This window comes from Vogesella sp. LIG4 (assembly GCF_900090205.1).
Classification (GTDB): Bacteria; Pseudomonadota; Gammaproteobacteria; order Burkholderiales; family Chromobacteriaceae; genus Vogesella.
On record NZ_LT607802.1, the window covers coordinates 1,912,554 to 1,966,490 of the forward strand.

Annotated in this window: 58 protein-coding genes and 1 rRNA gene (1 of these 59 cut by a window edge); 40 read left to right on the top strand and 19 right to left on the bottom strand. The window is 64.9% G+C overall.

Going from position 1 to position 53,937, the window contains the following annotated elements:
• The first annotated feature begins 143 nt into the window (after positions 1–143).
• Positions 144–256, top strand: a 5S ribosomal RNA gene (gene rrf / locus PSELUDRAFT_RS08950).
• A 202-nt stretch (positions 257–458) separates the two neighbouring features.
• Here rrf and PSELUDRAFT_RS08955 read toward each other — a convergent pair.
• Entirely contained in the window at positions 459–800 is a 342-nt protein-coding gene (locus PSELUDRAFT_RS08955) for an FKBP-type peptidyl-prolyl cis-trans isomerase (protein ID WP_088966516.1), read from the bottom strand.
• Positions 801–908: 108 nt separating this feature from the next.
• Positions 909–3,188, bottom strand: coding sequence for a 5-methyltetrahydropteroyltriglutamate--homocysteine S-methyltransferase (metE, locus tag PSELUDRAFT_RS08960; RefSeq protein WP_088966517.1), 2,280 nt, complete (start codon positions 3,186–3,188; stop codon positions 909–911).
• A gap of 98 nt (positions 3,189–3,286) precedes the next feature.
• Between metE and PSELUDRAFT_RS08965 the strand changes: the two genes are divergently transcribed.
• Positions 3,287–4,216 carry a LysR family transcriptional regulator gene (locus tag PSELUDRAFT_RS08965; protein ID WP_088966518.1) on the top strand — a complete coding sequence of 310 codons (930 nt, stop codon included), beginning with the start codon at positions 3,287–3,289 and terminating at the stop codon, positions 4,214–4,216.
• 109 nt (positions 4,217–4,325) lie between these two features.
• Here the strand turns inward: PSELUDRAFT_RS08965 and PSELUDRAFT_RS08970 are convergent, their stop codons facing one another.
• The 5 genes from PSELUDRAFT_RS08970 to glnA form a co-directional block, all read right to left on the bottom strand.
• On the bottom strand, positions 4,326–4,841 hold the full coding sequence (locus PSELUDRAFT_RS08970; protein WP_088966519.1) for a GNAT family N-acetyltransferase: 516 nt from the start codon (positions 4,839–4,841) through the stop codon (positions 4,326–4,328).
• Complete coding sequence (gene ntrC, locus PSELUDRAFT_RS08975; RefSeq protein ID WP_088966520.1) at positions 4,838–6,307, bottom strand: nitrogen regulation protein NR(I); 1,470 nt, start codon at positions 6,305–6,307, stop codon at positions 4,838–4,840. The genes PSELUDRAFT_RS08970 and ntrC overlap by 4 nt, the downstream gene beginning before the upstream one ends.
• A 15-nt stretch (positions 6,308–6,322) precedes the next feature.
• Positions 6,323–7,375, bottom strand: coding sequence for a nitrogen regulation protein NR(II) (gene glnL, locus PSELUDRAFT_RS08980; RefSeq protein WP_088966521.1), 1,053 nt, complete (start codon positions 7,373–7,375; stop codon positions 6,323–6,325).
• 222 nt (positions 7,376–7,597) lie between these two features.
• Positions 7,598–8,038 carry a DUF4124 domain-containing protein gene (locus PSELUDRAFT_RS08985; protein WP_088966522.1) on the bottom strand — a complete coding sequence of 147 codons (441 nt, stop codon included), beginning with the start codon at positions 8,036–8,038 and terminating at the stop codon, positions 7,598–7,600.
• A 278-nt stretch (positions 8,039–8,316) separates the two neighbouring features.
• On the bottom strand, positions 8,317–9,735 hold the full coding sequence (gene glnA / locus PSELUDRAFT_RS08990) for a type I glutamate--ammonia ligase (RefSeq protein ID WP_088966523.1): 1,419 nt from the start codon (positions 9,733–9,735) through the stop codon (positions 8,317–8,319).
• A 327-nt stretch (positions 9,736–10,062) separates the two neighbouring features.
• Here glnA and PSELUDRAFT_RS08995 point away from each other — a divergent pair, with 327 nt between their 5' ends.
• From PSELUDRAFT_RS08995 to PSELUDRAFT_RS09020, 6 genes are all read left to right on the top strand, one after another.
• Positions 10,063–10,512: a rhodanese-like domain-containing protein gene (locus tag PSELUDRAFT_RS08995; protein ID WP_088966524.1), complete on the top strand. Its 450-nt coding sequence runs from the start codon at positions 10,063–10,065 to the stop codon at positions 10,510–10,512.
• A 110-nt stretch (positions 10,513–10,622) separates the two neighbouring features.
• Positions 10,623–11,444: a shikimate dehydrogenase gene (gene aroE, locus PSELUDRAFT_RS09000; RefSeq protein ID WP_088966525.1), complete on the top strand. Its 822-nt coding sequence runs from the start codon at positions 10,623–10,625 to the stop codon at positions 11,442–11,444.
• 1 nt (position 11,445) lies between these two features.
• Positions 11,446–12,132: a monofunctional biosynthetic peptidoglycan transglycosylase gene (gene mtgA / locus PSELUDRAFT_RS09005; protein WP_179947581.1), complete on the top strand. Its 687-nt coding sequence runs from the start codon at positions 11,446–11,448 to the stop codon at positions 12,130–12,132.
• 266 nt (positions 12,133–12,398) lie between these two features.
• Positions 12,399–13,841 (top strand): magnesium transporter, encoded by a 1,443-nt coding sequence (gene mgtE, locus PSELUDRAFT_RS09010; RefSeq protein ID WP_088966526.1) that lies wholly within the window; start codon positions 12,399–12,401, stop codon positions 13,839–13,841.
• 3 nt (positions 13,842–13,844) lie between these two features.
• Positions 13,845–14,660: a peptide chain release factor N(5)-glutamine methyltransferase gene (prmC, locus tag PSELUDRAFT_RS09015; RefSeq protein WP_088966527.1), complete on the top strand. Its 816-nt coding sequence runs from the start codon at positions 13,845–13,847 to the stop codon at positions 14,658–14,660.
• Positions 14,657–15,376: a phosphatase PAP2 family protein gene (locus PSELUDRAFT_RS09020; protein ID WP_157725070.1), complete on the top strand. Its 720-nt coding sequence runs from the start codon at positions 14,657–14,659 to the stop codon at positions 15,374–15,376. Before prmC ends, PSELUDRAFT_RS09020 begins: the two co-directional genes overlap by 4 nt.
• A 28-nt stretch (positions 15,377–15,404) precedes the next feature.
• On the opposite strand, the gene PSELUDRAFT_RS09025 is transcribed toward PSELUDRAFT_RS09020, so the two are convergent.
• Positions 15,405–15,884 carry a peptidylprolyl isomerase gene (locus PSELUDRAFT_RS09025; protein ID WP_088966529.1) on the bottom strand — a complete coding sequence of 160 codons (480 nt, stop codon included), beginning with the start codon at positions 15,882–15,884 and terminating at the stop codon, positions 15,405–15,407.
• A gap of 137 nt (positions 15,885–16,021) precedes the next feature.
• Here PSELUDRAFT_RS09025 and PSELUDRAFT_RS09030 point away from each other — a divergent pair, with 137 nt between their 5' ends.
• Positions 16,022–17,161: a cupin domain-containing protein gene (locus PSELUDRAFT_RS09030; RefSeq protein ID WP_088966530.1), complete on the top strand. Its 1,140-nt coding sequence runs from the start codon at positions 16,022–16,024 to the stop codon at positions 17,159–17,161.
• 272 nt (positions 17,162–17,433) lie between these two features.
• On the opposite strand, the gene PSELUDRAFT_RS19340 is transcribed toward PSELUDRAFT_RS09030, so the two are convergent.
• Genes PSELUDRAFT_RS19340 through dapA form a run of 3 tightly spaced genes read right to left on the bottom strand, consistent with a single transcriptional unit; the run spans position 17,434 to position 19,914 of the window.
• A complete protein-coding gene (locus tag PSELUDRAFT_RS19340) occupies positions 17,434–17,868 on the bottom strand; it encodes a hypothetical protein (RefSeq protein WP_157725071.1) in 435 nt (144 codons plus the stop codon).
• A gap of 47 nt (positions 17,869–17,915) precedes the next feature.
• Entirely contained in the window at positions 17,916–19,022 is a 1,107-nt protein-coding gene (gene bamC, locus PSELUDRAFT_RS09040) for an outer membrane protein assembly factor BamC (RefSeq protein ID WP_088966532.1), read from the bottom strand.
• Between the two features lie 16 nt (positions 19,023–19,038).
• Positions 19,039–19,914 carry a 4-hydroxy-tetrahydrodipicolinate synthase gene (gene dapA, locus PSELUDRAFT_RS09045; protein WP_088966533.1) on the bottom strand — a complete coding sequence of 292 codons (876 nt, stop codon included), beginning with the start codon at positions 19,912–19,914 and terminating at the stop codon, positions 19,039–19,041.
• A gap of 171 nt (positions 19,915–20,085) precedes the next feature.
• Between dapA and PSELUDRAFT_RS09050 the strand changes: the two genes are divergently transcribed.
• From PSELUDRAFT_RS09050 to PSELUDRAFT_RS09075, 6 genes are all read left to right on the top strand, one after another.
• The gene (locus PSELUDRAFT_RS09050) at positions 20,086–21,717 is read left to right on the top strand and encodes an ABC-F family ATPase (protein ID WP_088966534.1); all 1,632 of its coding nucleotides are present in this window, start codon (positions 20,086–20,088) and stop codon (positions 21,715–21,717) included.
• A gap of 295 nt (positions 21,718–22,012) precedes the next feature.
• Complete coding sequence (fabG, locus tag PSELUDRAFT_RS09055; RefSeq protein WP_088966535.1) at positions 22,013–22,753, top strand: 3-oxoacyl-ACP reductase FabG; 741 nt, start codon at positions 22,013–22,015, stop codon at positions 22,751–22,753.
• A gap of 193 nt (positions 22,754–22,946) precedes the next feature.
• On the top strand, positions 22,947–23,843 hold the full coding sequence (locus PSELUDRAFT_RS09060; RefSeq protein ID WP_088966536.1) for a flagellin: 897 nt from the start codon (positions 22,947–22,949) through the stop codon (positions 23,841–23,843).
• Positions 23,844–24,021: 178 nt separating this feature from the next.
• Positions 24,022–24,933, top strand: a complete 912-nt coding sequence (locus PSELUDRAFT_RS09065) for a flagellin (protein WP_088966537.1) — start codon at positions 24,022–24,024, stop codon at positions 24,931–24,933.
• Positions 24,934–25,016: 83 nt separating this feature from the next.
• On the top strand, positions 25,017–25,979 hold the full coding sequence (locus PSELUDRAFT_RS09070; protein WP_088966538.1) for a hypothetical protein: 963 nt from the start codon (positions 25,017–25,019) through the stop codon (positions 25,977–25,979).
• Entirely contained in the window at positions 25,972–26,715 is a 744-nt protein-coding gene (locus PSELUDRAFT_RS09075; protein WP_088966539.1) for a PilZ domain-containing protein, read from the top strand. Before PSELUDRAFT_RS09070 ends, PSELUDRAFT_RS09075 begins: the two co-directional genes overlap by 8 nt.
• 430 nt (positions 26,716–27,145) lie before the next feature.
• On the opposite strand, the gene PSELUDRAFT_RS09080 is transcribed toward PSELUDRAFT_RS09075, so the two are convergent.
• The 7 genes from PSELUDRAFT_RS09080 to PSELUDRAFT_RS09110 are packed head-to-tail and all read right to left on the bottom strand — an operon-like array spanning position 27,146 to position 33,379.
• The gene (locus tag PSELUDRAFT_RS09080) at positions 27,146–29,233 is read right to left on the bottom strand and encodes a flagellar biosynthesis protein FlhA (RefSeq protein ID WP_088966540.1); all 2,088 of its coding nucleotides are present in this window, start codon (positions 29,231–29,233) and stop codon (positions 27,146–27,148) included.
• Positions 29,234–29,235: 2 nt separating this feature from the next.
• Positions 29,236–30,369, bottom strand: coding sequence for a flagellar biosynthesis protein FlhB (locus PSELUDRAFT_RS09085; protein ID WP_088966541.1), 1,134 nt, complete (start codon positions 30,367–30,369; stop codon positions 29,236–29,238).
• Positions 30,362–31,138 (bottom strand): flagellar biosynthetic protein FliR, encoded by a 777-nt coding sequence (fliR, locus tag PSELUDRAFT_RS09090; RefSeq protein ID WP_088966542.1) that lies wholly within the window; start codon positions 31,136–31,138, stop codon positions 30,362–30,364. The genes PSELUDRAFT_RS09085 and fliR overlap by 8 nt, the downstream gene beginning before the upstream one ends.
• Before the next feature lie 3 nt (positions 31,139–31,141).
• A complete protein-coding gene (locus tag PSELUDRAFT_RS09095) occupies positions 31,142–31,360 on the bottom strand; it encodes a flagellar biosynthetic protein FliQ (protein WP_369800110.1) in 219 nt (72 codons plus the stop codon).
• 55 nt (positions 31,361–31,415) lie between these two features.
• Positions 31,416–32,165: a flagellar type III secretion system pore protein FliP gene (gene fliP, locus PSELUDRAFT_RS09100; protein WP_369800097.1), complete on the bottom strand. Its 750-nt coding sequence runs from the start codon at positions 32,163–32,165 to the stop codon at positions 31,416–31,418.
• Positions 32,162–32,509 (bottom strand): flagellar motor switch protein FliN, encoded by a 348-nt coding sequence (gene fliN, locus PSELUDRAFT_RS09105; protein WP_088966544.1) that lies wholly within the window; start codon positions 32,507–32,509, stop codon positions 32,162–32,164. Before fliN ends, fliP begins: the two co-directional genes overlap by 4 nt.
• A 3-nt stretch (positions 32,510–32,512) precedes the next feature.
• Positions 32,513–33,379 (bottom strand): FliM/FliN family flagellar motor switch protein, encoded by an 867-nt coding sequence (locus tag PSELUDRAFT_RS09110; protein WP_088966545.1) that lies wholly within the window; start codon positions 33,377–33,379, stop codon positions 32,513–32,515.
• Positions 33,380–33,853: 474 nt separating this feature from the next.
• Here PSELUDRAFT_RS09110 and PSELUDRAFT_RS09115 point away from each other — a divergent pair, with 474 nt between their 5' ends.
• The 17 genes from PSELUDRAFT_RS09115 (at position 33,854) to PSELUDRAFT_RS09195 (ending at position 47,195) form a co-directional block, all read left to right on the top strand.
• Complete coding sequence (locus PSELUDRAFT_RS09115) at positions 33,854–34,186, top strand: flagellar hook-basal body complex protein FliE (RefSeq protein ID WP_088966546.1); 333 nt, start codon at positions 33,854–33,856, stop codon at positions 34,184–34,186.
• A gap of 16 nt (positions 34,187–34,202) precedes the next feature.
• Positions 34,203–35,876 carry a flagellar basal-body MS-ring/collar protein FliF gene (gene fliF, locus PSELUDRAFT_RS09120; protein WP_231895346.1) on the top strand — a complete coding sequence of 558 codons (1,674 nt, stop codon included), beginning with the start codon at positions 34,203–34,205 and terminating at the stop codon, positions 35,874–35,876.
• Positions 35,869–36,894: a flagellar motor switch protein FliG gene (locus PSELUDRAFT_RS09125; protein ID WP_088966548.1), complete on the top strand. Its 1,026-nt coding sequence runs from the start codon at positions 35,869–35,871 to the stop codon at positions 36,892–36,894. The genes fliF and PSELUDRAFT_RS09125 overlap by 8 nt, the downstream gene beginning before the upstream one ends.
• Entirely contained in the window at positions 36,894–37,580 is a 687-nt protein-coding gene (gene fliH / locus PSELUDRAFT_RS09130; RefSeq protein WP_088966549.1) for a flagellar assembly protein FliH, read from the top strand. Before PSELUDRAFT_RS09125 ends, fliH begins: the two co-directional genes overlap by 1 nt.
• The gene (gene fliI, locus PSELUDRAFT_RS09135) at positions 37,577–38,884 is read left to right on the top strand and encodes a flagellar protein export ATPase FliI (protein ID WP_088966550.1); all 1,308 of its coding nucleotides are present in this window, start codon (positions 37,577–37,579) and stop codon (positions 38,882–38,884) included. The genes fliH and fliI overlap by 4 nt, the downstream gene beginning before the upstream one ends.
• Positions 38,881–39,324, top strand: a complete 444-nt coding sequence (locus tag PSELUDRAFT_RS09140) for a flagellar FliJ family protein (RefSeq protein WP_088966551.1) — start codon at positions 38,881–38,883, stop codon at positions 39,322–39,324. Before fliI ends, PSELUDRAFT_RS09140 begins: the two co-directional genes overlap by 4 nt.
• 73 nt (positions 39,325–39,397) lie before the next feature.
• Positions 39,398–40,753: a flagellar filament capping protein FliD gene (fliD, locus tag PSELUDRAFT_RS09145; RefSeq protein ID WP_197693952.1), complete on the top strand. Its 1,356-nt coding sequence runs from the start codon at positions 39,398–39,400 to the stop codon at positions 40,751–40,753.
• 22 nt (positions 40,754–40,775) lie between these two features.
• On the top strand, positions 40,776–41,162 hold the full coding sequence (gene fliS / locus PSELUDRAFT_RS09150) for a flagellar export chaperone FliS (protein ID WP_088966552.1): 387 nt from the start codon (positions 40,776–40,778) through the stop codon (positions 41,160–41,162).
• Complete coding sequence (locus PSELUDRAFT_RS09155) at positions 41,155–41,451, top strand: hypothetical protein (protein ID WP_088966553.1); 297 nt, start codon at positions 41,155–41,157, stop codon at positions 41,449–41,451. Before fliS ends, PSELUDRAFT_RS09155 begins: the two co-directional genes overlap by 8 nt.
• A 6-nt stretch (positions 41,452–41,457) precedes the next feature.
• A complete protein-coding gene (locus PSELUDRAFT_RS09160) occupies positions 41,458–42,639 on the top strand; it encodes a flagellar hook-length control protein FliK (RefSeq protein WP_088966554.1) in 1,182 nt (393 codons plus the stop codon).
• Between the two features lie 31 nt (positions 42,640–42,670).
• Entirely contained in the window at positions 42,671–43,123 is a 453-nt protein-coding gene (gene fliL / locus PSELUDRAFT_RS09165; RefSeq protein ID WP_088966555.1) for a flagellar basal body-associated protein FliL, read from the top strand.
• 3 nt (positions 43,124–43,126) lie between these two features.
• A complete protein-coding gene (locus PSELUDRAFT_RS09170) occupies positions 43,127–43,834 on the top strand; it encodes a FliA/WhiG family RNA polymerase sigma factor (RefSeq protein WP_088966556.1) in 708 nt (235 codons plus the stop codon).
• Between the two features lie 31 nt (positions 43,835–43,865).
• Positions 43,866–44,729: a flagellar motor stator protein MotA gene (gene motA / locus PSELUDRAFT_RS09175; protein WP_088966557.1), complete on the top strand. Its 864-nt coding sequence runs from the start codon at positions 43,866–43,868 to the stop codon at positions 44,727–44,729.
• Between the two features lie 3 nt (positions 44,730–44,732).
• The gene (locus PSELUDRAFT_RS09180) at positions 44,733–45,707 is read left to right on the top strand and encodes a flagellar motor protein MotB (RefSeq protein ID WP_088966558.1); all 975 of its coding nucleotides are present in this window, start codon (positions 44,733–44,735) and stop codon (positions 45,705–45,707) included.
• A gap of 87 nt (positions 45,708–45,794) precedes the next feature.
• Positions 45,795–46,085, top strand: coding sequence for a flagellar biosynthesis anti-sigma factor FlgM (gene flgM, locus PSELUDRAFT_RS09185; RefSeq protein ID WP_088966559.1), 291 nt, complete (start codon positions 45,795–45,797; stop codon positions 46,083–46,085).
• The gene (locus PSELUDRAFT_RS09190) at positions 46,082–46,507 is read left to right on the top strand and encodes a flagellar protein FlgN (RefSeq protein WP_088966560.1); all 426 of its coding nucleotides are present in this window, start codon (positions 46,082–46,084) and stop codon (positions 46,505–46,507) included. The genes flgM and PSELUDRAFT_RS09190 overlap by 4 nt, the downstream gene beginning before the upstream one ends.
• The gene (locus PSELUDRAFT_RS09195) at positions 46,488–47,195 is read left to right on the top strand and encodes a glucosaminidase domain-containing protein (RefSeq protein ID WP_088966561.1); all 708 of its coding nucleotides are present in this window, start codon (positions 46,488–46,490) and stop codon (positions 47,193–47,195) included. Before PSELUDRAFT_RS09190 ends, PSELUDRAFT_RS09195 begins: the two co-directional genes overlap by 20 nt.
• Here PSELUDRAFT_RS09195 and flgA read toward each other — a convergent pair.
• Positions 47,192–47,902 carry a flagellar basal body P-ring formation chaperone FlgA gene (flgA, locus tag PSELUDRAFT_RS09200; RefSeq protein ID WP_088966562.1) on the bottom strand — a complete coding sequence of 237 codons (711 nt, stop codon included), beginning with the start codon at positions 47,900–47,902 and terminating at the stop codon, positions 47,192–47,194. The genes PSELUDRAFT_RS09195 and flgA overlap by 4 nt on opposite strands.
• Positions 47,903–47,999: 97 nt before the next feature.
• On the opposite strand from flgA, the gene flgB reads away from it, so the two are divergent.
• The 8 genes in view from flgB to PSELUDRAFT_RS09240 are tightly spaced (at most 39 nt apart) and all read left to right on the top strand, a layout consistent with a single transcriptional unit that may run on beyond the window.
• Positions 48,000–48,368, top strand: coding sequence for a flagellar basal body rod protein FlgB (flgB, locus tag PSELUDRAFT_RS09205; RefSeq protein ID WP_088966563.1), 369 nt, complete (start codon positions 48,000–48,002; stop codon positions 48,366–48,368).
• Positions 48,369–48,383: 15 nt separating this feature from the next.
• Positions 48,384–48,809, top strand: a complete 426-nt coding sequence (gene flgC, locus PSELUDRAFT_RS09210) for a flagellar basal body rod protein FlgC (protein ID WP_088966564.1) — start codon at positions 48,384–48,386, stop codon at positions 48,807–48,809.
• Between the two features lie 2 nt (positions 48,810–48,811).
• Positions 48,812–49,474: a flagellar hook capping FlgD N-terminal domain-containing protein gene (locus PSELUDRAFT_RS09215; RefSeq protein WP_088966565.1), complete on the top strand. Its 663-nt coding sequence runs from the start codon at positions 48,812–48,814 to the stop codon at positions 49,472–49,474.
• Positions 49,475–49,494: 20 nt separating this feature from the next.
• Positions 49,495–50,685, top strand: coding sequence for a flagellar hook protein FlgE (locus PSELUDRAFT_RS09220; protein ID WP_088966566.1), 1,191 nt, complete (start codon positions 49,495–49,497; stop codon positions 50,683–50,685).
• A 15-nt stretch (positions 50,686–50,700) separates the two neighbouring features.
• Positions 50,701–51,426 carry a flagellar basal body rod protein FlgF gene (locus tag PSELUDRAFT_RS09225; protein WP_088966567.1) on the top strand — a complete coding sequence of 242 codons (726 nt, stop codon included), beginning with the start codon at positions 50,701–50,703 and terminating at the stop codon, positions 51,424–51,426.
• A gap of 9 nt (positions 51,427–51,435) precedes the next feature.
• Positions 51,436–52,224, top strand: coding sequence for a flagellar basal-body rod protein FlgG (flgG, locus tag PSELUDRAFT_RS09230; RefSeq protein ID WP_088966568.1), 789 nt, complete (start codon positions 51,436–51,438; stop codon positions 52,222–52,224).
• Entirely contained in the window at positions 52,221–52,874 is a 654-nt protein-coding gene (flgH, locus tag PSELUDRAFT_RS09235) for a flagellar basal body L-ring protein FlgH (protein WP_088966569.1), read from the top strand. Before flgG ends, flgH begins: the two co-directional genes overlap by 4 nt.
• Positions 52,875–52,913: 39 nt before the next feature.
• Positions 52,914–53,937: the 5' portion of a flagellar basal body P-ring protein FlgI gene (locus tag PSELUDRAFT_RS09240; protein WP_231895347.1), read on the top strand. 83 nt of this gene lie beyond the right edge of the window; 1,024 of the gene's 1,107 nt are visible here — the first part of the coding sequence; its start codon is at positions 52,914–52,916; its stop codon lies beyond the right edge, outside the window.

The window sequence follows — 53,937 nt, forward strand, 5'->3', positions numbered from 1 at the left end:
TCGTGAGGCTTGACTCTATCATTTGAGGTGCTTTGCGCAAGCGAAGTGACAACAAATAGGGTGTGTGCGAGATACAAGATTCTACCGGCCAAGCTAAAGAAAGACAGCTTGGTAAGGCTTCGACAGTTTGATGACAGTTTATGTCTGGTGGCCATAGCGAGGTGGTCCCACGCCTTCCCATTCCGAACAGGACCGTGAAACGCCTCAGCGCCGATGATAGTGCGGATACCCGTGTGAAAGTAGGACACCGCCAGACTCCCCCACAGAAAGCCCAGCTTGAGAAATCAAGCTGGGCTTTGTGCTTTGCGGCGTGGGGCCAGCTCCACCGCACCGCCCGCACTCCCAGCCTGACGACACCACCCCCGCGACCCTTGCGGCCAACGTTGGCCGCGGACTCGCATCAATCAAACAAAAAGCCCGCGTATGCGGGCTTTGTCGTTTCGATCGGGTAGAACCCGTCAATCGTCGCGGGTCAGCACTTCCAGCAGTTCGATCTCGAATATCAGGTTGCTGCCCGGCTTGATGTGGGCGCCGATCTGGCGATCGCCGTAGGCGAGGTGGGCCGGCACGTACAGTTTGCGCTTGCCGCCTACCTGCATGCCCATCATGCCGATATCCCAGCCCTTGATCACTCGCCCGGTGCCGATTACGCACTGGAACGCCTTGCCGCGGTCGTGGGAGGAGTCGAACTTGCTGCCGTCTTCCAGGTAGCCGGTGTAGTGGGTGGTGATCAGCGCGCCCTTGACCACGGCCTTGCCGTCGCCTGGCACGATGTCTTCGATTTGCAGTTCGCTAGTCATGAAATGGGTCCTGGCGGTGAGTTGCTTGCCGCGGATTCTACCGCGCGAATGGGCATGCGAAAACGCCCGCTGCGAGGCAGGCGGGCGTTTGGCTTGTCAGCGGGAGGATCAGACGCTGGTGGTGAGTTGCTGCCGTAGGCGCTTGGTAACGTTGACCATGGTTTGCAGCGCGGTTTCCACCTCCGGCCAGCCGCGGGTTTTCAGGCCGCAGTCCGGGTTCACCCACAGGCGGCGGGCCGGGATCACGTCCAGCGCCTTGGCCAGCAGTTTTTCCAGCTCGTTTTCGCCGGGGAGGCGCGGGCTGTGGATGTCGTACACGCCGGGGCCGATCTCGTTCGGGTAGTGGAAGCTGCCGAAGTCGCGCAGCAGTTCCATGTCGGAACGCGAGGTTTCGATGGTGATCACGTCGGCATCCAGCGCGGCGATGGCCGGCAGAATGTCGCCGAACGCTGAGTAGCACATATGGGTGTGGATCTGGGTGCTGTCATCCACGCCGGCGCAGGACAGGCGGAAGGCTTCGCCGGCCCAGGCGAGGTAGGCGTCCCGGTCGCCACGCTTCAGCGGCAGCCCCTCGCGCACCGCCGGCTCGTCGATCTGGATCACCTTGATGCCGGCGTTTTCCAGATCCAGTACTTCGTCGTTGATGGCCAGCGCAATCTGGCGGCATACCTCGCTGCGCGGCAGGTCGTTGCGCACGAAGCTCCATTGCAGAATGGTCACCGGGCCGGTGAGCATTCCTTTTACCGGGCGGCTGGTGAGGCTTTGCGCGTACACGGCCCAGTGGACGGTCATCGGCTGCGGGCGCGCCACATCGCCGTAGATGACGGGTGGCTTCACGCAGCGGCTGCCATAACTTTGCACCCAGCCGTATTCGGTGAAGGCGAAGCCGTCCAGCTGCTCGCCGAAATATTCCACCATGTCGTTGCGCTCGGCTTCGCCGTGCACCAGCACGTCGATATCCAGTGCCTCCTGCTTGCGGATCACCAGTTCGATTTCCGCCTTCATTGCCGTTTCATAGTTGGCCGCATCGATTTCACCTCGTTTGAAGGCGGCGCGTGCGGCGCGGATGTCCGCGGTCTGCGGGAAGGAGCCGATGGTGGTGGTGGGCAGCAGCGGCAGCTTGAGCCAGCTGGCCTGTGCCGCGGCGCGCACCGAGTAGGGGCTGGCGCGGCGATCGCTGTGCGGCGGCAGGCTGGCCAGGCGGCTGGCCACGGCGGCGCGGTGGATGCGCGGGTTGCTGCGACGCTGCTCGCGGGCGAAGTTGCTGGCGGTCAGTTCGTTGTCGATGCTGGCGCGCCCCTGCATCAGGCCGCGTTTGAGCAGTTTCAGTTCGTTGACCTTCTGTACCGCGAAGGCCAGCCAGCTTTTCAGGTCCACATCCAGTTTGATCTCCTGCGCCAGATCGAACGGGCTGTGCAGCAGCGAGCAGCTGGGCGCCAGCCACAGCTGCTCGCCCAGCCGGGCGCGTAGCGCTTCGGCTTGCTGCAGTACGGCTTCGAGATCCGCCCGCCAGATATTGCGGCCGTCGATCAGGCCGGCGGACAGCACCTTGTCTTGCGGCCAACCCTGCAGGAAGGCGGCCAGCTGCTGCGGTGCGCGCACCAGGTCCAGGTGCAGGCCGGCCACCGGCAGCGCCTTCAGCAGCGCGGCATGCGCGGAAACATCGCCGAAGTAGGTGGCCAGCAGCAGCTTGAGCGGGCTTTGCGCCAGCTGGCGGTAGCTGTCGGCTAGTGCGTCCAACCAGGCTTGCGGCAGATCCAGGCTCAGGATCGGCTCATCGATCTGCACCCACTGCACTCCGGCGGTGTGCAGCGCGGCCAGCAGTTGTTGATAAGTGGCCAGCAGCGCCGGCAGCAGCGCTAGGCGGTCGAAGCCGGTCTGCTTGGCCTTGCCCTGCCACAGCAGGGTCAGCGGGCCCAGCAGCACCGGCTTGGCCTGGATGCCCAGCGCCCGTGCCTCGGCTATCTGGGCCAGCAGCGGGGCGGGGTTGGCCGCAAAGGTGGTGTCGGCATGCCATTCCGGCACCAGGTAGTGGTAGTTGGTATCGAACCACTTGGTCATTTCCAGCGCGTGCTGTTGCTGGTTGCCGCGTGCCAGCTGGAAGTACTGCGCACTGCTCAACGTGGCGGCGTCAAAGCCGAAGCGGCGCGGAATGGCACCCACCAGCAGCTGCGCGTCCAGCACCTGGTCGTACAGCGAGAAGTCGCCTACCGGGCTGATGTCGAGGCCGGCGCCTTTTTGCAGCAGCCAGTGCTTCTGGCGCAGCTCGCGTGCACCAGCCTGCAGCGCAGCGTCATCGATTTTGTTGTTCCAGAATTTCTCGACCAGGAATTTCAATTCGCGCCTGGCGCCGATGCGGGGAAAACCCAAAAGGTGAATGTGGCTCATGTGGAATGCCTTGTTTGATTAATGTTGTGCATCCAGCATGCGATACTTAAAATCATGAGGCAATTTCATTATTTTATGATTCAACATGAGGATGATTCATGTCGCAAACCTTGCTGGAGCTGCGCCATCTGAAAACCCTGCTGGCGCTGGCGGAAACCGGCAGCGTGTCGCAGGCGGCCAAGCGGGTGTTTCTTACCCAGTCGGCGCTGTCTCATCAGCTGAAGGCGCTGGAGGAGCACTATGGGCTGGCGCTGTTCGAGCGCAAGACGCAGCCGCTGCGCTTCACCCCGGCCGGCGAGCGCCTGCTGACGCTGGCGCGTGAGGTGGCGGCGCGCATTGCCGCGGCGGAGCGCGACATTGTGCGCTTGCGCGAGGGCGAGGCCGGTGAGTTGCGCATCGCAGTGGAGTGCCATACCTGTTTCGACTGGCTGATGCCGGCGATGGACGCCTTCCGCCGCCACTGGCCAGAGGTGGAGCTGGACATCGTCTCCGGCTTCCACGCCGACCCGGTGGGGCTGCTGCTGACGCGGCGCGCCGATCTGGCGATTACCTCGGAGGCGGAGCCGCTGGATGGCGTGAGCTATCAGCCGTTGTTCGCCTACGAGATGGTACTGATCATGGCCAATGACCACCCGCTGGCCGGCAAACCGGTGTGGCAGGCCGAGGATTTCGCTAGCGAAACGCTGATCCAGTATCCGGTGCCGGATACGATGCTGGAGCTGATGCGCAAGGTGCTGAAGCCGGCGGGGGTGAACCCGGCGCGGCGCAGTTCGGAGCTGACCATCGCCATCATCCAGCTGGTGGCCAGCCGGCGCGGCGTGGCGGCGCTGCCGTACTGGGCGGTGCAGCCCTACCTGGAGCGCGGCTACGTGCGCAGCGCGCGTATCGGCGAGGCCGGGCTGCAGAGCGAGCTGTATGCCGCGCTACGCAGCGACGATGCGGCGCTGGGGTATATGCAGGATTTTCTGCGCACCGTGGGTGAGCAGAGCTTTGCCAACTTGCCGGGCCTGAGTGTGCTGGCCGGTTGAGCACTTGCGATCTGCTCGGCGATACGGCGTTGCATCCGACCTGGTGATGCGCATCGACTGCACGTCAATTCCGCACCCTCACGCTGTCGCCTTGTCTCGCGAGGTTTTTTTAACCGAGCTGTTTGTAGAAGTAGCGCGTTGCGTGCAGCTGGCCGTCCGGGCTGGCGGCGTAGTGCGGGATGTCGCCGGCCGGTAGCCAGCCCAGCCGCGGGTAGAGGCTGGCCGCCACCGATTCGCTGTCGGTGTCCAGCACCAGCAGCGTGCGGCCAACGTTGCGCGCGGCCTGTTCCGCCGCCTGCATCAGGCGGCCGGCAATGCCGCGGCCGCGATGTGCGCTGTGCACCAGCAGCTTCTGGATTTCGCCACGGTGGCGGCCGTTGGCCTTGCCGCACAGCGACAGCTGTACGCTGCCGACGATCTGGCCGTCGTACAGCGCCACCCAGCAGCGCAGGCTGTCCAGATGCAGCTCGCGCGCCAGCTGCTGCCAGTAGCGGCTGGCTTCCTTGCCGGACAGTGGCGCGAGGAAGCCCACCGAGGCGCCGCCGTGCACGCAGTCCCGCAGCAGTGCCACCAGCTGTGCCAGCTGGTCGGCGTCGATCTGCTGCAGTTCCAGGATGCGCATCATTCCGCTCCGTGCTCCAGGCCCAGTTCCTGGATCTTGCGGGTGAGAGTGTTGCGGCCCCAGCCCAGGAGCTGTGCCGCTTCCACCTTGCGCCCGCCGGTGTGGGCCAGGCCGCTCTTGATGCAGGTGCTTTCGAAGCGCGCGGTGAGGTCGTCGATGATGCCGGTTTCGCCGGCGGCCAGGCGCTGGCTGACTTCGAGCGCCAGCAGCTGCATCCAGTCGCCTGCCGGCAGGCTGGCCGGTGTTGCCAGCGGCAGCGGGCTGCCACCCAGCGCTGCGGCCAGGGTCGGGCTGTCGGTAACCGGGCTGGCGGCGTCGCTGCGGAATTCCGGCGGCAGGTCGGAGACTTCCACCGTCTGCCCCGGCGCCATCACCGTGATCCACTGGCATAGGTTTTCCAGCTGCCGCACGTTGCCGGGGAAGGGGTAGTGGCGCACCAGCTCCATCGAGGCGTCGGTCAGGCGTTTGGGCTCCACGCCAAGGTTGGCCGCACTGCGCGCTAGGAAGTGACGGGTGAGCAGGGGAATGTCCTCGCTGCGCTCGCGCAGCGGCGGCAGGCGCAGGCGGATCACGTTCAGGCGGTGGTACAGGTCCTCGCGGAATTTGCCCTGTTTGACGTGTTCCTCCAGGTTCTGGTGGGTGGCGGCGATCACGCGCACATTGGCCTTGATCGGGGTGTGGCCGCCCACGCGGTAGAAATGGCCGTCGGACAGCACGCGCAGCAGGCGGGTCTGCAGCTCGGTAGGCATGTCGCCGATTTCATCGAGGAACAGCGTGCCGCCCTCGGCCTCTTCGAAGCGGCCGCGGCGGGTGCCCAGCGCGCCGGTGAAGGCGCCTTTTTCGTGGCCGAACAGCTCCGATTCCAGCAGATCCTTGGGAATGGCGGCGGTGTTCAGCGCGATGAAGGGTTTGCCGGCGCGCACCGAATGGCGGTGCAGCGCCTCGGCCACCCGCTCCTTGCCGGAGCCGGATTCGCCGGTAATCAGCACGGTGACGCTGGATTGGCTAAGGCGGCCGATGGCGCGGAACACATCCTGCATCGCCGGCGCCTGGCCCAGCAGGGTGGGCATGTCCACCGCCGCTTCGTCGCCGTTGTCGGCGCTGCGGCTTTCCGCCAGCGCGCGCTCGATCAGTGCCACTGCCTGATCCACGTCGAACGGCTTGGGCAGGTACTCGAAGGCGCCGCCCTGGAACGCCGCTACCGCAGAATCGAGATCGGAATGCGCGGTCATCACGATCACCGGCAGATCCGGGTGCTCCTGCTTGACCTTGGCGAGGAATTTCAGCCCGTCGGTGCCCGGCATGCGGATGTCGCTGATGATGACGCTGGGGGTGATGTCATACAGCGCGTTCAGCGCGTCGTCGGCGGTGGGGAAGCTGGTATAGGCAATGCCGCTGCGCGCCAGGGACTTTTCCAGTACCCAGCGGATGGCTTTGTCGTCGTCGATGATCCAGACAGTTTGCGTCATGCGTTTGCCTTTGGTTTATTGATCCGGGCCGAACGGCAGCAGCACGGTGAAGCAGGTGTTGCCGGGGCGGGAGTCGAATTCGATGGTGCCGCCGTGCTGGTGCACGAAGGTCTGTGCCAGGGTCAGCCCCAGGCCGGTGCCCTCGGCGCGTCCGGTGATCAGCGGGTAGAACACGTGTTCGCGGATTTCCTCCGGAATGCCGGGGCCGTTATCGATGATTTGCAATTTCAGTGCCAGGTTATGTCGCTTGCGTGCCAGCGTGACCTGGCGCGCCACCCGGCTGCGCAGAATGATCTCGCCATGGCCCTTCATCGCCTGCACCGCGTTCTTGCCGATGTTCAGCACCACCTGGATCAGCTGTTCCTTGTCTGCGGCCAACAGTGGCAGGCTGATGTCGTAGTCGCGGCGGATGTCCAGCCCTTGCGGGTACTCGGCCAGCAGGATGCTGCGCACCCGCTCCAGCACTTCGTGGATGTTCACGTCGCTGGCCACGTGGCGGCGGTGCGGTGCCAGCAGGCGATCCACCAGGTGCTGCAGGCGCAGCGCCTCCTCGCGGATCACGCCGGTGTATTCCAGCAGCTCCGGGCGGTCGGCAATTTCGTGTTCCAGCAGCTGCGCTGCGCCGCGGATGCCGCCCAGCGGGTTCTTGATTTCATGCGCCAGATTGCGGATCAGCTCGCGGTTGGCCTGCAGCTGCAGCAGGTGGCGCTCTTCGTTGACGATGCGCAGCTGCTGGTCGATGGGGCGGATTTCCAGCAGTGCCAGCCGCGGCGGGCTGTCGATGGGGGTGACGGTGAGGCCGACGTGGATGGGCTCGCCGCTTTCGGTCTGCAGTTCCAGGTCGTGTTCGATGAAGCTGCCGGCATGATCCAGCGCCATCTGCACCGCATTGCGCAGTGCCTTGTTGTTGTGGAAGCGTTCGTACAGCGTGAGCTTCTTCAGCTCCTTGTGACTGATGCCCAGCAGGTTTTCGCACGCCGGGTTGGCGTAATACAGCTGGCCGCCGCGCTCGACGATCAGCACCGGCGTGTCGAGCAGTTCCAGCCCGGAATAGGGATGTGTTGTCATGTGACAGATGCCCGATGTTGGTGTGACAGGCTGTTAGAGCCGCTAACAAAACCCCTGATCCTGCGTGGCGCCTCCTTGCGGTACGACTGGTACTGTCTGCGTCGGCGCGCCTTGGCTCAGGTTCACTGCGAGGTTTTGTTAGCGGCTCCTAGCAAGAAGCAAGCCTGCCCACGGGCTGCCGCAAAACGGTGCGACGGCCTTATGTGCACTATTTTAGTGCATCTAGCCGCCGAGTTCCTTGTTCAGTGCGTCAATATTGCGCTCGCGGTCGGTGACTTCGTCCCTGAAGCGTTGCAGCTGCTCCGGCCTGGTGCCGGTTTTCTGCTGCGCATCCTGCAAGGCGGTGCGCGCCTGGGCCAACGCCTTGCGCTCATTGGCCAGTTCGTTCTCCAGGATGCGGCGGCGGCCCACGTCGCGCTGTTTCTGGGTGCCCGGGTCGATGGCCGGAATGCCGGCATTGTCGGAGGAGGTGCCGGCGCTGGCGTTTTTCTTGCGCGGACGGCTGCTGCTGCCGTTGGGCGACAGCATCAGTACCTTGGCGCCGGGGCGCGGCACGTTGGTGAAGGTGACGTGCCCGTCCGCATCGACGTACTTGTAGATGGTGTCGGCGGCAGCGGGGCCGCACAGTGCGGCCAACAGCAGGGCGGAAAGAAGACGTGGCATGAGCGGCAAACGGATAGGTTCTGCTGCGATGATAGTCAATCGGCCGTGCGGCGTCATGTTGGCCGCAGCGGCATGAAAAAACCCGCACCGTTGCCGGTGCGGGTCTGATCAAGCTGCAAAGCGGGGTCGAGTCGCTTGGCATCGGTTCACGATCTGCTGCGCGTCGGCGATACCGCGTTGAAACCGGCTTCGGAATGCTCATTGACTGCATGTCAACTCCGCTTCCTCAGCCGTTTTCGCCTTGTCTCACCTTTGCTCGCTGGATCGTGAGTACGCTTTTACAGCGAGTAGTACATCGCGAATTCCACCGGGTGGGTGGTCATGCGGGTCAGGTTCACTTCCTTCATCTTCAGTTCGATGTAGGCGTCGATCCACTCGTTGGAGAACACACCGCCGCGGGTCAGGAACTCGCGGTCTGCGTCCAGCGCAGCCAGGGCTTCATCCAGCGACGCGCACACGGTCGGGATCAGCTTGTCTTCTTCCGGCGGCAGGTCGTACAGGTTCTTGTCGGCTGCATCGCCCGGGTGGATCTTGTTCTGGATACCGTCGAGGCCGGCCATCAGCAGTGCGGAGAAGCACAGGTACGGGTTGGCCAGCGGATCCGGGAAGCGCGCCTCGATACGACGGCCTTTCGGGTTGGCCACGTGCGGGATGCGGATGGAAGCGGAACGGTTCTTGGCGGAGTAGGCCAGTTTCACCGGTGCTTCGTAGTGCGGAACCAGACGCTTGTAGGAGTTGGTGCCCGGGTTGGTGATGGCGTTCAGTGCCTTGGCGTGCTTGATGATGCCGCCGATGTAGTACAGGGCGGTATCGGACAGGCCGGCGTAGCCGTCACCGGCGAACAGGTTCTTGCCGTCTTTCCAGATCGACTGGTGTACGTGCATGCCGGAGCCGTTGTCGCCAACGATGGGTTTCGGCATGAAGGTGGCGGTCTTGCCGTAGCTGTGGGCCACGTTGTGGATCACGTACTTCAGAACCTGGGTCCAGTCAGCGCGCTGGGTCAGGGTGCTGAACTTGGTGCCGATTTCCATCTGGCCGGCGGTAGCCACTTCGTGGTGGTGCACTTCAACCGGTACGCCCAGTTCTTCCAGCAGCAGCACCATGGCGGAGCGCAGATCCTGGCCGGAATCTACCGGCGGTACCGGGAAGTAGCCGCCCTTGACGCCCGGACGGTGACCGGTGTTGCCACCTTCGAATTCTTCGGCGGAGGCCCAGGCAGCTTCTTCGGACTTGATCTTCACGAAGGTGCCGGACATGTCGGTGCCCCAGGTCACGCTGTCGAACACGAAGAATTCCGGTTCCGGACCAAAGAAGGCGGTGTCACCAATGCCGGATGCCTTCAGGTAGGCTTCGGCGCGCTTGGCAACCGAGCGCGGGCAGCGGTCGTAACCCTTGCCATCGGCCGGGTCGATCACGTCGCAGCTCATGAATACGGTCGGCTCGTCGAAGAACGGGTCGATCTTGGCGGTGGCCGCATCGGCCATCAGCAGCATGTCGGAGGCCTGAATGCCTTTCCAGCCGCCGATGGAGGAGCCATCGAAGGCGTGGCCGCGCTCGAACCATTCGTCGGCATCTTCCAGCAGAACGTGTGCCGGAATGGTTACGTGCTGTTCTTTACCCATTGTGTCGGTAAAGCGCAGGTCTACGAATTTAACGTCGTTGTCTTGGATCAGCTTGACTACGTCTGCAACCGCCATGGATGTCTCCTAGTGAGAAAGCAATGTGCCGTGGATCAAATTTGAGGCACTCGATACAGGTGTGCCTGGTCTAAAGCATGAAGCGTGCCAGATTGTGACAGTACTGTTTACGGGCGTTTTTGCCGGCTTGCCGGCCTTGGCACCATTATGCTGCACCAAATTAAAGCGTGGCGTATAAGTTGTGCGCCATGTTGGTGCATTGGCACGGGCGCAGCAGCAGTTGCACGCACCATGACGACAGACATTATCATGCAGGTAGCACTGTGATGTCCCGATGACAGCCCACCCACATACCGGCAGTGCCGGTCGCGTTATAAGGAATGCAACATGAGCGTAGAAAACCTGCTGGCCAAGGCGCACGAACGCGGCGCCCAGCTTGGCCTTACCTATAGTGGCGCCCTGCTGCCGGCCGAGGCCTGGGCGGTGCGCCAGGGGCTGCCCAACTGCGTGATTGTCGATGTGCGCAGCGCAGCCGAGTGGCAGTTCGTCGGCGTGGTGCCGGAAGCGGTGCGCGTGGAGCTGCGCACCTTCCCCGGCATGGTGCCCAATGCCCAGTTCGTACCGCAGCTGGAGGTGCAGGTGGCCAAGGATGCCACCGTGATGTTCATCTGCCGTTCCGGCGCGCGCAGCGACGAAGCCGCCAAGTTGGCCGCAGCCGCCGGCTACCGCGAGGTGTACAACATTCTGGAAGGCTTCGAGGGCGATCGCGACAGCGAGCAGCATCGCGGCAAGGTCAACGGCTGGAAGGCGGGCGGCCTGCCCTGGATGCAGGGCTGAGATCAAGGCCGGGCAACGGTTGCAGTTTCCTGGCCGACAAGGCAAAGTGTGCCTTCGGCCAAGCGGCTGCCACCGGCTTGCCCAATTACCCTTATCGGAAGATGTTAAGCATGAACGATCGTTACGCCGTCATCGGAAATCCTGTCTCGCACAGCCAGTCTCCGTTCATTCATACCGAATTCGCCAATGCCACCGGCCAGGTGCTGCAGTACGAGAAGCTGTTTGCCGACCTGGGCAAGTTCGACGAGGTGGTATCCGCCTTCGTTGCCGCCGATGGCAAGGGCCTCAACGTTACCCTGCCGTTCAAGGGCGACGCTTTCCGTTTTGCCGATGAGGTATCCGAAAACGCGCGTCTGGCCGAGGCGGTGAACACGCTGAGCTTCCGTGATGGCAAGGTGTATGGCGACAACACCGACGGCGTTGGCCTAGTGCGCGACATCGTGGAAAACCTGGATGTGCCCATTGCCGGCCAGCGTGTATTGCTGCTGGGCGCCGGCGGTGCCGTGCGTGGCGTGCTGCCGGCCATCCTGGCGGAAAAGCCGGCTAGCGTGACCATTGCCAACCGCACCGTGATCAAGGCCGATGCGCTGGCGCACCAGTTCCGCGAACTGGGCCAGATCGTGGCCTGCGGTTACGAGGCACTGGCCGGCCAGCAGTTCGATATCGTGATCAACGGTACCTCCACCAGCCTGTCCGGCGAGCTGCCACCGATTCCGGCCGGCATCTTCAGCGGCCGTTCGCTGGCGTACGACATGGTGTACAGCCGCGGTCTCACCCCCTTCCTGCGCCGGGCGCAGGCCGAGCACAGCGGCATGCTGGCCGATGGCCTGGGCATGCTGGTAGAGCAGGCGGCGGAATCTTTCCGCATCTGGCGCGGCGTGCAACCGGATACCCGCAAGGTAACCAATATGCTGCGCGAGGTCCTGGCTTAACGTGCTGCGCTGGGTATTCCGTATCGGGGCGGTGCTGTTGGCCGCCCTTTTTCTGTACAACCTGTGGATCCTCGGGCACATCGTCTACTGGCGTGATCACAACCCGTCGGCCAGTGCGTTCATGAACGAACAGCTGGCCAAGCTGCAGGAAGATGACCCCAATGCCGAGTTGCGCCACAAGTGGGTGCCGTACGAACACATCTCCGGCAACCTCAAGCGGGCGCTGATTGCCGCCGAGGATGCCAAGTTCGTCGATCACGAAGGCTTCGACTGGGACGGCATCGAGGCGGCCTTCGACAAGAACATCAAGCAGGGGCGCATCGTGGCCGGTGGTTCCACCATCAGCCAGCAACTGGCGAAGAACCTGTTCCTGTCCAGCAGGAAAACGCCGTGGCGCAAGCTGGAGGAGGCCGCCATCACGGTGATGCTGGAGAAGGTGCTGGACAAGCGCCGCATCTTCGAGATCTACCTCAACGTGATCGAGTGGGGTAATGGCGTGTTCGGCGCCGAAGCCGCCTCGCGCTACTACTACCGCAGCAGTGCCGCCCGGCTGTCGGCATCGCAGGCTGCCAAGCTGGCCGCCATGGTGCCCAACCCGCGCTTCTACGACGAGCACCGCAATGCACCGGGGCTGGCGCGCAAGACGCGCATCATCCAGCGGCGCATGTCGTTTGCCGATACACCGTAAGCGCGGCGTCATCAGCACGGCAGGAATCCCGACGCCACCGGCATGCCGGTGGCGTCTTTTTGTCATCAATCATTAAGCGAGCGGCCCCTACGCCGTGATACAATCCGGCCACTTTTCGTGATGGCTGCGCAAGGAGCGCGGTTGAACTCATGGACTTACCCAGTTTTCACTATTCCGACTTTTTAACAGCCAGTCTGGCTGACCAATAACCCCGCCTTTTGCCGGAGTGCTGTCGCGCTTTCCGCCTGGGGCGGAAGGAGACGTGCATGACGGTTGTCGACAAGAAGCAACCTACCGATCGTCTGCAGGAAAACCTGCTACAGGTGCAGCGCCTGATCGAGCGCCAGCACCTGGTGGAAGATCTCGTCCATCGCCAGGAGATGCCGCGGCACGACCTGGTGGAATCGCTGGTACACAAGCAGAACCTGTCCGAGCTGGAGCACAAGCTGCGGGCGCTGCACCCGGCCGATATCGCCTACATCCTGGAAGCACTGCCGCTGGACGAACGCCTGATGGTGTGGGACCTGGTGGCCAGCGAGGACGAGGGCGATATCCTGCTGGAGGTGTCCGATGCGGTGCGCGAATCGCTGATCGAGGCGATGGAGCAGCACGAGCTGGTGGCCGCGGCAGAGCAGCTGGATGCCGACGAGCTGGCCGACCTTGCCGCCGACCTGCCGCGCCAGGTGGTGTACGAGGTGATGGGCGGCCTCGACGAGGAAGAACGCCAGCAGCTGCAGTCGGCGCTGTCCTACCAGGAAAGCCAGGTTGGGGCGCTGATGGACTTCGACCTGGTGAAGATCCGCGCCGACGTGAGCTGCGAGGTGGTGCTGCGCTACCTGCGCCGCTTCGACGAGCTGCCGCACCAGACCGACAAGATTTTCGTGGTGGACGAGCAGGGCGCGCTGATGGGTGTGCTGCCGGTGCGCAAACTGCTGGTGTCCGACCCGGAAGCCAAGGTGGCCGACATCATGGCAACCGAAGTGGTGACCTTCAGCCCGGAAGAAGAAGCTGCCGATGCGGCACTGGCCTTCGAGCGCTACGACCTGGTGACCGCGCCGGTGGTGGACGACAAGGGCGTGCTGATCGGCCGCCTGACCGTGGACGAGATGGTGGACGTGATCCGCGAGGAGTCCGACACCGAGGCACTGAACCTCGCCGGCCTGAAAGAGCAGGAAGACCTGTTCGCACCGGTGGTCGATTCGCTGAAGAACCGCTGGTCGTGGCTGGCCATCAACCTGTGCACCGCCTTCGTGGCCAGCCGCGTGATCGGCGCCTTCGAAGGCTCCATCGCCAGGCTGGTGGCGTTGGCCGCATTGATGCCCATCGTGGCCGGCATCGGCGGTAACTCCGGCAACCAGACCATTACCATGATCGTGCGTGCGCTGGCGGTAGGGCAGCTGCAGCCCGGGCAGGCGCGCCGCCTGTGGCGCAAGGAGCTGGGCGTCAGCGTGATCAACGGTATGTTGTGGGGCGGCATGCTCGGCCTGCTGGCCTGGATGCTGTACCGCAACTTCGCCCTGGGGCTGGTGATGATGGCGGCCACCACGCTGAACCTGATGCTGGCAGCCACCATGGGGGTGCTGATTCCTATCACCATGGAACGCTTCGGGCGTGACCCGGCGGTGGGCTCCAGCGTGCTGATCACCGCCTGCACCGATTCCGGCGGCTTTTTCATTTTCCTTGGCCTGGCCAGCCTGTTCCTGTTGTAAACCATGCCGAGCATCAATCAGGCCCTGCGCCATTTCGATCTGCCGCGCCTGGAGGCGCGGCTGCTACTGGCGCAGGTAACCGGGCTGAGCCATGCCGCCATGGTGTCCGCCGCGCATGATGAGCTGAGTGCCGAGCAATGGCAGGCGTTCAGCGCCTTGGCCGCACGGCGCCTGGCCGGCGAGCCGGTAGCCTACCTGCTGGGAGCGCGCGAGTTCTACGGCCGCGAGTTCGCGGTGACGCCGGCGGTACTGATCCCGCGCCCGGAAACCGAGCACCTGGTGGAGGCCACGCTAGCCAAGGTTGGCCGCATGCGCCCGGCGCGGGTGGTGGACCTGGGCACCGGCAGCGGCATCATTGCCTGCACCCTGGCGCTGGAAGCACCGCAGTGGCAGGTGGCCGCCGTTGACCTTTCCGCCGATGCGCTACAGGTAGCGCGCGGCAACGCCGCCAGGCTTGGCGCGCAGGTTGCGTTCCATCACGGCAGCTGGCTGGCGCCGTTGCCGGCTGGGGAGCGATTCGACGCCATCGTCAGCAACCCGCCGTATATTGAGCAGCACGATCACCACCTGGACGAAGGCGATGTACGCTTCGAGCCGCGCATGGCGCTGACCGACGAAAACGACGGCCTGGATTGCCTGCGCGCCATCGTCGCCGCGGCGCCGGCAAGGTTGCTGCCTGGCGGCTGGCTGCTGCTGGAACATGGCTACGATCAGGGTGCAGCTTGCCGCGCCTTGCTGGTGTATGCCGGTTTTGTGCAGGTGGCAACGTTGCCGGATCTGGCAGGCAATGACCGCGTTACCCTGGGGCAGCTGGCGTGAGCGCAAGCCGCATGGCGCTGCTGTGGGGGCTGCTGGCCCTGCTGTTGGCCGCAAGCGGGCAAAATCAGGTGCTGTTTCTGGCCGTGCATCATGCGGCACAGCTGCTGCCGGGCGTGGTGTGGCGCGGCCTCAGCATGTTTGGCGAATGGCCGCTGGTGATTGCCGTGCTGCTGTGGCTGGTGACGAGAGAACCGGCGCGCCTGCCGCGTTACACGCTGGCGGTACTGCTGGGGATCGCCGCGGCCATCATGCTGAAGGCAGCGTTTGCGATGCCGCGGCCACCGCTGGTGCTGCCGGCTGGCAGTGTGCATTTGCTGGATGTGCTGCCGGGTAATGGCTCGTTTCCGTCCGGCCATGCCATCGCGGTGGCGCTGCTGGCAGGGCTGTGGCCGCAGGGTGGGCGTGGCTGGTCTTGGGGCGGGCTAGCCCTGGTGGCGCTGGTATGCCTGTCGCGCTTGGCTATCGGCGTACATTGGCCGCTGGATGTGCTGGCCGGTGCGGCGGTGGGTTATGCAGTGGCGGCGCTTGCCGGACGTGTGCCGGAGCGGGCTCTGCCGGGGCTGCACACGTTGCTGAATGCTTTGCTGCTGTTGTCTGCCGCGCTGGCAGCATGGCGGCTGTGCCTGCGGGTGCCCAATGAGGCTTATGCTGGCTACAACCTGCTGGTGCTGCTGTTGGCCGCACGGGCGTGGCGACAAAACAAAAACGGGGCCTGAGCCCCGTTCTATTCACCAGCCTTGCGGCTTAGTGGTGGTGGCCGTGCTCGCCGTGGGCATGGCCGTGGGTGATTTCGTCCTGGGTAGCCGCGCGTACTTCGGCCACGGTGGCCACGAAGCGGATGGTCAGGCCGGCCAGCGGATGGTTGCCATCCAGCACGGCTTTGCCGTCAGCCACGTCGGTGACGCGGAACAGGATGATGTCGCCGGTTTCCGGATCGTCGGCTTCGAACATCATGCCAACCTGGGCATCTTCCGGCAGCGCGTCCAGCGGCTCAACGCGGATCAGCTCTTCTTCCGGCTCGCCGAAGGCATCGTCCGGGCTCATGGTTACGGTAACGGACTCGCCAACGGCCTTGCCGTGCAGCGCCTCTTCCACCATCGGGAAGATGCCATCGTAGCCGCCATGCAGGTAGGCGATCGGCTCTTCAGTCTTGTCGAGCAGGTTGTTATCGGCGTCGTACATCTCGTAATGGAGGGTTACGACCGAGTTTTTAACGATTTGCATGAGGCTGTACCGTCGTAAGAAAAAATGAAGGGAAGTTTGCGGCATCACAGACCGCCAGGGCGGCAGATGCGGCAGACTCCTGCGAAAATGCTGCTGATATTGTAAACCATTGCCTGATGGCACAACGAGAAATTGCCATGAAACCGATTGACCTGCTGGGCGGCATGAGTGCCCAAACCTTCCTGCGCGACTACTGGCACAAACAGCCGTTGCTGATTCGCGGTGCCCTGCAAGATGTGGGCGAACTGGCCGACTTTGCCGTGCTGTCCGACCTTGCCTGCCAGGAGGACGTGGAGTCACGCCTGATCGAATACCGCAACGGGCAGTGGAAGCTGGAGCGGGGGCCGTTCCGCCCATCGCGCTTCAAGCGCCTGCCGGCGAGCGACTGGACCATCCTGGTGCAGAACGTCAACCACCACCTGCCGCATATCGCCGACATCCTGTGGCGTTTCGACTTTATTCCCTATGCGCGGCTGGACGACCTGATGATCAGCTACGCGCCGCCCGGCGGTACCGTCGGCCCGCATTTCGATTCCTATGATGTATTCCTGCTACAGGTGGGCGGGCGCAAGCGCTGGCAGATATCCACCCAGCAGGACGAGCGTTTCATCGAGGATGCGCCCATCAAGGTGCTGCAGGATTTCCAGCCGGAGCAGGAATTCATCCTGGAGCATGGCGACATGCTGTACCTGCCGCCCCGCTGCGCGCACCACGGCGTGGCGCTGGAGCCGGGCATGACTTATTCCATCGGCTTCAGGGCGCCGACAGCGCAGGAACTGACGACGGAATTCCTGGTTTACCTGCAGGACAGGATTTGCATGGAAGGCAGATATGCCGACCCGGACCTGCTGCGCCAGCAGGACCCGGCGCGTATCGGTGAAGAAATGGTGCAACAGGTTGGCCGCATCCTGCGCGAGATCCGCTGGGACGACAGCGCAGTGGCCGATTTTCTTGGCCACTACCTGACCGAGCCCAAGCCGCACGTATTTTACGATGCGCCGGAAGAGGAACTGGACGAGGACGAGTTTGTTGAACTGGTACAACAACATGGCGTGATGCTGGATCTGAAGAGTCAGATTCTTTATTACAATGACATGCTGTACTGCAACGGAAGTGTGTTGGAATGTGAACCGAAAGACCTGGCGGCATGGCAACATTTCGCTAATGCACGCAAGCTGCCTGCAAGCGAGCTTACCGACACGATGTTGCCCACACTCTATGAAGGCTACCTCACCGGCTGGTGGCATCCGCTACCAATGGCGGGTGGATTGGGGTAACATGCCAATAATTTCGCGGGATCGAAAGCGAAGAAGGCGAGGCGGGGCGAGTAGCTGCACGGTGTCTGTTTATTGCGATGCAACATTTGGACACGAAATATCTGCAATAAATTACTTCTCACCCCCTTTTCAGCAATTTTATTCGTGCTACAATCTCGCCCACTGACAGTATCTCCACTGCTTTCTTCAGTAAGCGCTTTTGCTGAGAAGATAGTGAACCAGACGTCTTGTTCAACTTACTTTCAAAGGTAATAAACAAATGAAACAGTCGCTTATCGTTGCTGCCCTGCTGGCCGTTGCTCTGTCCGCTTGCGGCAAAAAACAAGAAGCTCCGGTAGAAGCTTCCGCTCCGGCCGTTGAAGCCTCCGCTCCGGCAGCCGCTCCGGCTTCCGCTCCGGCTGCTGAAGCTTCCGCTCCGGCTGCTGCTTCCGCTCCGGCTGCTTCCGCTGCTCAGTAATCACTTTTGTGATTGCAGGAAAAACCGGCCCACGGGCCGGTTTTTCTTTTGCCGCAACGAGTTGCCGGCAAGTCGTTGCGATGTAAAAAAGCCCGCTGTTGCGGGCTTTTTTGCGTGTTGGCAAAGCCCTTCCGTATCGTGAGAGAGTTTTGCTGTGTAAATGGAATGGCTGTCGATTCAATTGCCTGGCGGGCATGTCCCGATTTTGCCGGCCGGCCAGGGTGTGGATCAGGCTCTTTGTCAGCAGCATGAAAAAAAGCCCGCAGCTGCGGGCTTTTTTTATGGCGGGAACCTGGCTCAGTTGAGTTCGGCAGCCATCTTTTTCAGCAGTTGGTCTTTGTCCTTGCTCGGTAATTGGCTGTTGCCATCGCCTTGCAGGTCAACCTTCACCTTGCTGTCGCCCTGGGCGGTCAGCTGTACGCGCAGGGTCGGACGATTGTTGCCGCTGCTGGTCTTGTTGCTGCCCCACAGGCTGCTCCAGAAGCCAGGCTTTTCATTGGCCTTGGCGGCATCGTCGGCGGCCGGGGTGACAAAGTAGACGCCAGTGGAGCGGTCACGATCAGTAATGGCCAGGCCGTTGTGCTCCAGTGCCAGGCCGACACGGCGCCAGGCGCGGTCGAAGCTGTCATCCAGCAGGATGCTGCCGTTTTCCAGGTGGGCCTTGCTGCCCACCTGTGGGGTGGTGGCAAGCGCGGCGGTGCTCTGGGCGGCGACTTTTTCATCGATACCCAGGCGAACCAGGAAGCGTTCCAGGAACACGGCTTCCAGTTCCGGGTCGGCCGGACGCGGCTGCCAGCGGGTTTCATCCTTCCGCTCGTCGATGTAGATCTCGTACATGCCGCGATGGGTGAAGAACACATCGGTGCCGTTGGCGGTTTTTTCTACGCGGATACGGAAACGGTCGCGTTCCGGGGTGGACATGGCCGAGCCGATGCCGATGTTTTCCAGCAGGTTGCGCAGCGTGCTGGTGCCGAGCTTGGCGCGGTTTTCCGCCCAGTCGGTTTCCATGTAGCCGATTTCCGGGTCTTCGGACTGGATAACGAAGCCGTTGTCCTGCCAGAAGGCCTTCAGCAGCGGCCACAGTTCGGCCGGAGATTTGCCGCTGACGCTTACCCAGCGCTGGCTGCCGGCGCGTTCGAGCGTGGCATTGGATGGCTGCATCTGCTGGCCGGCGGTCTTGCCTGCCATAACGGTTGCTGCCTGCTGTTGCGCCAGGGCGCTGGTGCTGGTCGGCAGCGGGTAGCGATCCTGCTGACTGGGTTGGGTCAGATCCGGCGGTACTTCCAGGCCGGACTTGGCTTTCGGGTTCTCGGATTTGAATTCGTACTTGTTGTCCGGCGTGCTGCTGGCGCAGGCGGACAGCAGGCCCGCACACAGCAGGCCGGTAATCAGGGTCTTGTTCATTGGCATGTTCAACTGGTTACAGAACGCCAGCCTGACGCATGGCGGCTTCTACAACGGGCACGGAACCGGTGCCCAGCGGGGTCAGTGGCAGGCGCAGGCCTGCTGGCATCAGGCCCATGCGATGCATGGCCCACTTGGCCGGAATCGGGTTCGGCTCCACGAACAGCTGCTTGTGCAGGCCTTGCAGCTTGTCGTTGAGCTTGCGGGCGGTCTGGGTTTCGCCGGCGCGGGCGGCCTTGCACAGGTCGCTCATCAGGCGCGGGGCAACGTTGGCAGTCACCGAGATCACGCCATGGCCGCCGCACAGCATGAAGGCCATGCCGGTGGCGTCGTCGCCGGAGTACAGCGCGAAGTCGGCCGGTGCGCGCAGCACCAGGTCGCAGGCGCGGCCGATGTCACCGGTGGCATCCTTGAGGCCAACGATGTTGTCGATCTGTGCCAGGCGCAGGGCGGTGTCGTTGCTCATATCGGCCACGGTACGGCCCGGTACGTTGTACAGGATCACCGGAATGTCCACCGCTTCGGCGATGGCGCGGAAGTGCTGGTAGATGCCTTCCTGGGTCGGCTTGTTGTAGTAGGGGACTACCGACAGGGTGTGGCTGGCGCCGGCACCCTTGGCCAGGCGGGCCAGTTCGATGGCTTCGGCGGTGGAGTTGCCGCCGGTGCCGGCCACTACTGCCACGCGGCCAGCCGCATGTTTCACCACGGCCTCGACGACCTTGATGTGCTCTTCCACGCCCAGGGTGGCGGATTCGCCGGTGGTGCCGACTGCCACGATACCGTCGGTACCGTTGGCAATGTGGAAATCTACGAGACGATTGAGCGATTGGTAATCGACCTGGCCGTCCTCGAACATCGGGGTGACCAGTGCAACAAGGCTGCCGGTGAGCATGGGTCTGCCTATCTGGATAAAGTTGAATGGAGATGGCTGATTGTAGCGGAATTCCGCTTACCGGGCGCAAGCAATACGTAACGCACGCAAGCCTCTGATAGTTGGGTGCTTTGTGCTAAAATGCACGGTTTTCCGGTACACAACTAGAGACTGGTATAAGGAATTAGCAGCGTGATTACGACAAGCAACATTACCATGCAGTTCGGCGCCAAGCCGCTTTTCGACAAGGTTTCCGTGAAATTCGGCGAGGGCAACCGCTATGGCCTGATCGGCGCCAACGGTTCCGGCAAATCGACCTTCATGAAAATCCTGGGTGGCGACCTGGAGCAGACCAGCGGTGAAGTCGCGATCGAAAGCGGCCTGCGCCTGGGTAAGCTGCGCCAGGACCAGTTTGCCTACGAAGACCAGCGCGTACTCGACGTGGTGCTGCAGGGTCACGTGGAAATGTGGGCGGCGATGAGCGAGCGCGATGCGATCTACGCCAACCTGGAAGCCACCGAAGACGATTACATGCGTGCCGCCGAACTGGAAGCCAAGTTCGCCGAGTACGACGGCTACACTGCCGAGGCGCGTGCCGGCGAACTGCTGATGGGCGTGGGCATTCCGGTGGAGCAGCACTTCGGCCCGATGAGCGAAGTGGCTCCCGGCTGGAAACTGCGCGTACTGCTGGCGCAGGCGCTGTTCTCCAACCCGGACATCCTGCTGCTGGACGAACCGACCAACAACCTGGACATCAACACCATCCGCTGGCTGGAGCATGTGCTGAACGAGCGCAACTCCACCATGATCATCATTTCGCACGATCGCCACTTCCTGAACGAAGTGTGCACCCACATGGCGGATCTGGACTACAACACCATCCGCATCTACCCGGGTAACTACGACGACTACATGATCGCCTCCACCCAGGCGCGTGAACGTCAGCTCAGCTCCAACGCCAAGGCCAAGGAACGCATCCAGGAACTGCAGGAATTCGTGGCTCGCTTCTCGGCCAACAAGTCCAAGGCCCGCCAGGCCACCAGTCGTCTGAAGCAGGTGGACAAGCTGAAGGCCGACATGGTGGAAGTGAAGCCGTCCAGCCGTCAGAGCCCGTTCGTGCGCTTCGAAGTGGACGACAAGATGAAGCTGCACCGCCAGGCGGTGGACGTGGCCGGCGTGGACAAGGGCTATGGCGACAAGGTGCTGTTCAAGAATGTGAATTTCATCCTGGAAGCCGGCGCACGCCTGGCCATCATCGGCCCCAACGGTGCCGGTAAATCCACGCTGGTGAAACTGCTGGCCGGCGCATTCGAAGCGCCGTTCGCCGAAGGCGTGACCGCCGATCGCGGCAGCATCAAGTGGGCGGAAAAGGCGCAGGTAGGCTACTTTGCCCAGGATCACGAAGCCGACTTCGATAGCGACAGCACGCTGACCGAGTGGATGCGCGAGTGGGGCCAGGAAGGCGACGACGAGCAGGTGATCCGCGGCACGCTGGGCCGCCTGCTGTTCGGCAGCAACGATGTGGACAAGGCCGTGCGCGTACTGTCCGGTGGCGAGAAGGGCCGCATGCTGTACGGCAAGCTGATCCTGCAGAAGCCGAACGTGATGATCATGGATGAACCGACCAACCACATGGACATGGAATCCATCGAAGCACTGAACATGGCGCTGGAGAAGTACAAGGGCACCTTGCTGTTCGTGTCGCACGATCGTCAGTTCGTCAGCTCGCTGGCCACCCACATCATCGAACTGGATGGCAAGGGCGGTTACGACTACTACACCGGCAACTACGAGGACTACCTGGCCAGCAAGGGCCTGGAATAAGTCTTCATGCGGTATGCAAAAAGGGTGGCGAAAGCCACCCTTTTTGCATGTTGCGCCTTGCTTACCACACCACTGACAGTGCCGGTAAAGTGGCTGGAGCGATTACTTTACCTTCGCGGCAACCATGCGCTATATTGCACCGCACGATAGGTTGTGCGGTGCAATAAATTGCGCTAGTCAACCAGCATAACAAATAAAAAGACAGATACGAACCGGGATAGTTATCTCGAAGGTCGGTGGTGGAGGATAGGCCGGTCGACTAACGGGTCGCCTGCAAATCAGCAAAGGAAGAATTATGCGCTTGAAAGGGAAAGTCTCCATCATTACCGGTGGTGCCAGTGGTATCGGTAAGGCCACTGCTGAAAAATTCGCCAAGGAAGGCGCGATTGTCGCAGTGTGCGATATCAATCTGGATGCGGTGAATGCCGTGGTGGAAGAACTGAAGGCCAGCGGTGCCGAGGCAGTAGGCTACAAGGTTGACGTAACCGACAAGGCCCAGATTGCCGACATGGTTGGCGCGCTGAAAAGCCAGTTCGGCCGCATTGACGTGCTGGTCAACAACGCCGGTATCGTCATGGATGCCCAGCTGATCAAGATGAACGATGACCAGTTCGACAAGGTAATCGACATCAACCTGAAGGGCGTCTACAACTGCACCAAGGCAGTGGTGGACACCATGATCGAGCAGGGCGCCGGCGTGATCCTGAACGCCTCCTCCGTGGTGGGTGTGTACGGCAACTTCGGCCAGACCAACTACGCGGCTTCCAAGTTCGGCGTGATCGGCTTCGTGAAGACCTGGGCCAAGGAACTGGGCAAGAAGGGCATTCGCGCCAACGCGGTATGCCCGGGCTTCGTGGCCACCCCGATCCTGAAGTCCATGCCGGAAAAAGTGATCCAGGCCATGGAAGACAAGGTGCCGATGAAGCGTATGGCGCAACCGGAAGAAATCGCCAACGTGTACGCCTGGCTGGCTTCCGACGAAGCAAGCTACATCAACGGCGCCGCCATCGAAGTAACCGGTGGCCTGACGCTGTAAGGTTGGCCGCAAGCACGCAACGGGGCGCCTGGCGCCCCGTTTTCTATTGTGCGGCGCCGGATTTGCTGGCTTGTCTTTCTACTGGTGGAAAAATTTTCAAATTCCGATTTAAGTCTGCGCGCAGGGCTGTCGCCTAGTGTCAGTGAGGGCAAGCAAAGCTGCCCGAATCCGACAACGTTCCAGGAGTTCTGCCATGCTCAGCCTGTACACCAATGCCGCTTCGCTCTCTACCCAGTCTGCGATGTCCAGCACCCAGAAAGACCTGTCCACCTCCATGCAGCGCCTGGGTACCGGCTACCGCATCAACTCCGCCATGGACGATGCCGCCGGCCTGCAGATCGCTACCCGCCTGAACGCCCAGGTAAGCGGCATGAAAGTGGCCATGCGCAACACCCAGAACGACATCTCCATGCTGCAGACCGGTGAAGGCGCGCTGAACGAAGCCACCAACATCCTGACCCGCATGAAAGACCTGGCTACCCAGGCAGCGGATGCCTCCTCCAGCGCCAACGACCAGACTGCCATGCAGGCTGAATACGATGCGCTGGGCCGCGAACTGAACAACATCATGAGCAACACCTCCTTCGGTGGCCAGAAGCTGCTGATGGGTACCGGTACCGGTTCCGGTACTGCCGCGGGTTCCACTTTCTCCGCTGCGGTTTCCTTCCAGATCGGCTCCAGCGCCAGCGAAACCATGTCGTTCAACGCATCGACCCAGCTGAACACCATGGATACCGGCCTGCAGAGCGTCAGCGCTACCTACAAAACGCCTGCCGCGGCTACCGTGGGCACCGAACTGACCGCTGCCGGCGGCGCAACCACCGCCATCGGCAACCTGTCCACCGCACTGGACAACGTTGGCGCGCTGCGTTCCGCCATGGGTGCTGCGGCCAACCGCCTGGACCACGTGTATAACAACTTGAGCAACATGAGCAACAACGTGTCTCAAGCCAAGGGCCGCATCATGGACACCGACTACGCGTCCGAAAGCGCCAACATGACCACCAAGCAGATGCTGATGCAGGCCAGCACCGCCATGCTCAAGCAGAGCAATGGCATGTCCTCCATGGCCATGTCCCTGCTGCAGTAATCACTGCCGCCCGTCATCATCAAAAGCCAGCTGCCTGCAGCTGGCTTTTTTGCATTCCGGCCGGGCAGCATGCAAAAAATATCCATTAACGATTTAAGTGCCGGCAGGGATTGGTCGCTTTGTACGGATGACGGCATGCATCGCATGTCCAACCCCGACAATCATCAGGAGCCCTGTCATGCTCAGCCTGTACACCAATGCCGCTTCGCTCTCTACCCAGTCCGCGATGTCCAGCACCCAGAAGGACCTGTCCACTTCCATGCAGCGCCTGGGTACCGGCTACCGCATCAACTCCGCCATGGACGATGCCGCCGGCCTGCAGATTGCTACCCGCCTGAACGCCCAGGTAAGCGGCATGAAAGTGGCCATGCGCAACACCCAGAATGACATCTCCATGCTGCAGACCGGTGAAGGCGCGCTGAACGAAGCCACCAGCATCCTGACCCGCATGAAGGACCTGGCCACCCAGTCCGCCGATGCCTCCTCCAGCGCCAATGACCAGACTGCCATGCAGGCTGAATACGATGCGCTGGGCCGCGAACTGAACAACATCATGACCAACACCTCGTTTGGCGGCCAGGCGCTGCTGGCAGGTGCCAAGACCGGTACCACCGCTGCCACGGCAACTGCCCTGGCCGCTGGCGGTGGCAAGTTCGGTGCCGCCATCAACTTCCAGATCGGTTCCTCCTCCACCGAAACCATGAGCTTCAACGCCGCGACCCAACTGGGCCAGGCCGACTTCGACATCGGTTCCGCCAGCGCGGCATACAAGACCCCGGGTATGGCCGGTGCCGGTACCGAGCTGACCGGTGCTGCCAACGCCACCATCGGCCTGCTGTCCAACGCGCTGGACTCCGTGGGCGCGCTGCGTTCCGCCATGGGTGCTGCGGCCAACCGTCTGGACCACGTGAACAATAACCTGAGCAACATGAGCAACAACGTGACTCAGGCCAAGGGCCGCATCATGGACACCGACTACGCGTCCGAAAGCGCCAACATGACCACCAAGCAGATGCTGATGCAGGCCAGCACCGCCATGCTCAAGCAGAGCAACGGCATGTCCTCCATGGCCATGTCCCTGCTGCAGTAATTGTTGTCTCGTCCTCACCTTGCTGTTTGATGCCAGCTGCCCTGCAGCTGGCTTTTTCCATTTGACTGCTGCCGGAGCCGGACATGCTGCTGGACCCCGCCCTGACCAGCCCGCTGCTGCGTGGCGCCGAACTGCCGCCAGGCATGCCCGACCTGTTGCCACTGGTGGGCAGCACGCTCACCTTGTCGGTGCTGGCGGTGGAGCAGCAGGGCGTGCGGGTAGCCACGGCAGAAGGCTTGACGCTGCTGCTGCCGGGGCTGGCCGAAGCCGGCTTGCAGGCCGGCAGCCAGCTATTGATGAAAGTGGTGGCCACCGAGCCGCGGCTGCAACTGGCGCGGCTGGACGAAAGCAGCGCGCCCGCGCCGCAGCGGGAGGCACCCGCAGCGCTAGCCGCCGAGCCGCTGGTGTTGCCGCCACGCTGGACGCTGGTGAAGCCGGGGGCGGAACAGTTGGCCGCAGGCTGGCGCGGCGTGCTGCAGGCGGCGCTGCTGCCGGCCGCCGCTGGCGAGCTGGCCAGCCAGCCGTGGCTGCTGGCCGGCTTGCGGCCGGAGACCGATCCGCTGCTGCTGGCCCGCCGGCTGGCGGAGCAGGGCTGGCACCTGGCACACGGCTGGCCGGGGCAGGTGCTGCACCTGGCGGTGGAGGAACAGGCGCATGCGGCCAACCTTGCGGAGCCGGCCTTGCTGCTGAAATTGCAGCTGCCGCCGTGGGGCGACATCTGGCTGCGGCTGGCCGCCAGCAGTGCCGGGCCGCTGTTGCAACTGGGCAGCGAACGGCCGCAGGTACTGGCAGACTGGCAGCCACTGCTGGAAGAATGGCGGCAGGCACTGCTGAGCGCCGGCCTGATGGTGGTGGAGCTGCAGCTGTGCCTGGCCGCGGTCAGCCAGCTGACGCCGCGCCGGCTGCTGCCCGGGGCCAATCTGCCGCTGGCCACCCAGTTCCGGCTGGCGGCGAGGATGGTGTTGTTGCTGCAGGCCGCGGCAGAACAGAACATGTCGGCGGGCGATTGTCCGCCATCACCACGAGAGGTGGCGCGTAATGACTGAGGTGAGCGAACAGGCGGTTGCATCGGTGGCATTGTCGCCGGCCGGCGATACCCGGCCGCAGCTGCTGCAGGATGCAATCGAGATCGCCATGCTGATGGCCGAACTGCAACAGCAGGGGGCGGCGGTGTACCTGTACCCGCCGGGCAGCGAGGCGGCGGTGGAAGGCACGTTGCCGGCGCAGACGGCAGTGGGCAATCACCTGCAGCTGTACCCGGCGCTGGAGGCCTGGCCGCTGCTGCAGGCCAACCCGGCTGGCTGGCGCATGGTGGCCATGGTGGGCGACTGCATCGTGCAGGCGGAACTGCCGCCGTTGCAGCTGCTGGGCGGGCAGTGCAGCTGTGCCTACCCGCAGCAGCTCACCCGCTGGCAGCGCCGCGCCTTCCTGCGGCTGGATGCACCGCTGGGGCGGCGTTTCAGCGCCGCGTTCACCCTGCTGGGCGAGGCGTATCAGGCCAATATCTATGATCTGTCACTGGGGGGCGTGGGGCTGTACGCATCGCCGCGCGACCTACCGGAGCTGCGCCCAGGGCGGCAGATTCCCAAGGCCAGCCTGGAGCTGGGGCCGGGGCGCACGGTGGTGGCGGAGCTGGAGGTAAGGCTGTGCCGCAGCTTCCATTCCCGCCTGCTGGGCGAGCAGCTGCACGTGGGCTGCCGCTTCCGCACCATGAGCGAGCAGAGTGCAGCGGTGCTGCGTGCCAGCCTGGCCGAACTGGCCGCCATCCAGCGGCTGGATTGATGCGGCCAACCTTTGGTCAAGCCCAACCTCAACGGTGTTTACTTAAGAAACTTCACCTACGGTTCTGGCGATAGAACGGTAGCGACTTGACCTGAACCCGTTGGCGCGAGCCGGGCAAAATGGTGCGCCCCAGGTTTTAAGACGCCGATCTGTCTGAGTCCCGAGCCGTTAGCGAGGGACGAGTTCGGCGGCGCCTGGGGCGTGCCGTTTTGCCCGGGGTTTCGAGCAGCGCCAATAGAATAAAAAGCCGGAGCCGGGGATTGGAAAGGGGCCGGCGGTCGGCCCCTTCCTCGTTCGCCGGGCGAAACCGGCGCCAAAAACATCATCCGCGTAGCGGATTCCATGCCTGACAACACATCAACGCAACACGGTAAATGTTGGGCCTCGCTACGCTCGACCCAAGCTACACGCTGCCGGCATTAGCCCGCCATCAACCCAGCGTACCGATGATGCTGACGTCGCGGTTTTCCGGAATCTCGTTGTAGGACAGCACCGACAGGCCCGGGGCGAACAGCCGCGCGTAGCGTGCCAACAGCGGGCGGATCTGCGGCATCACCAGCAGCATCGGTGCCGCCTGCTGCTGCTTCATCTGCTCGCGGATCACCGGCATGTTCTGCTGCAGCTGAGCCAGGATGTTGGGCTCCACCGGGTAGTTGTCCAGTATCACCTTGCCGCTCTGCTGCGCCTGGCTCAGCGCGCCCAGCAGCATGTTTTCCAGCTCGCCGCCCAGGTTGAAGGCGCGCATCTCCTGGCGCGGGCCGATCAGCGCGGCCACGATCTGCCGGCGCAGGGTGCAGCGCACTTCCGCCGCCAGCAGGATGGCGTCCTTGGTGGCTTCGGCGTTCTCCAGCAGCGTGCTGGCAATCGGCACCACGTCCTTCAGCGCCACGTGCTCGGTGAGCAGCGCGCGGAATACCTTCAGCAGCTGGCTGTGATTCAGCGCCTTGTCCAGCGCTGCGGCCAACTTGGGCGCCTGCGCGGTGAGGCGGTCCATCCAGGCGGCCACATCGTCGTGGCGGAACAGCTCCGGCAGGTAGTCGCGCAGGGTGCGCGACACATGGGTGGCGATCACGCTGGCGCCATCCACCACCTGGTAGCCCAGGCCCAGCGCATGCGCCTTGTTTTCGCTGTCGATCCAGGTCACCGGCATGCGGTAGGCCGGGTCCACACCGGGCGTGCCGTCCAGCTCGCCATAAACATGGGGCGAGGGGATGGCCATCAGCTTGTCGGCCGGAATCTCCGCCTCGGCCACCACGGTGCCGCCGAGCTGGATGGTGTACTGCGTGGGGCGCAGGCCCAGGTCGTCGCGCACCGGAATGGCCGGCAGCAGCAGGCCCAGCGCCTCGCTCTGGCTCTGGCGCATGCCCTTGATGCGCTTCACCAGCGGCGCGCCCTGCGCCGGGTCTATCATGCCCACCAGCTTGTAACCCAGCTGCACCGACAGCAGCTCCACGAACGGCAGGCTGTGCCAGTCCAGCTCGCTGTGGCTTTCCGCCAGCAGCGCCTTGCCGATGGCTTCCTGCTCGCTGTCGGCGATCTGCGGCGCGCGGCTGCCCACCCGCCAGCCTACATAGGCCAGCAGCGCGGAGAAGGCGAGGAAGCTGAACCACGGCATGCCGGGGATGATGGCCAGCACGAACATCACGCCGGCGGCGCTGTACAGCACGCTGGGCGAGGCCAGCAGCTGCGAGCTGACCTGCTGCTCGAAGTCGCCGGAATCGCTGATGCGGGTCACGATGATGGCGGCGGCGGCGGATAGCAGCAGCGCCGGAATCTGCGCCACCAGGCCGTCGCCGATGGTCATCAGCGCGTATTGCTTGAAGGCGTCGGCAAAGCTCAGGTCGTGCATGGCCACGCCGATGGCCAGGCCGCCCAGCATATTGATCAGCAGCACCAGGATGCCGGCGATGGCATCGCCGCGCACGAACTTGGAGGCACCGTCCATGGCGCCGTAGAAGTCGGCTTCCATCGCCACGTCCTTGCGGCGCTGCTGGGCTTTTTCCTGGTTGATCAGGCCGGCGTTGAGGTCGGCATCGATGGCCATCTGCTTGCCGGGCAGCGCATCCAGCGTGAAGCGCGCCGATACCTCGGAGATACGTTCGGCACCCTTGGTGACCACCACGAAGTTGATGATCATCAGGATGACGAACACCACCAGGCCCACCACGAAGTTGCCGCCTATCACCACCTGGCCGAAGGCTTCGATCACCCGGCCGGCGGCGTGGGTGCCTTCATGGCCGTGCAGCAGCACCACGCGGGTGGAGGCCACGTTCAGCGTCAGCCGCAGCAGGGTGGTGGCCAGGATAATGGTGGGGAACACCGAGAAATCCAGCGGCCGCTTCACGTTGACGCTGACCAGGATCACCACGATGGCCAGCACGATGTTGAAGGTGAACAGCGCGTCCAGCACCGCCGGCGACAGCGGCAGGATCACCATGGCCAGTACCGCCATCAGGAATATCGGCGTGGCGAACTTGTGGCGGCGCAGGGTGGCAAGCAGGCGATTGAAGGCAGTCATGGTCAGCGGGGTTCGGTAAGTTCTTGCGGAATGTCGAAATTGTGCGGCAGCTCCGGCTCACGGCGGCGGCGGCCGCTGCGGAATGCCTTGAGCTGCAGCACATAGGTCAGCACCTGTGCCACCGCCTGGTACAGCGCGGCGGGAATCTGCTGGTTGACCTGGCTGGTGTGGTAGATGGCACGCGCCAGCGGCGGCAGCTCCAGCACCTCGATATGGTGTTCGCCGGCCAGCTGGCGGATGCTCAGCGCCATCTCGTCCAGGCCCTTGGCCAGCACGAACGGCGCTTCGGCGCGGTCTTCGTCGTATTTCAGCGCCACCGCGTAGTGGGTCGGGTTGACGATCACCACGTCGGCCTGCGGCACGGCTTTCTTCAGCCCGCGCAGGGCGAACTGGCGCTGCAGTTGGCGGATGCGGTTCTTCACTTCGGGGCGGCCTTCATTGCTCTTGTGTTCTTCCTTGAGTTCCTGCTTGCTCATGCGCTGGCTGCGCATGAACAGCAGCCACTGCAGCGGCAGGTCGATCACCGCGAACAGCACGAACACCATGCTCAGCAGCATGGTGCCATCCAGCATCAGCCCGGCGCCCTGCAGCAGCGCGTCGGACAAGGGCAGCGATTGCAGGCGCAGGTATTCCAGCTGGCTGCTGCTGACCAGGTGCCACAGCAGCAGGCACAGCAGCACGGCCTTGAGCAGGCTGCTGCCCACCTGCAGCAGCTGCTTGCCGCTGAACATGCGGCCAAGGTTGGCCGCAGGGTCCAGCCGCTCCAGCTTGGGCTGCCAGTGGCTGCTGTTGAACACCCAGCCGCCGGGAAACAGCGAGCCGGCCATGATGGCCAGCGGAATCAGCGCCAGCGGCGCCAGCATGCGTGCCAGCAGCCACAGTACCGAGGGGAAGGCGTTGCCCAGCGCATTGTCCAGCGCGCCTTCGCCGCTGCCATAGGCCATGGCCAGCGCGAACAGGCGGTGAAAATCGTCCAGCCACAGCGGCAGCAGCAACAGCAGCAGCTTCAGGCTCAGCACGATGCCGATGGCGGTGGCCACATCGCGCGAGCGCACCACCTGGCCGGCTTCACGCGCCTTGCGCAGCTTCTGTTGCGAGGGTTTTTCGGTCTTGTCGCCGCCGCTGTTGTCAGCCATGCGCCAGCTCCAGATTGCGGTCCAGCAGGCCCAGCATGTGCTGGGTGAACTGCAGATAGTGTTCCGGCAGCGTGCGCACCAGCAGGCCGAGCATGAACAGCCCGAACAGCGTCACCACCGAGAAACCCAGCGAAAACAGGTTGAGGGCGGGCGCCACGCGGTTGAGAAAGCCCAGCCCCAGCTGCACCACCAGGGTGGAAAAAATGATGGGCAGCGCCAGCAGCAGCGCGGCGGAAAACACCCAGCCCACCTGGTAGGCCAGCAGCTTGAGCACGCCGTAATCCAGGCCGTGGCCCAGCGGCCAGACGCGAAAGCTGGCGTACACCACGTTGACCAGTACCAGGTGGCCATCGATGGCGAAGAACACCAGGATGCACAGCACCGTCAGCAGGCTGGACACCACGTCGGAGGAGGAGCCGTTCACCGGGTCGTTCATCATCGCCATCGACAGCCCCATCTGCGATGAAGCCAGCGTGCCCAGCAGCAGCGGCAGCGCCATGGTGAGCTGGAACACCAGGCCGAACACACTGCCGATGATGGCCTGCTCCAGCGTGGCGGCGATGCCGTGCAGCGAAAACGGGTCCACCGGGCTGATATGCAGGCCGGGCAGTACGATCACCGCCAGCACCAGCGACAGCATCAGGCGCACCCGCACCGGCACCAGCATGTCGCCCAGCAGCGGCGCCATCGACAGCGCCGCCATGAAGCGGCAGAACGGCCACCAGACAAGATTCAGCAGCCCGGGCAGCTTGAGCAGCAGCGCTTCCATGCCCTAGCCGACCAGCTGCGCGGCGCGACGGAAGATCTCGGTACAGAAATCCATCAGCGTTTCGGTAATCCAGTGCCCGGCCACGCAGATCACCAGCAGGGTGACCATCAACCGCGGCAGGAAGCTCAGTGTCTGTTCGTTGATCTGGGTGGCGGCCTGGAACAGGCTGACCAGCAGGCCCACCACCATGCCGGGTACCACCAGCACCGCCACCAGCAGCATCACCACGTGCAGCGAGTCGGTGACCAGATCGACAGCAATTTCCGGAGTCAGCATGTCAGTAGGCCTGGATGCTGGAAACCAGCGTATTGACGGTCAGCGTCCAGCCGTCCACCAGCACGAACAGCAGCAGCTTCATCGGCAGCGAAATCACCAGCGGCGACAGCATCATCATGCCCATCGCCATCAGCACCGACGACACCACCAGGTCGATCACCAGGAAGGGAATGAACAACAGGGCGCCGATCTGGAACGCGGTTTTCAGCTCGCTCAGCATGAATGCGGCCAACTTCACCGGGAAGCTGTGCTGCTGCGGCTGGCTGATATTGCCCTCGCCGGACAGCCGCGCCACCTGCGCCAGCGCGGTCTTGCCTGTCTGTGCCAGCATGAAGCGCGACAGCGGCGCCTCGGCCAGCTGCAGCGCCTGCTGGAAGCCGATCTTCTCCTGGTCGTAGGGCTGGAACGCCTTCTGCCAGATATCCAGCCCCACCGGGCGCATCACCAGAATGGTCAGCACCAGCGCCACGCCGGTAATCACCCGGTTGGGCAGGCCCTGCTGCAGGCCCAGCGCCTGGCGCAGCAGCGACAGCACGATGACGAAGCGGGTGAAGCTGGTCATCATCAACAGCAGCACGGGCAGCAGCCCGAGCAGCGTCATGATGATCAGGATCTGGGTCTTGACCGTGAAATCCACCGGTGCGCCGCCGGCCGAGCCGGACAGCAGCGGCACCGATGCCGCCATGGCCGGGGCGCAGCACAGCAGCGCCGCGCCTGCCGGGGCGGCGTAACGCCAGGCACGACGCATCATGGCTGCAGCGTGTCCAGGTCCAGCGCGGCCAGCTCCACCACCTTCAGGCCGTAGTTGTCGCCGGCCACCACCACCTCGGCCTTGCCGACCGTGGTGCCGTTGACCTTGATCAGCAGCGGCTCGCCAGCCAGGCGATCCAGCTCCACCACCGAGCCGGGGCCGATGCCCATCAGCTCCAGCAGCGACACCTTGGCGCTGCCCACTTCCAGCGTCAGCGTTACCGGAATCTTGCGCAGCATCTGCAGATTGTCGCGGCGCGGCGCGCTGTCGGCGGCTTCCGTTACGGCAGGTTCAGCGGTGTCGGCCAGCATGGCGTCGATATCGAAAGCGTCGGTAGGCTCCATGCCTTACTCCACATCTTGAAAAGAGGTTAACCACAATTTGCCGTCGTGTTCGGCCACGGCGGCATGAAACAGATGGGCGTCATCCACCGTCACCCGCGCCAGCGAAGGCGGGCGGATGGGCAGGGTGTCGCCGGGGCGCAGCGTCAGGAGATCGCCCAGCGACAGCTGCAGCTCCAGCAGCTGCGCGCTGATGGACAGCTGCAGCTGTTTACCCAGCTGCAGCGGCGCGGCGCTGTCGGCAGCAGCGGCCTGGCGCGGCGCCAGGCTGCCCAGCAGGCGGCCCAGCCAGTATTCGTCCAGCGCCAGCCACAGCATGCCGCTGAGCTGACGGCTGTTCTCGTGCAGGGTGAGCTGCAGCAGCTGGCTGCCGGCGGGGAGCGGCGTGGCCGGCAGGCGCTGCGGCTCGCCATCGCCATCACCGGCGATCAACTGTTGCAGCAGGCTGGCCAGCTCGCGGCCCAGCAGCTCCAGCAGGCGCTGCTCGCTTTCGGTTTCCGCTTCGCTGTCGGCTCCTGGCGGCAGCTTGCCGTCACCGCCGTAGCGGTAATCCAGCAGCGTCAGCAGCAGCGAGCGTTTGAGGGCAACGGCCATGCGCCCGTCGCCAAGCCGGTAGCTGCACCACTGGCTGCCGGCAGGCGGCGGCGCGGCGTGCAGCTTGACGCCGGCCACGCTGAAGGCACAGCCGTAGCGGCGGTTGAAGCGCTGGGCGAAATAGCGGTCCACCGCTTCGCCCAGGCGGGTGGTGAAGTCCTGCAGCTGATGGAACGGTCTTCCCAGCGTGCGCGGGTCGAGAACCGGGCAACGCTCGGCGTCGTCCGGGGTAAGCAGCTTGCTTTTGCCTCTGCTCGTTGCTTGCGTTCGTTTGCTCACTTGCGGTGGTTCATTCCATCTGTGCTCCGGCGCTTTGCCGGGGCGTCGTTCAGTGGTTCTGGCGGAGCGGGCATTGTTGTTTTTTTGCCGGCCGCAAGCTGTTCGGGCGCGGCAGCCTGGCTGCTTTCACCCGATTTCCAATGTTTCAATCGTATTAATCGATGAATAACTGCGTGGCCAAGCAAGTGCTTGCCACGCGTGTGTGTGAACTTTGTCACACCTTTAAGCTTATGTTCAGTAAGGTTTTTGCCGCCTTTATCAATCGTGGACTAAAGAATATGTCCTTCAGTTGATGGTTCTATTTTAATATCGGACGAAATGTCTGTAAAATGTATCCGTGACGTATCGAATGGGTGGCCGTTGTGTGACGGTCTGTGACAGGGCCGCCAATTTGATTACGTGAAGGTAATTCTGATTTTTTGAATGTGAATTGTCGGTGCAAATTCAGAGGTTTGCGCCGTTTCAGGGGATGTCATGCTCGAACCATCTATCCAGCTCATTCTTGCCGACCGCTCGCGCATCCAGGGGGATATGGCCTCGCTGGGCGGCGAGGCGATCCAGCCGGCCATCGGTGCGCAACCCGGCTCAGCCAGCTTCGGCGACAGCCTGCGCGATGCCGTGAGCAGCGTGGATGCAAAAGAGCGCGATGCCGCCGGCAGGATGGAAGCGGTGGACAGCGGCCGCAGCGATGACCTGGTGGGCGCCATGCTGGCCAGCCAGCAGGCCAGTCTGTCGTTTTCCATGCTTACCCAGGTGCGCAACAAGGTGGTTGGCGCGGTGGACGAGCTGAGCAAGCTGTCGCTGTAAGCAAGGTAGAGACGCCGTGATCAATACGCTCAAATCCAGGGTTGGCCGCATGGCCGGAATGCGCGGCCTGCTGTCGCCGGCCAATGTGCGCATGCTGCTGCCCATGCTGTTGCTGGCCGCCGGCATCACCGCGCTGGCCATGATGTACCTGTGGCACGACGATGCCCGCTACAAACCGGTGTTCGGTGCCCAGGAACACGTACCCGCCGCCGAGATGATGGCGGTGCTGGATGCCGAGAAAGTGCCGTACCGCATTCACCCGGTCAGCGGCCAGGTACTGGTGCCGGAAGACGAGCTGGGCAAGGTGCGCATGCTGCTGGCCGGCAAGGGCGTAGTGGCCAAGCTGCCGGAAGGCCTGGAGCTGGTGGACAAGAACGACCCGCTGGGCGTGAGCCAGTTCGTGCAGGACGTGCGCTTCCGCCGCGGCCTGGAAGGCGAGCTGACACAGAGCATTATGGCGCTGGGCCCGGTGGCCAATGCCCGCGTGCACCTGTCGCTGGCGCGCAGCACTTCGTTTGTGAGCAGCGACGGCGAGAAAAGCTCCGCCTCGGTGATGCTGAGCCTCAAGCCGGGCCAGCAGCTGAGCGCCGAACAGACGCTGGCGGTGATCAACCTGGTATCCGGCAGCGTCGCCAGCCTGGAGCCGTCGCGGGTGACCGTGGTGGACCAGGACGGCAACTTCCTGTCCGCGCATGTCGACCCGGCGGAAGGCATCGCCGGCCTGGCCGGCGGCAGCGATGCGGCCAACCGTTTCCGCAGCGACGCACTGCGCAATGTGCGCGACCTGCTGGCGCCGACGCTGGGCGATGGCAACTACAAGGTCAGCGTTACCGCCGACGTGGACAACGACAAGGTGGAAGAAACCCGCGAGCGCTATGGCGAAGCGCCGAAGATCACCAACGAGGCGGTGCGTAACGAACAGGATCAGGAGCCGGTGGCGCTGGGTGTACCCGGTTCGCTGAGCAACCGCCCGGTGGCCATCGATGCCTCGTCCCCGGCCGGTGCCTCACCGAATGCCTCGCACAAGAATGCCGCCACCCGCCAGTACGCCTACGACCGCACCATCACCCAGGTCAAGCACGCCCGTGGCGCGCTCAAGCGCCTGAGCGTGGCGGTGATCCTCAACAACGCCGTGGCGCCGTCGGCAGCCAAGGGCTGGACGCCGGAACAGCTGGCCAGCTTCGACAGCATCCTGCGTAACGGCCTGGGGCTGGATGCCGCCCGCGGCGACAAGCTGGTGGTGTCCTCGCTGAGCTTCCCGGCGCATGCCGTGGAGCAGCCGTGGTGGCAGGAGCGCAGCACGGTGGAAAGCGGCGTGTCCTACGGCGCCTACGCGCTGCTGCTGCTGCTGGGCTGGCTGCTGCTGGTGCGCCCGCTGCTGAAGATCCTGCGCCAGTGGGTAGCCACCCGGCAGAGCGAAATCGAACTCAACGAAGTGGCCATGAACACGCCGGCCGCGCTGGCCGCGCCGCAGGTGCTGGAGCCGCAGGCCGCTGCCCAGGCGGCAACGTTGGCCGCACCGCAGGCCGGCGCCGTGCGCCTGCCGATGGTGCCGCTGCTGGAAAACTACGATCTGCCGCCGGCCGGCTCCAGTGTCGACGTGCTGGTGGATCACCTGAAGAGCCTGGCCGGCAAGGAGCCGGAGCGCGTGGCGGAAGTTGTCAAACAGTGGGTGCAGAAACGTGGCTGATGTCCAGAATCTGAATGCAGCGCCGGACGAAGAACTGTCGCCGCTGGAGCGTGCCGCCATCGTGCTGCTGAGCATGGGTGAAGAACCGGCCGCCGCCGTGCTGCGCTGCCTGTCGCGCGAAGAGTTGCTGGAAGTGACGCAGGTGATGTCGCGCATGAGCGGCATCAAGGTGGACGCGGTGCGTCACAGCCTGCAGGTGTTCTTCGACGACTACCGCCAGCAGAGCGGGGTGCATGGCGCCTCGCGCTCCTTCCTGCAGCGCTCGCTGGAAATGGCGCTGGGCAACGACATTGCCAGCAGCGTGCTCAACAGCATCTACGGCGATGCCATCCGCCCGAAGATGGCGCGGTTGCAGTGGGTGCAGCCGGGCTGGCTGGCCGAACGCATCAGCGGCGAGCATGTGCGCATGCAGGCGGTGTTCCTGGCCTTCCTGCCGCCGGCACAGGCCGGCGAGGTGATCGAGGCGCTGCCGGTGAACCAGCGCGACCAGGTGCTGGTGAACATCGCCCGCCTGAAGGAAATCGACCGCGAGCTGCTGCTGGAACTGGAACTGGTGGTGAACCGCTGCCTGGACAGCCTGGGCAGCCAGAACGCCAGCGTGGAAGGCGTGCGCCAGGCGGCGGAGATCATCAACCGCATGAACGGCGACCGCGCGCAGATGGTGGAACTGCTGCGTGCGCATGACCCGGGCGTGGTGACCGCCATCGAAGACAGCATGTACGACTTCTTCCTGCTGTCGCGCCAGAGCGAGCAGGTGATCCTGCGCATCGTGGAATCGGTGGCGCTGGAACAGTGGGCGATTGCGCTCAAGGGCGCCGAGCCGGCGATCCGCAACGCCATCGTACAGTCCATGCCGCGCCGCCAGGCGCAGGCGTTCGAAGACAGCATGCGCCGCTCCGGCCCGGTGCCGATCAGCCGCGTCGAACAGGTGCGCCAGGAAATCATGCAGGCAGTGCGCGAGCTGGCCGACAACGGCGAGATCGACCTGCAACTGTTTGCCGAGGATGTGGTGGAGTGATGGCCCCGTTCCGTCCCTATCGTTTTCCGCCACTGTCGCAGGCACTGCCCGCCGCCAGCGGTTCGCAGGCGGCGCAGCAGCAGGCGCAGCTGGCGCAGGGCTTTCAGCAGGGCATGGAAAGCGGCTTTCGCGAAGGTTACGACAGCGGCGTGGAGCAGGGCCGCCAGCAAGGCTTGGCCGCAGGCCACGCCGACGGCCTGATCCAGGGGGCGCAGCAGGGCGAGCAGCAGGTGCTGGCCCGCTTTGCCCAGCTGGAGCAACCGCTGGAAGCCGCGCTGCAGGCGCTGCACCAGTTGCAGGCCGACTACCAGCAGGCGCTGCGCCGCGAAGTGGTGGAGCTGGTGGCCAAGGTGGCGCGCCAGGTGATCCGCTGCGAGCTGGCGCTGCAGCCGGTGCAACTGCTGGCGCTGGTGGACGAAACCCTGGCCGCGCTGCCGCCGGTGCAGGACGACCAGGTCACCGTGTACCTGAATGCCGAAGAATGTCAGCGCATCCGCGAACTGGCGCCGGAGCGTGCCGCACGCTGGACGCTGACGCCGGATGCGCGGCTGGCGCCGGGCGAATGCCGCGTGCGCGCCGGCAACCATGAGGCCGATGCCGGCTGTCGCCAGCGGCTGGATGCCTGCATGCAGCAGGTAGCCGACCACCTGGCCGACACACCGTCCAGCCCGGAGGACGCGGCATGATCTCCTCCGCCCTGCGCCAACTCGAACTGGGGGCCGTGCCGGTGGCACGCCCCACCGGCCGCCTGACCGGCGCCGCCGGCCTGCTGCTGGAAGCCACCGGCTGCCCGTTCATTACCGGCCAGCGCTGCCTGATCGAAACCGAAGGCGGCAAGTGGCTGGAAGCGCAGGTGGTGGGCTTTCGCGACGAGATTTCCTACCTGATGCCGTTCAAGCCGGCGCGTGGCCTGGCCACCGGCGCCCGCGTGCTGCCGGCCGGCGAGCAGGGCGGCCTGCAGATCGGCCCGTCCTGGCTGGGGCGCATCGTCAACGGCCTGGGCGAGCCCATCGATGGCATGGGCAAGCTGGGCGGCGATGCACCGCTGGATATTCACCCGCCGCGCGTCAACCCGCTGAAGAAACAGCCGGTGCGCGACGTGCTGGACGTGGGCGTGCGCGCCATCAACGGCGTGCTGACCCTGGGCCGCGGCCAACGTGTCGGCCTGTTCGCCGGCAGCGGCGTGGGCAAGAGCGTGCTGCTGGGCATGATTACCCGCCAGACCGCCGCCGACGTGGTGGTGGTGGGGCTGATCGGCGAACGCGGCCGCGAGGTGCGCGAGTTCGTCGAACACGCGCTGGGGCCGGAAGGCCTGGCCAAGGCCATCCTGGTGGTGGCGCCGGCCGATGAATCGCCGCTGATGCGCATGATGGCTACCGAGCTGTGCCATGCCATCGCCGCACATTTCCGCGACCGCGGCCAGCACGTGCTGCTGCTGGTCGATTCGCTGACCCGTTACGCCATGGCGCGGCGCGAAGTGGCGCTGGCGCTGGGCGAGCCGCCGGCCACCCGCGGCTACCCGCCGTCGGTGTTCGGCCTGCTGCCGCAGCTGGTGGAAAGCGCCGGCAACGGCGAAGGCGCCGGCAGCATGAGCGCCATCTACACCGTGCTGGCCGAAGGCGATGACCAGCAGGACCCCATCGTGGACACCGCGCGGGCGATTCTCGACGGCCACATCGTGCTCAAGCGCGAGCTGGCCGAGCGCGGCCACTACCCGGCCATCGACATTGCCGCCTCGGTAAGCCGCTGCATGAGCCAGCTGGCTGCCGGCAATCACCTGCGCGCCGCGCGCCAGCTCAAAGACCTGGCCGCCCGCTACGCACAGGTGCGCGAACTGATTCCGCTGGGCGGCTACGTGCCCGGAGCCGACCCGGCCACCGACCGCGCGGTACAGCTGTACCCGCAGATCGAGGCCTTTTTGCAGCAGGACATCCGTGAGGCGGCGCCGCTGGCGCAAGCCCTGGCGCAACTGGAGGCCCTGGCCGCATGAGCAAGCAGCTACTTCCGGCAGATCTGCAGGCGCTGGCTCGCCTGCTGCGCCTGCGCCAGGACGAGGTTGACCAGCTGGGCGTCAGCGTGGCGCAGCAGGAAGCGCTGCGCCAGCGCTACCGCCGCAACCTGGAACGCATGGCCGCGCTGTGTGCCGGCAGTGGCAGCAGTGGTGCGCTGTCGCCGGTGCTGGCGGCCAACTGCGCCGGTTACAAGCAGGGCGTGCTGGCCATGATGGCGCAGCACCAGCAGGACCTGGCGCTGCACGAGGCCGACCTTGCGGCCAACCGTGGCCGCCTGCTGCAGCTCACCCGCAAGTGCGAGGCGCTGGCACACAACTTCCGCCAGCGGCAGCAGGCGTGGCAGCAGGCGCTGGCACGCAGCGAGCAGAAGCGGCAGGACGATCTGGCCACCCAGGTGTGGCTGCGGGGGCAGGCATGAGGATTTCAGTTTTGATGTCCGGTGGTCGCCTTGATGCGGTGATAGCCATGTTGGCACGCCACCCGGGAGATTGATGATGGCAGGAATCGACTTTTCCACTACCAGCCCCAGCCAGATTGCACAGCAGCTGGCCACCAGCTACGTGCAGGATGCACAGACCCTGCTGAACAACCAGACGCAGGACGCCACCAGCACCGGCAAGGCGCTGACCACGCTGCAAAGCGCGCTGCAGACCTTCCAGAGCGCGCTGACCACGCTGTCCGGCAAGAAGACCGTGATCCAGCAGACGGCGACCTTCTCCAATACCGCGGTGGCCAATGCCAGCGCCAACGGCACCGCGCAGGCCGGCAACTACAGCTTTTTCGTATCGCAGCTGGCCAGTGCCAACCAGGTGCTGTTCCAGGGCCTGCCGGCCAGCGCCGCCGCCAGCGGCAAGCTGGGCATCTCGCTGGGCGATGGCACCAGCCTGAACGTGGACCTGTCCACCCTGGGCAGCGGCGGCAACTTCGCGCCGGCCGACCTGGCGCGCGCCATCAACCAGGCCGCCGGCAACAGCGGCAAGGTGTCCGCCAGCATCGTGACGGTCAATGGCCAGGCGCAGCTGATGCTGGGGGCCGGCAATACCGGCGCCAACAGCAAGATCACGGTGGATGCCAGCCTGGTGGGCGATGCCGCACTGAAAGGTGCGCTGGGCGCCGCCCCCACCCAGCTGGTGCCGCCGCAGGACGCCGTCGCGTGGCTGGGTGCCGAGAACATCGGCATCAAGATCCAGCAGGCCAGCAATACCTACACCGGCATCAGCGGGGTGAGCATCAACTTCACCCAGGCCATGACCAGCGGCAGCGCGCCGGTATCGCTGACCGTGGCCGCCGACAACAGCGGCACCGCCAAGAACGTGCAGAGCTTCGTCGATGCCTACAACGCGCTGAAAACCCAGCTGGACAACCTCACCGACACCGGCGATGCGGCCAACAACAAGAGCGCCGCCGCTTTTGCCAACGATGCCGGCGTGCGCAGCCTGCAAAGCCGGCTGGCCAGCCTGCTGCGCCAGAGCTTCAACGGCCAGACGCTGTTCCAGTTCGGCATCAGCGCCGATCGCAACGGCACGCTGTCGCTGAACAGCAGCAAGCTGCAAACCGCGCTTGCGGCCAACCCCAGCGGGCTGGACCAGCTGCTGGGCGGCAGCAGCGGCATGCTCACCGGCTACCAGAACTACCTCAATTCCTGGCTCGGCTCGGTAAACGGCCAGATCCAGCAGCGCCAGAGCTCGCTGTCCGCCCTGCAGAAGGTGCTGGGCCGCCGCCAGGACGAACTGAGCGCCAGTTACGACAGCGCCTACAACCGCTACCTGCAGCAGTTCAGCCAGCTGCAGGCGCTGCAGACGCAGATGAGTCAGACCACCAGCTCGCTATCGATGCTGGGCAATTAACGACGGTTCAAGGGAGTAGAAGTTGGATTACGAAGGCTACCGCAGTTACCACGCCGTCAATCTGGACGCGCAGACCGCCAATGCCTCGCCAGTGCAGCTGGTGCTGGTGCTGATGAACGGCTTGCTGGACGAAATGGCGCGCGCACGCGGCCATATCGAGCAGCAGCGCTTCGAAGCCAAGGGCCGCAGCATCAACAAGTGCATCGACATCCTCAACGGCCTGTCCAGCGCGCTGGACATGGAAGCCGGTGGCGAGGTGGTGGCCAACCTGGCGCGGCTGTACGACTACTGCGCCTGGCGCCTGAACGAGGCGGGCCTGAAGCTGGATGCCGCCATCATCGACGAGGTGCAGGGCCTGGTGAACACCCTCAAGGGTGGCTGGCAGAAGGTGGAAGCGGCCAATGCCTGAGGCAGCGCTGATGCGCACGCTGACCCAGCGCCTGGACCAGGCCGGCGCCAGCCGCGACTGGCCGGCGCTGGCCGCCGCCGACCGCGAGCTGGCGGCGCTGGCCGGCCGGCTGAGCAGCCGCGCGCTGAGCAGCCACGAGAGTCAGCAACTGCCGCCGCTGCGCGCCGCGCACCAACTGGCCTGCCAGCGCTGCGACAGTGAAATGCAGCAGCTGACGGCCCGCATGGCCGACTGGCAGCAGAACCGCGAAGGCTGGCTGGCGTACGCGCTGGCCGCCAACATGGAGTAATCCGAGATGAACAGCATTGTTTCCAGCGCCAAGGGCGACAGCCCGGCAGCCGGCAGCGCAAGCGCTGCCAGCACGCTGGCAGCCGCGCCGCAGCCGGCCGCCGCCGACGCGGCACCGGCCCAGGCCGGCGCTGCCAGCTTCGGCAAGCTGCTGCAGGCCGGCCTGCCGGCCGCCGCGCAGCCGCAGGACGCCAGCGCACAAACCGACCCGCTGCCGGATGCCGCGCAGCCCGGCGTGGCCGCCGGCAGCGTATTGCCTGCCACGGCTGACACCACCGTGGCCACCGATGACAGCGACGACAGCAAGCAGGCGGCTGCCGCCGCCAGCGATAGCAGCGTTGCCAACCCGGCGCTGACCCTGCCGGCGCAGCAACTGCCGCCGGCAGTACTGCTGCTGTCCGCCCAGGCCGCGGCTCCCGTAACCGGCAGCAGCGACGCAGCCGGCAGCCGTCAGCCCGCTGTGGCCGTCAATAGCAACAGCAGTGTGCCGCTTGCCGGCCTGACGCAGTTGCCGACGGCCACCGCCATGAGCAACACCCCGCAACAAGCACTGGCCGCCGCAACGTTGGCCGCAAGCGATGCCGCCGCGCCGCAGCGTGCTTTGGCCCAGGCGGCACAGCCGGAGGCCGCCATGCCGGCCGCCGTGCTCAAGGCCACCGCCAGCGTGGACGACGCTGCCGACAGCGCCGCGCCGGTGGTGTCGCAGCCGACAGGCACGCTGATGCAGACCCTGCCGGCCAGTACCGCCCAGGTGCAACCGGCGCAGTGGGCGCCGATCCGCCTGCCGGCAGCCCAGCCGGCACAGTGGGCGCAGCCGCTGCAGCAGGCGCTGGGCGAACGCCTCAATGTCCAGGCCGCCAACGGCATCCAGAACGCGGTGATCCGCCTGGACCCGCCGCACCTGGGCAGCCTGGAAATCGCCATCCGCCATGAAGGCGGCAGCCTGCAGGTGCAATTGTCCGCCGGCAACAACGAGCTGTTGCGCCAGCTGCACGGCATCAGCGACAACCTGCGCCAGGGGCTGGGCAACCGCCAGTACGGCGATGTCAGCGTGTGGGTGGCCGACAGCCGCCAGCAGGCAGGCAGCCAGGGCGGGCAGGGGCGGCAGCCGCGCGAGCAGCAGCGCCCGGGCCAGGCCCTGCACGAGGCGGAACAAGGTTATGAACAGACCAGCTTTTCGCTGGGCTGACACCAGACAAGACAAAACGGTTGGTTAAAGCATGGCAAACAAGAAACTGTTCATCGGTGCCGCAGTAATCACCGCCCTGCTGGCAGGCGCGGGCGGCAGCTGGTTCTGGCTGCAGTGGCGTGATGCCAGGCCGGCCAGGCACGAAGCACCGGTGGTGGAAGTGAAGGACTACAAGTACGTGAGCCTGGACAAGGTGATCGTGATGCTGCGCGACCACGCCGGCGCGCCGCTGAACCATTACCTGGCGGTGGACCTGGTATTCCGCACCAGCGGTGACGACGAAGCGATGACCAAGGAACACCTGCCGCTGCTGCGCAGCATCGCGCTGCGCGCACTGTCCGCCTACCCGATGGACCAGGCGCGGCTGATGAATATCGACCAGTTCGCCGCGGCGCTGAACAAGGCGTTCAGCGCGGCCTACCAGCGCGAGGGACGGCCCAAGCCGTTCACCGAAGCCATGATCGGCAAGTTGATCATCGAGTAAGCCATGGCCCTGGTAATGGAATACGCCTGCATGCAGCCCCCCGCCGGTGCCGTGGCCGAACGCCAGGTGCTGTGCGACTACGCGCCGCTGGTGAAGCGCGTGGTGCGGCAGCTGTCGTCGCAGGTGGGCGGCGCGATGGACCGCGAGGATATGGAGCAGATCGGCCTGATGGGCCTGCTGGACGCGCTGCGCCGCTACGGCGGCGTGCCGGACGAACGCTTTGGTGCCTATGCCGGCCTGCGGGTGCGCGGCGCCATTCTCGACGAGCTGCGCCGCCAGGACTGGCGGCCGCGCACGGTGCGGCAGGAAGCGCACCGCAGCCGCGACGCGCTGCGCGAACTGTCGCGCAAGCTGGGCCGCGAGCCGAACGAAGCGGAAGCCAGCGCCGCGCTGGGCATGGATGTGGCTGCCTACCAGGAATACCTCTTGGCGGAAAACGCCGAAACGCTGGCCAGCTTCGACGAGCTGATGCACGACGAGGCGCTGCAGCAGGTGGGTGGCAGCGTGGAGGCGCAGTACATGGACCGCCGCAGCCTGGAGCAGGCACTGCTGGCGCTGGATGCGCGTGAACAGCGGGTGATCCAGCTGTATTACGAGTTCGAACTGAGCCTGAAGGAAATTGCCGCGGTGCTGGAGTTGACCGAGGCGCGCGTCTGCCAGATCAACAAGGCGGCGCTGAAGAAAATGCGGGCAGTCCTGGCGGACGCCTGAAACGGAAACATTACATACAGAGTAAGCACAGATGCAGCAGATATTCGGCATTTTCATCGTACTGGCCTGCGTGTTCGGCGGTTTCGTGATGAACGGCGGCAGCTTCCACGTGATCTGGCAGCCGATTGAAATCATCATCATCGTCGGCGCGGCAGTGGGCGCCATCGTGCTGGGCAACCCCAAGCACGTGCTGGTGGAAATGGGCGGCCAGCTGCGCAAGGTGATTACCCGCCGCAAGCGCGATTCCGAATTCCAGCGCCAGCTGCTGCTGTTGATGTACGAACTGCTGCAGACCGCCAGCCGCGGCCTGAAGGCGCTGGACGAACACGTGGAAGCGCCGCGCGAAAGCTCGCTGTTCCAGCGTTACCCGCAGGTGCTGCACAACCCCAAGCTGCTGGCCTTCATCGTGGACAACTTCCGCCTGATGGCGATGGGCAAGATCAGCGCGCATGAGCTGGAAGGCGTGCTGGAGCAGGAGCTGGAGGCGATTCACGAACAGCTGGTGCAGCCGTCCAAATCGCTGCACAAGATCGCCGAGGCGATGCCGGGCTTCGGCATTCTGGCCGCGGTGCTGGGCATCGTGATGGCAATGAACACCGTGAGCAGCGGCGCCTCCGCCGCCGAGATCAGCGAGCGTGTGGCTGCCGCCATGGTGGGTACCTTCATCGGTATTTTCTTCTGTTACGGCGTGCTGGACCCGATCTCCAACGTGATGAAGCAGCTGGTGAACACCGAGCTGTCCGACTTCGAATGCGTGAAGGTGGTGCTGGTGACCCATGTATCCGGCAAGCCGGCGCTGCTGGCCATCGATGCCGGCCGCCGCCTGGTGCAGCTGAATATCAAGCCCAGCTTCGCGCAGCTGGAAACCTGGATCAACGCACTGGAAGCCGCCTAAGCCATGGCCGTCAAAGACAAGCACGACGAAGAAGCCATCGTCAAACGTGTCTCCCGCGGGCACGAGGAAGACGAGCACGGCGGTGCCTGGAAGGTGGCCTTCGCCGACTTCTGCCTGGCGCTGATGTGTCTGTTCCTGGTGCTGTGGGTGTTGGCCGCACGCAATCAGGAACAGCTGGAAGCGGTGGTGAACAGCTCCGGCGGCAGCGTGGTGGCGGATGGCAACCCCAGCCTGCTCGACCACATCAGCTACCCGCCGGGCAGCCTGATTCCGCGCGAGCCGGTGCCGGGCCAGGCGGCCGAGGCCAAGGCGCCGGGCAAGCACAGTGCCGGCGATACCGACAATGGCGACATCCACCTGAGCAAGACCCGTTTCGACAGCGCCGCCGACATGCAGGAGCTGGCGCAGGCGCTGGCCGACATGAGCGAAGCCGCCGGCCTGGCCGGCAACCTGCAGACCATGATCACCCCGTACGGCCTGCGGGTGATGCTGCACGACACCGACAAGCAGGGCATGTTCCAGCGCGGCAGCGCAGTACCCAGCGACCCGTTTCGCGCGCTGCTGCTGCGTATCGCGCCGGTGTTCGCGCGCATCGAGAACCAGCTGGTGATTGTCGGCCACACCGATGCCGCGCAGTACCACGGTCAGGGCAACAGCGGTTTCTCCAACTGGAGCCTGTCCAGCTCCCGCGCCATGAGCGCGCGCGCCAACCTGCTGCAGGGCGGCCTGCCGGCCGGCAAGGTGCTGCAGGTGGTGGGCATGGCCGAGCGGGCGCCGCTGGATAGCGCGCAGCCGCTGGCGGCGGTGAACCGCCGCATCGAGCTGCTGGTGTTGACGCCGGCGCAGGCCAGGCTGATCGCCACCATGTACGGCATGCCGCAACAGGTGGTGCCGCTGACCCGCGGCGTGGACACGGTGGCGCCGAACGGCCAGGCATTGCAGGCGCTGCAGCAGCGCTTGCAGGGGCCGGCCAAATGAGTGGCCAAGCGAGTGGCATTTAAGAATTGCGGCTTTTGCGTCGCTGTGTCGGCACGACACAGTTAACGCACAGGCAAGGATGAAGCGATGAAGATCAGCAACAGTAGCGGTGTACCGGAAGTTCGCGATACCACGGCCAGCCAGAGCGGTGCGGCCAACGTGACTGCGCGCCCGCAGGCGCCGGCGGCAGCGCCGGCCGTGGCTGCGCCGCTGCAGTCGGCGGTACTGCAGCCGGCCAAGGCGGCGCTGGATGCGCAGCCGGAAATCGATGCCGAGCGCGTGGCCGAGATCAAGACCGCGCTGGCTGAGGGCAAGATCAATTTTGACGCCGGCAAGCTGGCCGGGCTGATCCGCCGCTACCACGGGGGGCGTGGATGAACCCGCGCGACACCGCCAAGACGCTGCTGGCCGACGTGGCCAGCGACCGCAACGACTACCGCGTGCTGGAGCAGCTGCTGGAAGACCAGTTCGCCGCGGCATTGCGCCATGACAGCGCGGCCATTAGCGACATCAACCAGCGCATCGAAGTGCTGCTGGAGCGGCTGGATGCGCATCGCCGCGTGCGGCCAACGTTGGCCGCACGGCTGCTGGGCAGCAACAAGATGGTGAGCATGGAGGCGGTGATCGACTTCCTGCCCGGCGTGCCGTCGGCGGCACTGGCCGGCTGGTGGGAGGAGTTGCAGCACGCGGTGCGCCGCTGCAAGGAACTGAACGCACGCAACGGCCGGCTGATGCACAGCCAGCAGGAAATCATGCAGCGCGTGCTGCACGGCGAGAGCGATGTCTATGTGGCGCGTTGAAGCAGGCAGCAGCACTGCCTTCAGTGGTGACGACGTGGCGCTGCCACTGGGCGGCCGGGGCCGCGGCATGGATTTCGGCCGCCTGGTGGCCGATGCGCAGCGCGACATTGCCGCCACGGTAGCCAATGGTTTCAGCGGCGGCGACGCGCCCGGCCTGAGCGCCGCGGCGCAGGCATGGCGGCTGCGCACCCAGGGTGCGGCCAGCGCCGACCCGGCTGCGGCGGCAGGCGATGCCGGCCGGCAGGATTTCCTGTCCGCGGTGGCGCCGTGGGCCGGCGAGGCGGGCGCCAAGCTGGGCGTGGCGCCGGAGCTGGTGATGGCGCACGCGGCACTGGAATCCGGCTGGGGCCAGCGCCCGATCATGGGCGCGGACGGCAACAGCCACAACCTGTTCAGCATCAAGGCCGGCCGTGACTGGCATGGCGCGGTGGCCGACGTGCTGACGACCGAACATGTGCATGGCGAAGCGGTAAAGACGGTGGAGCGCTTTCGCGCCTACCCGGACTACCGCAGCGCCTTTAACGATTACGTTGCCCTGTTGCAGGGCAACCCGCGTTTTGCGGCGGTACAGGGCGCGGGCCACGATGCGCGCGCCTTTGCCGGCGCACTGGCGCGTGGTGGCTATGCCACCGACCCGGCGTATGCCGACAAGCTGCAGCAGCTGGCTGCCAGCCTGCAGCAGCGTTAAGGAATAGCAGTATCGACCGGGGCCACGCTACCGGCATCCAGCACCACGGCGCTGATGATGCGCTTGCTGGCCAGGTTGCGGACGCGGATCTGTTCGTCGCGGGCGCCGGCCTGCAGGGCTTCGCCCGGCACGCTGACCTCGATGCCGCCCTGGCGGGCGAGGATCTGCACCGTCTGGCCGCGTTGTACCAGCAGTTGCGGTTGCAGCGCGCGCAGTTGCAGCACCTGGCCGCTGCGGATGGTACGGCGCGCGGTGCGCTCCGCCGCCAGCGCGATGTCGCCGATGGCGTCGGGGGTGGCGGACAGATTGCGCACCTCGCTGCCGACGGCGGCGGCGTCGATGGCCTGGCCGGCGGGGATGTCCTGGCGGGCCACCAGCACGCTGGCAGCCATCTCGGCGCGTACCACCAGCTCGCTGCTGGCGGTGCTGTCCGGGCAGCGCAGGCTGAAGCGCATGCGCTGCCAGTTGCGGGTGTCGGCCGGGGTAACGGCGAAAGGTTGGCCGCAAGGCGGCAGCGGGCGTTGCGCCGGCAGCGCCTGCACGCTGATCTGCGGTGCGGCGAAGTGCTGGCGGCCGGCGTAGTCGGCCAGGTAGCGGCGGGCAGCTTCCTCCGTCTGCGCATTGGCGGCGCTCTGGGGGGCTGCCAGCAGCGGTAGCGGCAGCAGCAGCGCGGCGAGTACGCCGCAGCGGGTGAGAGACAGGGACATGGTTGGGCGCGAGCCTGACGGGTGTCGATGGCGGAATTATACGGTTCCGGCTTTGGCCGGGTGGTCGAAACAGACGCAGGGCAGTGAGGAAACACAGATGGGAATTCAATTCGATCAGGCGCTGGGGCTGCATGTCGATGCCCTCAAGCTGCGCGCCGAGCGTAGCAAGGTGCTGGCATCGAACCTCGCCAACGCCACGACGCCGGGTTTCCAGGCGCGGGATATCGACTTTCAGGCCAGCATGGCGCAACTGGCCGATGGCGGCGAAGACGGCATGTCGGCGGAAACGGATGGCGCGGTAATGGGCTATCGCCGCCCGAACCAGCCCAGCCAGGACGGCAATACCGTGGAGCTGGGGGTGGAGCAGGCGGCGTTCTCGCAGAACGGCAGCGACTTCCAGACCAGCCTCGCCTTCTTGAACATCAAGCTCAAGGGCCTGGCCAAGGCCATCAACGGCACCTCTTGAGCATAGGGAGCAAGCATGAGTTTCCGTGATATCGCCCAGATCGCCGGTTCGGCCATGACGGCGCAGAACATCCGCCTGAACACCATCGCCAGCAACCTGGCCAACGCGCAGAGCGCGGCCGGCAGCGAGCAGGCCACCTACCACGCGCGCAAGCCGGTATTCGCCAGCGTGTTCCTGCCGGGCGAGGATTTTGCCGCGCGCGGTTCCGCGGCCAAGGTGCAGGTGCTGGACGTGGTGCAGACCACCACGCCGCTGCGCAAGGCCTACGAGCCGGACAATCCGCAGGCCAATGCCGAAGGCATGGTGTTCTACCCCAATGTGAACCCGGTGGAAGAAATGACCGACATGCTGTCGGCCAGCCGGGCGTTTGAAACCAATGTGGAAGTGCTGTCGCGCGTGAAAGGCATGCAGCAGGACCTGTTGAAGCTGGGAGAAGGCTAAGCATGCAGACCACCCTGAACAACACCGCCCAGAGCGGCAGCAGCGGCAGCTCCGACGCCATTCTGGCCGCCACCAACGGTGCGCAGCTGTCCGATATGTTCACCAAGCTGCTGGTGGCGCAGATCCAGAACCAGGACCCGCTGTCGCCTACCGACCCCAGCCAGTTCGTGAGCCAGCTCACCCAGCTGAGCCAGGTGGAAGCGCTGAACAAGATGAGCAGCCAGACCGGCAGCGGCAACGGCATGCTGCAGAACCTGCAGACGCTGGCGCTGGGCGGCCAGGTAGGCGCCAGCGTGATGGTGCAGACCGGCAATGTGGAGCTGGGCAGCAGCCCGCTGCACGGCGCGGTGAACCTGGACAACAACACCGCGCAGCTGAACCTGACGCTGACCGGCAGCGACGGCCAGCCGCACGTGTTGGCGCTGGGGCCGCAAGTGGCCGGCCCGGTGTCGTTCAACATCGACCCCGCTGCGCTGGGCCTGCCGGCCGGCAGCTACAGCATTGCCGCGCGCACCGACAGTGGCGCCAGCCCGACGGTGGAGATCGGCGGCACCATCAACAGCGTGCGCGTTGGCAGCAACGGCAGCGCGGTACTGAATATTTCCGGTGTCGGCAGCATCGATGCCGCGGCAATCACCCAATTCAACGGCCGTCCGGCTGCCTAAGCTGGCTGAAAGGAAGCAGCATGAGTTTCGACATCGCACTGTCCGGCATCAACGCCATCAAGGACGAACTCGACACCATCACCAACAATATTGCCAACTCCGGCACCTATGGCTTCAAGTCCAGCCGCACCAACTTCACTTCCGTGTATGCCGGCAGCCAGGCCAACGGTGTGGCGGCAGGCTCGATCACCCAGTCGATCAACACCGGCGGCAATATCCAGTCCACCGGCCGTCCGCTGGACGTGGCCATTGCCGGCCGCGGCTTCTTCATCATGCGCGACCCGGGCAGCAGCACCGTGCAGTACAGCCGCGTCGGCATTTTCAACGTCGACAAGGACGGCTACCTGACCGATACCGGCAGCCAGCGCGTGCAGGGCTACGCCGTGGTGCCGGGCAGCACCGCGCTGGGCGCCATGGGCGACCTCAAGGTGCCGGTGGGGCAGATTGCCGCCAAGGCTACCGGTACGGTGCAGTATGTGGCCAACCTGTCGGCCGACTGGACCACCCCGGCCACCGCGCCGTTCAATGCCGCCGACCCGACGTCGTTCAACAGCTCCATGGTGTCCACGGTGTTCGATTCGCTGGGCGCGCAGCACACCGTCACCCAGTACTTCGTCAAGAGCGGCGCCAGCCAGGTCACCGTCAACTACAGCGTTGACGGCGCACCGAACGCGGCCACCACCACGCTGACCTTCGGCACCAATGGCCAGCTCACCGCTCCGGCCGCCCCGGTGGCGCTGAACCTGGGCACCCCTACCGGCGCCGCACCGCTGACCGTCAACTTCAACTATGCCGGCACCACGCTGTTCGCCGGCCAGACCACCACCTCGGTGAACAGCAGCGACGGCTATGCCTCCGGCACGCTCACCGGCGTATCGCTGGCCGAAGACGGCACGCTGCTGGCGCAGTACAGCAACGGCCAGAAGCAGGGCGTGGGCATGCTGGCGCTGGCGGCCTTCCCCAACGAAGGCGCGCTGACCCAGGTCAGCGGTACCGCCTGGGAAGCATCGGCTGCCTCCGGCACCGCGCTGCTGTCGTCGCCGGGCACCGGCCTCACCGGCAAGCTGGCTACCGGCGCGCTGGAGCAGTCCAACGTCAACGTGACCTCCGAACTGGTCGGCCTGATGACCGCGCAGCGCAACTATCAGGCCAACAGCAAGGTGATTTCGGCGGAGAACCAGATGGTTCAGTCGCTGATGCAGGCGATGTAAGCGGAGCGCAGCTGAATGGATGCCTTGATCTACACCGCGATGAGCGGCGCCGACCGCGCGCTGCACGCCCAGCAGGTACACGCCAACAACCTGGCCAACGTGGAAACCGCCGGTTTCCGCGCCGACCTGGAGCAGGCGCAGGCGCAGCAGGTGCCCGGCTACGGCTACGACTCGCGCCACCTGGCGCTGCTGCAGGCCAATACCGTGAACTCGGCGGCCGGCACCCTGGTGCAGACCGGGCGTGACCTGGACGTGGCCATCAGCGGCGCCGGCTACTTCACCGTGGGCTACGGCGGCAGTGAAGCCTATACCCGTTCCGGCAATTTCTCGGTGGATGCCGAGGGCACGCTGAACCTGGCCGGCCGCCCGGTAATGGGCGATGGCGGCCCCATCGTGCTGCCGCCGTACCAGAGCATGAGCATCGGCCAGGACGGTACCGTCAGCATCGTGCCGGCCGGTGGCGGCGCGGCGCAGCAGGTGGATCGCCTCAAGCTGGTCAACCCGCCGGGCGCCAGCATGCACAAGAACGAGGCCGGCCTGCTGGTGTCGCGCAGCGGCCAGACGCTGGACGCCGACGACAGCGTGCAGGTGAAGGGCGGCTACCTGGAACGCAGCAATGTGTCGGCAGTGGAGGAAATGCTGCAGACCATGAACCTCAATCGCGATTTCGAGATGCAGATGCGCCTGTTCAAGGCGGCGGACAGCATGGCCGATACCGGCAATCGCCTCATTCGTTCCTAAGGAATAAACATGAATCCGGCAATGTGGATCAGCAAGACCGGCATCCAGGCGGAAGACGCCCGGCTGCAGGCCATCGCCAACAACCTGGCCAACGTCAACACCGTGGGCTTCAAGCGCGACCGCATGGTGTTCCAGGACCTGTTCTACCAGGTGGACCAGCAGCCTGGCGCGCAGAACGGCGCCAACAGCAGCTCGCCGTCCGGCACCCAGCTGGGCAACGGTACCCGCCTGGTGGGCACGCAGAAGATCTTCACCACCGGCAATCTGCAGACCACCAGCCAGCCGCTGGACGTGGCCATTGTCGGCAACGGCTTCCTGCAGGTGGAAATGGCCAATGGCGAAACCGGCTATACCCGCGCCGGCCAGCTGCAGCTGAATGCGGAAGGCCGCCTGGTGAACGCGCAGGGCCTGCCCATCCAGCCTGACATCACCATTCCGGCCAATGCCACCGCCATCACCATCGGTGAGGACGGCGTGGTGTCGGTGACCCAGCCGGGCAATGCCGCCCCCACCGAAGTGGGCAAGCTGCAGCTGGCTACCTTCGTGAACCCCACCGGCCTGCTGGCGCTGGGCGACAACCTGTACAAGGAAACCGCCGCCAGCGGCACGCCTACCGTGGGTGCGCCGGGCGATGGCGCCATCGGCAAGCTCAAGCAGGGCGCGCTGGAAGGCTCCAACGTGCAGGTGGTGGAGGAGATGGTGGACATGATCGCCGCGCAGCGCGTGTACGAGATGAACACCAAGGTACTGTCCGCCTCCGACAACATGCTGCAGTACCTGTCGCAAGCCGCACGATGAAGCGCGCGCTGTCCGTTCTGTCCCTGCCGCTGCTGCTGGCTGCCTGCACCGGCATGCAGCCGCCGCCGGGCGATGGTAACTACGACCCGCCGGTGCCGAAGATGGCGTTGCCGCACGGCCAGGCCGGCGGGGTGTATACCGCCGCCGGCGGCTGGTCGCTGATTGCCGACCAGCGCGCCTACCGCGTGGGCGACGTGCTCACCGTGCTGCTGCAGGAAACCACCCAGGCCAGCAAGTCGGCCGGTACCACGCTGGACAAGAACAGCTCCACCTCGGTACAGCCGGCGGTGGTGCTGGGCAGCAGCATCAAGCTGGATGCTTCGCTGGATGCGCAGCGCAAGTTCGACGGCAAGGGCACCAGCACGCAGCAGAACACGCTGCAGGGGGCGATTACCGTGGTGGTGCAGCAGGTGCTGCCCAACGGCCTGATGCTGGTGAAGGGCGAGAAGAGCGTCACCCTGAACCAGGGCGAGGAGGTGATCCGCCTGGCCGGCTATGTGCGCTCGGACGATATCGACAACAGTAACCAGGTGTCGTCGCTGCGGGTGGCCAATGCCCGCATCCAGTATTTCGGCAAGGGCGCGCTGGCCGATGCCGGCAACCCCGGCTGGCTGACGCGCTTCTTCAACAGCCCGTGGATGCCGTTCTGATGTTGCGGCCAACCTTATATAGGAATGCGTGAGCGCGTGATGAACATTTCTATCCTGAAAGGCGGCTGCCTGCTGCTGGCCGGCCTGCTGCTGGCACCGCTGCTGGCGGCGCAGCCGCTGCGCAATCTGGTGAGCGTGGAAGGCATCCGCGACAACCAGCTGATCGGTTACGGCCTGGTGGTGGGGCTGGCCGGCAGCGGCGATGGCAGCCAGGCCAAGTATGTGGGCCAGTCGCTGACCAACCTGCTGCAGCAGTTCGGCCTCAAGTTGCCGCCGGGCACCTCGGCTACCGCCAAGAACACCGCGGCGGTGATGGTGAGCGCGGTGTTTCCCTCCGGCTACAGCAAGGGCCAGATCATCGACGTGACCGTGTCCTCGCTGGGCGATGCCAAGAGCCTGCGCGGCGGCACGCTGCTGCTGACGCCGCTGCGCGGCGCCGACGGCGAAGTGTATGCGCTGGCGCAGGGCAACCTGGTGGTGCCGGCGGTAACCGCGCAGGGCAATAGCGGCTCCAGCGTTACCGTCAACCTGCCCACCGCCGGGCGCATTCCGCGCGGCGCCAGCATCGAGCGCGAAATCGCCACCGATTTCGACAGCAAGCCCACGGTGAAGCTCAGCCTGAAGCGGCCCAATTTCCAGACCGCCACCAATATCGTCAACGCGCTGAACCGCCAGTTCGGCCACATCGCCAGCGCGCACGACGCCACCTCGGTGGAAGTGCAGGCGCCGGCCGACCCTACCCAGCGCGTGGCCTTCGTGGCCAAGCTCAACGCCATGAACGTGGAGGTGGGCGCGGATGTGTCCAAGGTGATCTTCAACACCCGCACCGGCACCGTGGTGGTGGGCGAGGGCGTGCGCGTGCACCCGGCGGCGGTGTCGCACGGTGTGCTCAAGGTGGTGATTTCGGAAGGCTACAACGTGAGCCAGCCCGGCCCGCTGTCCAATGGCACAACCACGGTGACGCCGTCTTCCAGCATCAAGGTGGAGCAGGGCGTTGGCCGCATGTTCAAGTGGCCGGCCGGCGTGAGCCTGCAGACCATCATCGATACCGTGAACAGTACCG

Bases quoted from the DNA above. Each gene is read 5' to 3' on its own strand.
- mgtE (WP_088966526.1), top strand. From the start codon at position 12,399: ATGACGGTTGTCGACAAGAAGCAACCTACCGATCGTCTGCAGGAAAAC.
- fliN (WP_088966544.1), bottom strand. From the start codon at position 32,509: ATGGAGCCTACCGACGCTTTCGATATCGACGCCATGCTGGCCGACACC.
- bamC (WP_088966532.1), bottom strand. From the start codon at position 19,022: ATGAACAAGACCCTGATTACCGGCCTGCTGTGTGCGGGCCTGCTGTCC.
- PSELUDRAFT_RS09115 (WP_088966546.1), top strand. From the start codon at position 33,854: ATGCTCGAACCATCTATCCAGCTCATTCTTGCCGACCGCTCGCGCATC.
- PSELUDRAFT_RS09060 (WP_088966536.1), top strand. From the start codon at position 22,947: ATGCTCAGCCTGTACACCAATGCCGCTTCGCTCTCTACCCAGTCTGCG.
- PSELUDRAFT_RS09160 (WP_088966554.1), top strand. From the start codon at position 41,458: ATGAACAGCATTGTTTCCAGCGCCAAGGGCGACAGCCCGGCAGCCGGC.
- PSELUDRAFT_RS09140 (WP_088966551.1), top strand. From the start codon at position 38,881: ATGAGCAAGCAGCTACTTCCGGCAGATCTGCAGGCGCTGGCTCGCCTG.
- PSELUDRAFT_RS09155 (WP_088966553.1), top strand. From the start codon at position 41,155: ATGCCTGAGGCAGCGCTGATGCGCACGCTGACCCAGCGCCTGGACCAG.
- PSELUDRAFT_RS09095 (WP_369800110.1), bottom strand. From the start codon at position 31,360: ATGCTGCTGGTGGCGGTGCTGGTGGTACCCGGCATGGTGGTGGGCCTG.
- flgA (WP_088966562.1), bottom strand. From the start codon at position 47,902: ATGTCCCTGTCTCTCACCCGCTGCGGCGTACTCGCCGCGCTGCTGCTG.
- PSELUDRAFT_RS08985 (WP_088966522.1), bottom strand. From the start codon at position 8,038: ATGCCACGTCTTCTTTCCGCCCTGCTGTTGGCCGCACTGTGCGGCCCC.
- flgM (WP_088966559.1), top strand. From the start codon at position 45,795: ATGAAGATCAGCAACAGTAGCGGTGTACCGGAAGTTCGCGATACCACG.
- flgB (WP_088966563.1), top strand. From the start codon at position 48,000: ATGGGAATTCAATTCGATCAGGCGCTGGGGCTGCATGTCGATGCCCTC.
- PSELUDRAFT_RS08995 (WP_088966524.1), top strand. From the start codon at position 10,063: ATGAGCGTAGAAAACCTGCTGGCCAAGGCGCACGAACGCGGCGCCCAG.
- PSELUDRAFT_RS09030 (WP_088966530.1), top strand. From the start codon at position 16,022: ATGAAACCGATTGACCTGCTGGGCGGCATGAGTGCCCAAACCTTCCTG.
- fliD (WP_197693952.1), top strand. From the start codon at position 39,398: ATGATGGCAGGAATCGACTTTTCCACTACCAGCCCCAGCCAGATTGCA.
- PSELUDRAFT_RS09170 (WP_088966556.1), top strand. From the start codon at position 43,127: ATGGCCCTGGTAATGGAATACGCCTGCATGCAGCCCCCCGCCGGTGCC.
- dapA (WP_088966533.1), bottom strand. From the start codon at position 19,914: ATGCTCACCGGCAGCCTTGTTGCACTGGTCACCCCGATGTTCGAGGAC.
- prmC (WP_088966527.1), top strand. From the start codon at position 13,845: ATGCCGAGCATCAATCAGGCCCTGCGCCATTTCGATCTGCCGCGCCTG.
- fliL (WP_088966555.1), top strand. From the start codon at position 42,671: ATGGCAAACAAGAAACTGTTCATCGGTGCCGCAGTAATCACCGCCCTG.
- PSELUDRAFT_RS09180 (WP_088966558.1), top strand. From the start codon at position 44,733: ATGGCCGTCAAAGACAAGCACGACGAAGAAGCCATCGTCAAACGTGTC.
- PSELUDRAFT_RS09215 (WP_088966565.1), top strand. From the start codon at position 48,812: ATGCAGACCACCCTGAACAACACCGCCCAGAGCGGCAGCAGCGGCAGC.
- flgC (WP_088966564.1), top strand. From the start codon at position 48,384: ATGAGTTTCCGTGATATCGCCCAGATCGCCGGTTCGGCCATGACGGCG.
- fliH (WP_088966549.1), top strand. From the start codon at position 36,894: ATGGCCCCGTTCCGTCCCTATCGTTTTCCGCCACTGTCGCAGGCACTG.
- PSELUDRAFT_RS09070 (WP_088966538.1), top strand. From the start codon at position 25,017: ATGCTGCTGGACCCCGCCCTGACCAGCCCGCTGCTGCGTGGCGCCGAA.
- PSELUDRAFT_RS09225 (WP_088966567.1), top strand. From the start codon at position 50,701: ATGGATGCCTTGATCTACACCGCGATGAGCGGCGCCGACCGCGCGCTG.
- PSELUDRAFT_RS09220 (WP_088966566.1), top strand. From the start codon at position 49,495: ATGAGTTTCGACATCGCACTGTCCGGCATCAACGCCATCAAGGACGAA.
- PSELUDRAFT_RS09065 (WP_088966537.1), top strand. From the start codon at position 24,022: ATGCTCAGCCTGTACACCAATGCCGCTTCGCTCTCTACCCAGTCCGCG.
- fliP (WP_369800097.1), bottom strand. From the start codon at position 32,165: ATGATGCGTCGTGCCTGGCGTTACGCCGCCCCGGCAGGCGCGGCGCTG.
- aroE (WP_088966525.1), top strand. From the start codon at position 10,623: ATGAACGATCGTTACGCCGTCATCGGAAATCCTGTCTCGCACAGCCAG.
- PSELUDRAFT_RS09080 (WP_088966540.1), bottom strand. From the start codon at position 29,233: ATGACTGCCTTCAATCGCCTGCTTGCCACCCTGCGCCGCCACAAGTTC.
- glnA (WP_088966523.1), bottom strand. From the start codon at position 9,735: ATGGCGGTTGCAGACGTAGTCAAGCTGATCCAAGACAACGACGTTAAA.
- motA (WP_088966557.1), top strand. From the start codon at position 43,866: ATGCAGCAGATATTCGGCATTTTCATCGTACTGGCCTGCGTGTTCGGC.
- flgG (WP_088966568.1), top strand. From the start codon at position 51,436: ATGAATCCGGCAATGTGGATCAGCAAGACCGGCATCCAGGCGGAAGAC.
- flgH (WP_088966569.1), top strand. From the start codon at position 52,221: ATGAAGCGCGCGCTGTCCGTTCTGTCCCTGCCGCTGCTGCTGGCTGCC.
- fabG (WP_088966535.1), top strand. From the start codon at position 22,013: ATGCGCTTGAAAGGGAAAGTCTCCATCATTACCGGTGGTGCCAGTGGT.
- fliI (WP_088966550.1), top strand. From the start codon at position 37,577: ATGATCTCCTCCGCCCTGCGCCAACTCGAACTGGGGGCCGTGCCGGTG.
- PSELUDRAFT_RS08965 (WP_088966518.1), top strand. From the start codon at position 3,287: ATGTCGCAAACCTTGCTGGAGCTGCGCCATCTGAAAACCCTGCTGGCG.
- fliR (WP_088966542.1), bottom strand. From the start codon at position 31,138: ATGGAAGCGCTGCTGCTCAAGCTGCCCGGGCTGCTGAATCTTGTCTGG.
- PSELUDRAFT_RS08970 (WP_088966519.1), bottom strand. From the start codon at position 4,841: ATGATGCGCATCCTGGAACTGCAGCAGATCGACGCCGACCAGCTGGCA.
- metE (WP_088966517.1), bottom strand. From the start codon at position 3,188: ATGAGCCACATTCACCTTTTGGGTTTTCCCCGCATCGGCGCCAGGCGC.
- PSELUDRAFT_RS09085 (WP_088966541.1), bottom strand. From the start codon at position 30,369: ATGGCTGACAACAGCGGCGGCGACAAGACCGAAAAACCCTCGCAACAG.
- ntrC (WP_088966520.1), bottom strand. From the start codon at position 6,307: ATGACGCAAACTGTCTGGATCATCGACGACGACAAAGCCATCCGCTGG.
- PSELUDRAFT_RS08955 (WP_088966516.1), bottom strand. From the start codon at position 800: ATGACTAGCGAACTGCAAATCGAAGACATCGTGCCAGGCGACGGCAAG.
- PSELUDRAFT_RS09190 (WP_088966560.1), top strand. From the start codon at position 46,082: ATGAACCCGCGCGACACCGCCAAGACGCTGCTGGCCGACGTGGCCAGC.
- PSELUDRAFT_RS19340 (WP_157725071.1), bottom strand. From the start codon at position 17,868: ATGCTGCTGACAAAGAGCCTGATCCACACCCTGGCCGGCCGGCAAAAT.
- glnL (WP_088966521.1), bottom strand. From the start codon at position 7,375: ATGACAACACATCCCTATTCCGGGCTGGAACTGCTCGACACGCCGGTG.
- PSELUDRAFT_RS09195 (WP_088966561.1), top strand. From the start codon at position 46,488: ATGTCTATGTGGCGCGTTGAAGCAGGCAGCAGCACTGCCTTCAGTGGT.
- PSELUDRAFT_RS09075 (WP_088966539.1), top strand. From the start codon at position 25,972: ATGACTGAGGTGAGCGAACAGGCGGTTGCATCGGTGGCATTGTCGCCG.
- PSELUDRAFT_RS09025 (WP_088966529.1), bottom strand. From the start codon at position 15,884: ATGCAAATCGTTAAAAACTCGGTCGTAACCCTCCATTACGAGATGTAC.